The following is a 56270-nucleotide window of genomic DNA, read 5'->3' on the forward strand; positions in this document are numbered from 1 at the left end:
CGATCTTCGCCGCGGTGTTGCACACCACCAGTTTGTTCAGGCGCTCGCCGGCATTGATACCCAGCCACTGGCCGATCAGCCCGCCCATGGACAGGCCGCAGAAATGCGCACGCTGGATATGCAGCGCGTCCAGCAGCGCCAGCACATCGTGCCCCAATTGCTCGATGCTGTAGGGGCCTTCGGTGACCAGGGATTTGCCGTGGCCGCGAGTGTCGAAACGCAGCACCCGGAAGTGCTTGGTAAAGACCGGAATCTGCATGTCCCACATATGCAGGTCGGTACCCAGGGAGTTGGACAGGACCAGCACCGGCGCATCGGCCGGGCCGTCCAGTTGGTAATGCAGTTCGCCATCGGCGAGTTGTACGAATGCCACGGCAGTCTCCTTCAGGCGTTCAAGGCTAAATGTTCGGCCACGGCGCGCTCGACCCAGGCGTGCGCCTGGCCGAGGTAATGCGCCGGGTCCAGCAGGCGATCCAGTTCCGCCGCCGACAGCTCGGCGGTCACTTGCGGCTCATCCCCCAGCACCGCGCGCAGATGCCGCTGTTCGGCCACCGCGCGCTTGCAGCATTGCTCCAGCAGATGGTGCGCGGTCTCGCGGCCCAGGCGCTGGGCCAGGGCGATGCTCACGGCCTCCGCCAGCACCAGCCCCTGGGTCAGGTCGAGGTTCCTGGCCATGCGCGCGGCGTCGACTTCCAGCCCGTCGGCCACCAGCAGCGCCTGTTGCAAGGCGCCGGACACCAGGCAGCAGATCTCCGGCAGGGTTTCCCATTCGGCGTGCCACAGGCCCAGGCTGCGTTCGTGCTCCTGGGGCATGGCGCTGAACATTGTCGCCAGCAGCCCGGGAACCCGGGTCGCCGCGCCGATCAACACCGCCGCGCCCACCGGGTTGCGCTTGTGCGGCATGGTCGAGGAACCGCCCTTGCCCGGCGCCGACGGCTCGAAGACTTCCGCCGCCTCGGTCTGCATCAGCAGGCTGATGTCACGGCCGAGCTTGCCGAGGCTGCCGGCGATCAGGCCGAGCACCGAAGCGAACTCCACCAACCGGTCACGCTGGGTGTGCCAGGGCTGTTCCGGCAGGCTCAGTTGCAACTCCTCGGCCAGGGCCTGGGCAATCGGCAGGGCCTGCTCGCCCAGGGCCGCGAGGGTACCGGAGGCACCACCGAACTGCAGCACCAGCAGGCGTGGCTTGAGCTGCGCCAGGCGCTCACGACTGCGTGTCACTGCCCCCAGCCATCCGGCGATCTTCATACCGAGGGTGACCGGCGTGGCATGTTGCAGCCAGGTGCGGCCGGCCATGGGGGTGGCGGCATAACGCTGGGCCTGGGCGGCCAGGATGCCGCCGAGGCGCGCCAGGTCGTTGTCGATCAAGTTCAGCGCCTGCCGCACTTGCAAGACCAGCCCACTGTCCATCACATCCTGGCTGGTGGCGCCCAGGTGCACATAACGCTCGGCGCTGGCGTCGCTCTTGGCGATCTGTTTGCCCAGGGCCTTGACCAGTGGAATCGCCGAGTTGCCCGCCGTGGCGATGGCCTGGCCCAGGGCGGAAAAATCATAGAGCCCGGCCCGGCAGGCCGTCTCGATCGGCGCCACCGCAGCGGCCGGGATCACCCCGACCCGGGCCTCGGCCCGGGCCAGCGCGGCCTCGAAGTCGAGCATGGCCTGGACCCGACCCTGGTCGCAGAACACCGCGCGCATATCGCGGGTGGTGAAGTAGGCATCGAACAGTTGGTTGCTCGCCGGTGTGCTCATAAACAATCCTTTGGGGCGTGCGTCCGCGACGGACGCACGCGAACAGGTCACAGATCGTGGTGCAGGTACGCCGCCTGTTTCGGCAGGCGCAGGCTGAACAGGAAGGCAATCGCCATCATCGCCGTCACGTACCAGTAGAAGGTGTTTTCCATACCCAGGGATTTCAGGCCCAGGGCCACGTATTCCGCCGAACCGCCGAACAGCGCGTTGGCCACCGCATAGGCCAGGCCGACCCCCAGCGCCCGCACTTGCGGCGGAAACATCTCGGCTTTTACCAGACCGCTGATGGAGGTGTAGAAACTGACGATCGCCAGGGCCAGGGTGATCAGCACGAAGGCCAGGAACGGGCTGGTAACGGTTTTCAGGGTCAGCAGGATAGGCACGGTGCACAGCGTGCCCAGCGCGCCGAACCAGAGCATCGAGTTACGCCGGCCGATCTTGTCCGCCAACATGCCGAACAGCGGCTGCATGCACATGTACAGGAACAGCGCGCCGGTCATGATGTAGCTGGCGGTCTTGGCGTGCATGCCGGTGGTGTTCACCAGGTATTTCTGCATATAGGTGGTGAAGGTGTAGAAAATCAGCGAGCCGCCGGCGGTGTAGCCCAGCACCGTGACAAAGGCCTTCGAGTGATGCTTGAACAGCGCGGTCACGCTGCCGGCGTCCTTGTCTTCACGCATTTCCTTGCTGGTGGTTTCTTTCAGCGAGCGCCGCAGCAGCAGGGAGATCAGGGCCGCAATGGCGCCGATCACGAACGGAATCCGCCAGCCCCAGGCCTTGAGCTCCGCCTCGTCGAGGAACTGTTGCAGGATCACCACCACCAGCACCGCCAGCAGTTGCCCGCCGATCAGGGTCACGTACTGGAAGGACGCGAAGAACCCGCGCTGGCCCTTGAGCGCGACTTCGCTCATGTAGGTCGCGGTGGTGCCATATTCACCACCCACCGACAGGCCCTGGAACAGCCGCGCCATCAGCAGCAGCGCCGGCGCCCAGGCGCCGATGCTGGCGTAGGTCGGCAGGAAGGCGATGACCAAGGAGCCGGCGCACATCATCAGCACCGAGATCATCATGGAATTCTTGCGCCCGTGCTTGTCGGCCACCCGGCCGAACAGCCAGCCGCCGATAGGACGCATCAGGAACCCGGCGGCGAACACGCCGGCGGTATTGAGCAGTTGCACCGTGGGGTCGTCGGAGGGGAAAAACGCCGGGGCGAAATAGATCGCGCAGAAGGCATAGACGTAGAAGTCGAACCATTCGACCAGGTTGCCGGAGGAAGCGCCGACGATCGCGAAGATCCTCTTGCTGCGCTCCTCGGTCGTGTAGTGACTGGTTAACGTTGTCATGGCTTTTCACTCTTTGGGGACGTGGTGAGTCTAGACATACTTTGTAACAGTCCCGTTCCGCAAGACGACCTTGGAGGTGTCGGCCTATTCGGCCTTATCGCGAGCAAGCTCGCTCCTACAGGATATGGGTCGGTCACGATGCCGTGATTCAACTGCGGTCATGTAGGAGCGAGCTTGCTCGCGATCCCCCCAGGCACACTCAATAATCGAAGAACACCGTTTCCGCGTCGGTACCCTGCAGGATCACGTTCCACTGGTAGTGGCCCGGCGCATCGGCCTTGGCCAGCAAGGTGGCGCGACGCTCTTCGGGCACGCAGGCCAGCAGCGGATCGGCGGCGTTGGCCGGCTCGCCGTCGAAGTAGATACGGGTCAGCAGGTGCTTGACCAGGCCCCGGGCAAATACCAGTACCACCAGGTGCGGCGCCTGGGTCGAACCCTGCAGGCCAGGCACGGTGCCCGGCTTGATGGTGGTGAAACGGAAACGCCCTTCCCCATCCACCGGCACCCGGCCGAAGCCCTGGAAGTTCGGGTCCAGGGCCTTGGCCTGATCGTCTTCCGGGTGGTCGTACTTGCCGGCCGCGTTGGCCTGCCAGATTTCCAGCATGGCGTCGTTGACGAAATCGCCGTTGCCATCCACCACCTGGCCGCTGATCGCCACCCGCTCGCCGAGGGTCTCGGCCTGGGTCAGGTCTTCGCGGTTCAGCCAGGTCAGGCCGATGTGGTAGTACGGGCCGACGGTGTGGGATGTGGTCGCAGTCAGCGTCATCTTATTTCTCCATCGGCGTGGCATCGCGGCCGCGCAAGACGATGTCCCAACGGTAGCCGAGGGCGTAGGACGGAATGGTTTTCTCCAGGTCGAAGCTGGCGATCAGGCGTTCCTTGGCGCTAGTGTCCGGCACGCAGTTGTAGATCGGGTCGTAGGCCAGCAGCGGGTCGCCGGGGAAATACATCTGGGTCACCAGGCGCGTGAGGATACTCGGGCCGAACAGCGAGAAGTGGATATGCGCCGGACGCCAGGCATTGTGGTGGTTACCCCAGGGGTAGGCACCGGGCTTGATGGTCTGGAACTGGTACCAGCCATCGGCATCGGTGACAGTACGCCCGGTGCCGGTGAAGTTCGGGTCCAGCGGTGCGTCGTGCAGGTCGCGGTCGTGGTTGTAGCGACCGGCGGCGTTGGCCTGCCAGATCTCCACCAGGATCCCCGGCACCGGCAGGCCGTTCTCGTCCAGCACCCGGCCGTGGATGATGATGCGTTCGCCCTGGGGCTCGCCGGCATGCTGGGCAGTCAGGTCGTTGTCCTTGTCCTGCAGGTAATCGGCGCCGATGGTCGGGCCGGTGATTTCCGACAGCGAATGGGGCAGGAACACCAGCGGCTTGGACGGCGAGCGGGTGTTGGTGGATTTGTAGGCCGGGTGCAGGTAATCAGGCTGAGTACCTGGTTGCGGGCGCCGGTAACCGGGCTTGTCGGTCATGCTCGTTCCTCGTTCTTATAAGAAGCGCGTCAGACGCGCTCGATGGCCAATGCCAGGCCCTGGCCGACACCCACGCACATGGTCGCCAGGCCTTTCTTGCCACCGGTCTTTTCCAGCTGGTGCAGCGCGGTCAATACCAGGCGCGCACCGCTCATGCCCAGCGGATGGCCGAGGGCGATGGCGCCGCCGTTGGGGTTGACCTGTGGCGCGTCGTCCGCCAGGCCCAGTTCGCGCAATACTGCCAGGCCCTGGCTGGCGAAGGCTTCGTTGAGTTCGATCACATCGAAATCGCTGACCGCCACGCCCAGGCGTTCGGTCAACTTGCGCACCGCCGGCACCGGGCCGATGCCCATCACCCGTGGCGCCACGCCGGCGCTGGCCATGCCCAGCACCCGGGCACGGGCGGTCAGGCCGTGCCTTTTCACCGCCTCGGCCGACGCCAGGATCAGCGCCGCCGCCCCGTCGTTGACGCCCGAGGCGTTGCCGGCGGTGACGGTCTTGTCCGGGCCGTTGACCGGCTTGAGTTTGCCCAGGGTTTCCAGCGAGGTATCGGCCCGCGGGTGCTCATCCTGCTCGACCAGGGTCTCGCCCTTCTTGTGGACGATACGCACCGGGACGATTTCCTCGGCGAAGAACCCGGCGGCCTGCGCCGCGGCGGTGCGCTGCTGGCTGCGCAGGGCGAACGCATCCTGGTCGGCACGCGACACCTGATAATCGTCGGCGACGTTGTCGGCGGTCTGCGGCATCGCATCCACGCCGTACTGGGCCTTCATCAGCGGGTTGATGAAGCGCCAGCCGATGGTGGTGTCTTCCAGTTTCATGTTGCGCGAAAAAGCGGTATCGGCCTTGCCCATGACAAAGGGCGCGCGGGACATCGACTCGACGCCGCCGGCGATGGCCAGCTCCATCTCGCCACTGGCGATGGCGCGGAAGGCGGTGCCGATGGCATCCATGCCCGAAGCGCACAGGCGGTTGAGGGTCACGCCCGGAATGGTTTCCGGCAGCCCGGCCAGCAGCAGCGCCATGCGCGCCACGTTGCGATTGTCTTCGCCGGCCTGGTTGGCGCAACCGAGGAACACCTCGTCCACCGCGCTCCAGTCCACCGACGGGTTACGCTCGATCAGTGCCTTGATGGGCGCGGCGGCCAGATCGTCGGCACGCACCGTCGACAGGCCGCCACCAAAGCGGCCGATGGGGGTACGAATGGCGTCACAGATAAACACTTCGCGCATCAGGCTTCTCCCGGGGTTTGGCCATGGGCCGCGGCGGTGCGGGCTTCCAGGTCACGCAGGGCGGTCAATTCGACCTCGGTCGGGGCGGCGGTTTCCGCCACCTGGTCGGCGAAACGAATCGCCCAGCCGGTGGCGGCGACCACCTGCTCGCGGGTCACGCCCGGGTGCAGCGAGGTCACCACGAATTCATGGGTGCCGGCTTCCGGCTCCATGATGCACAGGTCGGTGATGATCCCCACCGGCCCGGCCCCTGGCAGGCCCAGGCGTTTGCGCGAGTCGCCGCCTTCGCCGTGACCGACCGAGGTGATGAAGTCGAGCTTGTCGACAAAGGAACGCGACGACTGCTTGAGGATGATCAGCACGCTCTTGGCCGAGCCGGCGATCTCCGGCGCACCGCCGGCGCCCGGCAGGCGGACTTTCGGCTGGTGGTAATCGCCGACCACCGTGGTGTTGATATTGCCGAAACGGTCGACCTGGGCGGCGCCGAGGAAACCGACGTCGATACGCCCGCCTTGCAGCCAGTAGCGGAAGATTTCCCCGGTCGGCACCACGGTGTCCGCGGTCTCGGCCAGCTCGCCGTCACCGATGGACAGCGGCAGCACGCTGGGCTTGGCGCCGATCGGACCGGACTCGTAGATCAGCACCACGTCCGGCGACGAAGTCAGGCGCGCCAGGTTGGCGGCCTTGGACGGCAGGCCGATCCCGACAAAACACACCGAGCCGTTCTGCAGGCGGCGGGCGGCGGCAACGGTCATCATTTCATTGGTGGAGTAAGTCATTATTTGGCCCCCGTTGCTGCGGCCAGCTTGGCCTGGAATTCGCTGAAGTCAGCACTGCCGCGGATATATTCGTTGATCCAGGCGGTGAAGGTTTCACGGTCGCGGGCGATCGGGTCCCAGGCCTGGTAGAAGATGTTGTCGCGCTCGGTGTACCCGTGGGCGTAGGACGGATGGGCGCCGCCCGGCACATGGCAGACCGCGCTCAGGGCCCAGGTCGGCAGCACGCAGGCGTTCATCGGGGCGTTCAGGTCGTCGACGATTTCTTCCACAGTGACGATGCAGCGCTTGGCGGCCAGGGCGGCTTCCTTCTGTACGCCAAGAATGCCCCACAACAGCACGTTGCCCTTGCGGTCGGCTTTCTGCGCATGGATCACGGTGACGTCAGGACGTACCGATGGCACCGCCGCCAGCACTTCACCGGTGAATGGGCAGGTCACGCTCTTGATCAGCGGGTTGACCTTCGGCAGGTCGGAACCGGCATAAGCGCGCAAGACCGCGAATGGCAGGCCCGAGGCGCCCGCCACGTAGGCGTTGGCCAGGTCGGCGTGGCTGTGTTCTTCGATTTCCAGGGGGTGCGGCCATTGCTTCTCGACCGCGTCCCGCAGGCGATGCAGAGAGCCGACGCCCGGGTTGCCGCCCCAGGAGAAAATCAGCTTGCGGGCACAACCGGCACCGATCAACTGGTCGTAGATCAGGTCAGGGGTCATCCGTACCAGGGTCAGGTCTTTTTTGCCCTGGCGAATGATTTCATGACCCGCGGCCGTGGGGATCAGGTGGGTGAAGCCTTCGAGCGCGACGGTATCGCCGTCGTTGACGAACTGCTTCACCGCGTCGTGCAGCGAAAGGATTTCAGCCATGGGGGATCTCCCGATTGTTATTGAGCGACTGGAAGAAAAAGGCGCCGAAGGATGCGCCGGAGTGACTGAAGATTAAGCCGAGGGAAAAACCCAAACAATCCGATAATCGACTGAGCGTTCGTTTATCGAACAGATTGTTGTCTGACTATCGATTGTGCTGTGGCCGCTGCCGCAGGCTGCGATCGACCCGGGCCGCGTTCGGAGAACGGTCGCGAAGATCTCAGGACGCTGAAGGCCTTCGGCCTTATCGCAGCCTGCGGCAGCGGCTACAGGTATTCAGCGCCCCCTTCGGGAGCGCCTTGCTCATTCGCTCAGGTCGCATCCGCATGGCTGACCATGCCCTTGATCACCACCGCCGTGGTCGCCAGCGCGGCCGGGATCACCAGCGCGGTCAGCACTTGCTCGAAGTTCCAGCCCAGTCCCAGCAGCGTGGCGCCCATCCAGGCCCCGAGGATCGCCCCGAAGCGACCGATGCCGAGCATCCACGACACGCCGGTGGCGCGGCCCTGGGTCGGGTAGAAGCGCGCGGCCAGGGATGGCATCGCCGATTGCGCGCCGTTGACGCACATGCCGGCGACCAGCACCAGGGTCGCCAGCAAGGTGATGTTGCCCAGGCTTTGCCCGACCGCGTAGGCGAAGATCCCGGCCAGCAGGTAGAAGGTACCGATGACCTTGTGCGGGTTGAAGCGGTCCATGGCCCAGCCCACCGCCACCGCGCTGAGTACCCCGCCGAACTGGAACAGCGCGCCGATAAAGGCCGCCTGCTCCATGCTCGCGCCGCTGTCGCGCATCAGGGTCGGCAGCCAGCTGGTCAGCAGGTACACGATCACCAGCCCCATGAAATAGGTCAGCCACAACAGCAAGGTACCGACGCTGTAGGTCCCGGAGAAAATCACCGCAAACACGTTGCGCGCTTTCACGGTCTTCTGCTCCGGCACGCTGAAGCTCGCGGCCTGGCCGACCGTGCCCGGCTCGATCGGCGCCAGGGCCTTGCGCACCTTGTCGGTGCCACGATTGCGCACCACCAGGTAACGCGCCGACTCCGGCAGCCAGACCAGCAGCACCAGTGCCAGGATCAACGGCAAAATCCCGCCGATCAGCAACAGGCTGTGCCAGCCGAACGCCGGGATCAGCTTGGCGGAAATGAAACCGCCGCCGGCCATGCCCAGGTTGAAACCACAGAACATGCTGGTCACCAGCAACGACTTGTGGCGCTCGGGGGTGTATTCGGAAAGCAGCGTGGTGGCATTCGGCATGCCGGCGCCCAGGCCCAGGCCGGTCAGGAAACGCAGCACCAGCAACTGGTCGACATTGCTGCTGTAGGCCGACGCCAGGCTGAAGGCACCGAACAGCAGCACCGCCCCCACCAGCACCACTTTGCGCCCGAAGCGGTCAGCCAGCGGGCCGGAGCCCAGCGCCCCGAAGACCATGCCGATCAGCGCGGCACTCATCACCGGGCCGAGGCTGGCGCGGTCGATGCCCCAATCCTGGGACAGCGCCGGCGCAATAAAGCCCATGGCCGCGGTATCGAGGCCATCGAGGAAGACAATCAGGAAACACAGGATCACCACCCGCCACTGATAGCGCGACAGCGGCTGGGCATTGATAAAGGACTGCACATCGAGGCAGTTCCCTACAGCGGATTGAGGCTGGTTCATTATTTTTATTCCACGCGAAAAACGCAGGCGCACAGGTGCCAGCCAGAGCTGGTCGGTTCAGATCGAAAAGGGTCTTGCGGGATCAGGCCGTCGGCAGGCGAAGGTAGGATAGAGGGGCGCGGCTGGGCGCGCGGGCGATGCTCATGGGGGCTGGCCTCTTCATTATTATGGGGTCGCCATGCGGCCATTGGAGAGGCAGTGCTCCAGTGGCCGGATGACGCTGCCGCGACATTAATGAGGCAAGGGAAAGAGCGTCAATTCAGCAAGCGCGTATCTGTGCGTTTATCGAACAGCTTAAGCAGACAGCCCTCAAGCGAACAATTGGGCGCTGAGGTCGCGACTGGCGCTGAGCAGGCCCGGCAAGAAGCGCTGCTCCAGCTCGGCGCGGCTGACGCGGCCGGCATGGGTGCTGACGTTGAGCGCGGCCAGTACCTGGCCCGAAGCGTCGTACACCGGTACGGCGATGGAGCGCAGGCCTTGTTCCAGTTCCTGATCGACGATGCACCAACCCTGCTGCCGGACCTGTTGCAGGCATTCGAGCAACGCCTGCGGCGTGTGCAGGGTACGGCTGGTCTTGGCTTGCAGGTCGGCATGGTCGAGGTATTCGCGCAACGAGGCGTCATCCAGCGCCGCCAGCAGGATCCGGCCCATGGATGTGCAGTAGGCCGGCAGGCGCCCACCCACCGAGAGATCGACCGAGATCAGGCGCTGGGTGGTGGCCGAACGGGCGATGTACAGAATGTCGTCGCCTTCCAGGGTGGCCATGTTGCAGGCTTCGTGCAGTTGCTCGCTCATGCGGTCCAGGTAAGGCTGGGCCGATACCGCCAGCGGTGTGGAAGACAGGTAGGCATGCCCCAGCGTCAGCACCTTGGGCAGCAACGAATAGGTGCGGCCATCGGTGGTGGCGTAACCGAGCTTGATCAAGGTATGCAGGCAGCGGCGCACGGCGGCACGGGGAATCTCCGTACGGTGGCTGATCTGGGCGATGGTCAGATGGCGCTTGCGTTCCTGAAAGGCCTGGACCACTGCCAGGCCGCGAGCCAGAGAGGTCATGAAATCCGGATCACCTGTCAGCGCCTGAATCCGCTTGGCCGGCGAAGCGACAATCGGCGGCGCGGCGGAAGCGAAGGAATTACGCAATTGATCGTTCATTTCAGGTTCTCTGCGACGGAAGTCCGGCTTATTACAAGCCGTACTGGAAAGGATGCACAAGCCTGCACGGCCAACATTGGGCGATTATCGAACCATCGACCGATAATCGCAATCCATCGCGATAAATGCCTGCCATGGGATGTGCCGCTTTTTCGCCGCCAATAAAACTCTCATTTCTTGCGCATTAGTCCAGGCAACTTGTCAGGCCGTGTTACAGAACTGCTCTCGTCATCCGGATTAAAACTTTCGTGTAACAAAACCCTGATATCAAGTTGATGATTTTTAACTTATTGCCGATAGAGTTATTCATGGCCGCCGCTATAATGAGCAAAGTGATCACCGACGCTTTTCTGCGTTCGGCAGCATCATCAGGTTGCGTACAGTAAATGACGCCTCCTGCAGCAAGCGCTTGACGCTCATCTCAATATGCCCGGCCAATGCGCTGCAAAAAAGTAACTGTTGCTACGACAGCTGTTCTTGTCCGATGGCGTGGCCGCATGCAACAAGAAGCGGTTTGGCGAACCCCATCGCAATTCTGGCTCCTTTAATCGAGCCGAGTACGAAGCGGTTTGATAAACCCGATCTAGGCAATGCGTATCATCGGGATAATCTCAACTCAGTTAGGTAACACTGTGACGAAAGACGAACTGCGCGCGGAACTTGAGCGCCAGGAACAACGTTACAAGGAAGTTTACGGAGGCGAAGTCACCACCTACGCCGCCCAGCCTGAACCGGAACGCAAACCCTGGCGCAAGCGCGCCAGCGTGCTCGACCAGGCCTTCACCCAAGAACTGCAAAAGATGGAAAAAGAGCTCAAGGCAGACCAGCCGTGACGCTGTTCGCCTGAAACTTTCGCACGGCTCGATGCCCTTGCAGATAAAGGTCGATCGCAAGGTCGGCCTGGCATCCGCCGTGTGGCAGCGAATGGCCCCCAAGGGCTCAAAAAACGTCATGAAACTGAAATTTCATACAAGCGTTTGAGACATTTGGCTCAGCGTTTCGCCCCTGACCTTGAGGATGAGCCCCAGTAAAATCAATGGCTTGCCCATGCCCCGAAAAAAGACATGGCCATTGGCCTGCCTCCGGCTTTTTCGTTGAAGAATGTTACCAACCAGCACCTAGTGCATCGATTACCAGGGTTTTCTGGCATAATCGCGCCCCCTTATGACCGGGTCAGAAAACCTTCATGATCGATTTATTCAGCGGACTGGATGCTTGGGTGCTTGTGAGCCTCTTGCTCGCCCTGGCTTTTGTCCTCGCCTACGAGTTCATCAACGGCTTTCATGACACCGCAAATGCGGTTGCCACTGTTATCTACACCAAAGCCATGCCGCCGCACCTGGCCGTATTCTTTTCCGGTGTATTCAATTTCCTCGGCGTGCTGCTGGGCGGTGTCGGCGTGGCCTATGCCATCGTCCATCTGCTGCCGGTCGAGCTGCTGATCAATGTCAACACCGGCCACGGCCTGGCCATGGTCTTCTCGTTGCTGGCCGCGGCCATCACCTGGAACCTGGGCACCTGGTACTTCGGTATTCCCGCCTCCAGCTCCCACACCCTGATCGGTTCGATCCTCGGTGTCGGCCTGGCCAATGCCCTGCTCAACGACATCCCGCTGGGCGATGGCGTGAACTGGCAGAAGGCGATCGATATCGGTGCTTCCCTGGTGTTCTCGCCCATGGCCGGCTTCCTGATTGCCGCCCTGGTGCTGATCGGCCTGAAGTGGTGGCGCCCGATCTCGAAGATGCACAAGACCCCGGAACAACGTCGCAAGGTCGACGACAAGAAACACCCGCCCTTCTGGAATCGCCTGGTGCTGGTGATCTCGGCCATGGCCGTGAGCTTCGTGCACGGTTCCAACGACGGCCAGAAAGGCATCGGCCTGATCATGCTGGTATTGATCGGTATCGTGCCCGCGCAGTTCGTGCTCGATCTGAACAGCACCACCTACCAGATCGAACGTACCCGCGACGCCACCCTGCACCTGAGCCAGTTCTATCAACGTAACGAGGACTCCCTGGGCGAGTTCCTGGCCCTGGGCAAAAGCGTGAAAGACGACCTGCCAGGCAAATTCCGCTGCAACCCGCAGCAGACCGAACCGACCATCGCCGCGCTGCTGGGCACCCTCAAGGGTGTCGCCGACTATCACTCGCTGCCGGCCGAAAGCCGTATCGAAGTGCGTCGCTACCTGCTCTGCCTGGACGACACCGCGAAGAAAGTAGGCAAGCTGCCGCACCTCGCCGCCCGTGAAAAGGCTGACCTGGACAAGTTGCGCAAAGACTTGACCGCCACCACCGAGTACGCGCCGTTCTGGGTGATCCTGGCCGTGGCCCTGGCCCTTGGCCTGGGGACCATGATCGGCTGGAAACGCGTGGTACAGACCATCGGCGAGAAGATCGGCAAGCAAGGCATGACCTATGCCCAGGGCATGTCGGCGCAGATCACCGCCGCCGGCCTGATCGGCATGGCCAATATCTTCAGCCTGCCGGTATCGACCACCCACGTACTGTCTTCGGGCGTGGCGGGAACCATGGTCGCCAACAAAAGCGGCCTGCAAAGCGGCACCGTGCGCACCATCCTGCTGGCCTGGGTGCTGACCCTGCCGGCAACCGTGGCGCTCTCGGCCGGTCTGTTCTGGCTGGCCTCGAAAGCCCTCGGGACCTGATTCGTTCAGTCCGCGACAAAAAAGGTGCGCCCCTCGGGTCGCACCTTTTTTTGTGCCTGAAATAAATGATGGCTTTGCCACAAAACACACAGGCAAAAAAAAGGGCAACCGAAGTTGCCCAAAATGCCTTGCGTGCTCGTTACCGGAAAGACTTAAGGTTTTTTGCGTTTATGCGCATCTTTCCAGATGAAAAATCCAAACCCGGCGAAAAACAGAACCATGAGGCCGACAGTCAGCACTCCGGCGATCACCACATTGTCGAAAAACATGACTGGCCTCCTGCTCTTGCCCTGTTGCGATGGGGCTAAGTTAACCAAAGAGGCGGCGGGGAAAATTGACCGGGGTCAATGGTCGCCCCAGACAGGACGACAGGGAGGGGAAATAACTGACTTACATCAACAGATCGCGCCCGATTCAGCGCTTTTTCGGCTTTTTCGGTTTCTTCTTCGGCTTGCCCAAAGGCATTGCCTGCTCGAATGCCTGGCGCACTTCGTTCAGGCGCTTTTCCTTCAAGTCATGCACACGCTTGGCACGTTCGGCGTTCAGGTCGATCAGGTTGTCGTCTTGGCTCATGGCGTTGGCTTGCATCGTTCAGGTCTATGTCGACCGGAGCCTCTATATAGCGATAGCGCGGCTGCGGCCCTTGCGGGTTTGCCAATAATGCGGCGTGACGCGGCGCCTGACCAGTGATCGGCGGATATTGAGCGCAATTAAAGGGGGGTCCGCAGTTTGACCAGTATCGCGCGAAGTGCCCCCTGTGATCCCTTGCGCGCCACTGTCGCAGGCATCAAGGAACAGCATCTAGACCTCGACGTCGACCCACAGCCCCTGGCGTGGCGCATCCTCGATCAACGGCGCCACCGGCACGGTGTTGTCGGCATTCAACTCGTCCCCGGGCACGGCCAGGTGCAGTTCGGGGTCGTCCGCAGCCTCGGCTTCGCGCTGGCGTTTGTGCCTTTGCTGCTGGCGCTGCTGTTCTTCGCGCAGCAGCAGCGCCGACTGTTCGGCATCGCGCTTCTGCAGATCGATGGTGCTTTCGTTGGAACTCTGTTGCACCGGCACCACCGGCGGGATATCCGGACGCGGCCGGATCGGATCCTGCTGGGAGGTCACGGGCACGGCACTCAAGGGCAGCATCGGGGGCAGCATATTATTGGTCTCCTGTCGGCAGGCTGTCGGCTGCTGCGGGGGCGACTTGAGCCATCGGTCGCAAACTTGTGACCCAGTCGTCACCCGATAGTGCCCAGACCACGATAAATGCGCCCGATACACTACCTTCCAGCGTAGTTGTTTTTGTTAGAGTTCTTTGGCCTGAGGCCGCCGATCCGTTAACATAATCGGCTTTTTCAAGGCGGGAGTGAGGCAGCATGGCGCAGCAGTATCAACCGGGGCAACGCTGGATTAGTGACAGCGAAGCCGAGCTAGGTCTAGGCACCGTTCTGGCACAGGACGGCCGCTTGCTGACCGTGCTCTATCCGGCCACTGGCGACACTCGCCAGTATGCGCTACGGAATGCGCCCCTCACTCGCGTGAGGTTTTCCCCGGGTGACACCATCACCCACTTCGAAGGCTGGAAAATGACCGTGCGCGAAGTCGACGACGTCGACGGCCTGCTGGTCTACCACGGCCTCAACGGGCAGAACGAAGTCGTCACCCTGCCGGAAACCCAACTCTCGAACTTCATCCAGTTCCGCCTGGCCAGCGACCGTCTGTTCGCCGGGCAGATCGACCCGCTGGCCTGGTTCTCCCTGCGCTACCACACCCTGGAACACACCAGCCGCCAGCTGCAATCGTCGCTGTGGGGCCTGGGTGGCGTACGCGCCCAGCCTATCGCCCACCAGTTGCACATTGCCCGTGAAGTCGCCGACCGTATCGCGCCGCGGGTTCTGCTGGCGGACGAAGTGGGCCTGGGCAAGACCATCGAAGCCGGCCTGGTAATCCACCGCCAGCTGCTGTCGGGCCGCGCCAGCCGCGTGCTGATCCTGGTCCCGGAGAACCTGCAGCACCAGTGGCTGGTGGAAATGCGCCGGCGCTTCAACCTGCAGGTCGCGCTGTTCGACGAAGAGCGTTTTATCGAAAGCGATGCCGCCAACCCCTTCGAAGATACCCAGCTCGCCCTAGTGGCCCTGGAATGGCTGGTGGACGACGAGAAGGCCCAGGACGCGCTGTTCGCCGCCGGCTGGGACCTGATGGTAGTCGACGAAGCGCACCACCTGGTGTGGCACGAAGACCAGGTCAGCCCGGAATACGCGCTGGTGGAACAGCTGGCCGAGGTGATCCCCGGTGTCCTGCTGCTCACCGCCACCCCGGAACAACTGGGCCAGGACAGCCACTTCGCCCGTCTGCGCCTGCTCGACCCGAACCGCTTCCACGACCTGGCCGCCTTCCGTGCCGAGAGCGAAAACTATCGCCCGGTGGCCGAAGCCGTGCAGGAGTTGCTGGATAAAGGGCGCCTGTCGCCAGAAGCGCACAAGACCATCCACAATTTCCTCGGCAACGAAGGCGAAGCCCTGCTCGCCGCCGTCAACGACGGCGACACTGAAGCCAGCGCGCGCCTGGTGCGCGAGTTGCTGGACCGCCACGGCACCGGCCGCGTGCTGTTCCGCAACACCCGCGCCGCGGTGCAAGGCTTCCCCGAGCGCAAGCTGCACCCGTACCCGCTGCCATGCCCGGACGAGTACCTGGAACTGCCGCTGGGCGAGCACGCCGAGCTGTACCCGGAAGTCAGCTTCCAGTCCCAGCCGGACGCCAGCGAAGAAGAACGCTGGTGGAAATTCGACCCGCGCGTCGAGTGGCTGATCGACCAGCTGAAAATGCTCAAGCGCACCAAGGTCCTGGTGATCTGCGCCCACGCGGAAACCGCCATGGACCTGGAAGACGCCCTGCGCGTGCGCTCCGGTATCCCGGCCACGGTATTCCACGAAGGCATGAACATCCTCGAGCGCGACCGCGCCGCCGCCTACTTCGCCGACGAAGAGTTCGGCGCCCAGGTGCTGATCTGCTCGGAAATCGGCAGTGAAGGTCGCAACTTCCAGTTCGCCCACCATCTGGTGCTGTTCGATCTGCCATCGCACCCGGACCTGCTGGAGCAGCGGATCGGCCGTCTCGACCGGATCGGCCAGAAACACGTGATCGAGCTGCATGTACCGTACCTGGAAACCAGCCCGCAAGAGCGCCTGTTCCAGTGGTACCACGAAGCGCTGAACGCCTTCCTCAATACCTGCCCGACCGGCAACGCCCTGCAGCATCAGTTCGGCCCGCGCCTGCTGCCGCTGCTGGAAGAAGCCGACGACGGCGAGTGGCAAGCGCTGATCGACGAGGCGCGCACCGAGCGCGAGCGCCTGGAAGCCGAGCTGCACACCGGCCGCGACCGTCTGCTGGAACTCAACTCCGGCGGCGCCGGCGAAGGCGATGCACTGGTGGAAGCGATCCTCGAGCAGGACGACCAGTTCGCCCTGCCGATCTACATGGAAACCCTGTTCGACGCCTTCGGCATCGACAGCGAAGACCATTCGGACAACGCGCTGATCCTCAAGCCGAGCGAAAAAATGCTCGACGCCAGCTTCCCGCTGGGCGACGACGAAGGCGTGACCATCACCTACGACCGCAACCAGGCGCTGTCTCGCGAAGACATGCAGTTCATCACCTGGGAGCACCCGATGGTGCAAGGCGGCATGGACCTGGTGCTGTCCGGTTCCATGGGCAACACCGCCGTGGCGCTGATCAAGAACAAGGCGCTGAAACCCGGCACCGTGTTGCTGGAACTGCTGTACGTCAGTGAAGTGGTGGCACCGCGCTCGCTGCAGCTGGGCCGCTACCTGCCTCCGGCCGCCCTGCGCTGCCTGCTGGACGCCAACGGCAACGATCTGTCGGCACGGGTCGCCTTCGAGACCCTCAACGACCAGCTGGAAAGCGTGCCCAAGGCCAGCGCCAACAAGTTCATCCAGGCCCAGCGCGACCAGCTGACGCCGAAGATCAACGCTGGCGAAGCGAAGATCGCCCCGCGTCATGCCGATCGCGTGGCCGAGGCGCAACGTCGCCTGGCCGCCGACACCGACGAAGAGCTGGCGCGCCTGACCGCGTTGCAGGCGGTCAACCCGACCGTGCGCGACAGCGAGCTGGTGGCCCTGCGCCAACAACGCGAACAAGGCCTGGCCATGCTTGAGAAAGCCGCGCTGCGCCTGGAAGCGATCCGGGTGCTGGTGGCGGGCTGATCCCCCTGCTCTACCGGTAAATGAAAAGGCCCGCACACTGCGGGCCTTTTTTTATCTACTTCTGTAGGAGCCTGGGCGATCAGGCGGTCACCGCCGTCCCCGCCGGCTCACCCGGTACCAACCCGTCCTTCATCCGCTGCGCATCACGCACGAAGCAGCGCGAGGCCAGGAACAGGAACAGCATGGTCAACAGCAACGCCACCGGGATCAGGTACATGGCGTCATGCAGGCCGACCGCCTTGAACGCCTCGGTCATCTGCCCGGCTCCGGCGGCGTACATCGCCGCATGGGCGAAGTGATCGGACAGCGCCCCCACCACCACCGGCCCCAGGCCTCCGCCCAGCAGATACAGGCCGGCGAAGAACAGCGCCATGGCCGTGGCCCGCAGACGTGGTTCGACCACATCCTGAATCGCCGTGTAAACGCAGGTATAGTAGTTGTAGGTGAACAGCCAGCCGACACTGAACACCGCGACGAACACCCCGATCTCGATGCGCCCGGCATGCAGGGCCCAGGCGGTGCACAGGGTCGAGATCAACATGCTGAAGGCGGCGAACAGCAACCGGCCATTGGCGACACGCTGGTGAATCTTGTCGGCGACCCAGCCGCCCAGGGTCAGGCCGAACAGGCCGGTCACCCCGACTATCACCCCGGTCGCCACCGCGGCTTCCTGCAAGGACATCAGGAAGTAACGCTGCAGCATCGGCACCAGGAACGAGTTGCAGGCGTAGGAGGCGAAGTTGAAGCTCAGCCCGGCCAGCACCAGCCAGAGAAAGGTCGGAATCGCCAGCACCCGGCGGATCGGCCGGTCGACGCGCTCCTGGGAGACCTTGACGGCTTCCGCCGCCCCACGCTTGGGCTCCTTGATGAAGAACATGAACACTGCCAGCAACAGCCCCGGCACCGCGGCGATAAAGAACGGCGCGCGCCAGCTGTCGAAGGCCTTGACCATGGCGCCGATGGTGAAGAACGCCAACAACAGGCCCAGGGGCAGGCCGAGCATGAAGATGCCCATGGCCCGGGACCGGCGGTGGGCCGGGAACAGGTCGCCGATCAGCGAGTTGGCCGCCGGCGCATAGCTGGCCTCGCCGATGCCGACGCCCATGCGCACGACGAGGAAACTCCAGAAACTGCCCACCAGGCCGTTGACCGCGGTCAGCCCGCTCCACACCGCCAGGCCCCAGCCCATGAGCTTGCTGCGCGAGCCGGTATCGGCCATGCGCCCCAGGGGCAGGCCGGCAATGGCGTAGACGATGGTGAAGGCAGTGCCGATGATGCCGATCTGGAAGTCGCTCAGATGCCACTCCATACGGATCGGCTCGATGATGATGGCCGGAATGGTGCGATCGAAGAAGTTGAACAGGTTAGCCAGGAACAACAGGAACAGAATGCGCCAGGCATTCGCCGCTTGGGTCGAGTTCTGCATGGGTCGGTCTCTTTATTGTTATTCGGCCAGACGCAACCGAGCCTGGAAGTTGCAATCTAGTCAGCCCCGCCGCGCTTGTCTGTAATGATTCGTAAGGCTGATATCAGGCAATCCGAAGCACAGGTCGTCGACCGCGCTCGGCGGCCACCCGAACAGCACCACCATCCCCGCAGAAACCGCCGCAAGCCCCCGGATACCGGGGCTAAAGCCCGATTTTTCAAGGGCTTGCGCAGGGCCTGAAAAATACCTTGCGCGCCCCCTTCCCAAGGCCGTTGCGAAGCCTAGAATAGCGGCCTTGCTGCCCCCCTCATCAACCTCCTCCCCCTTTGAATACGCCCATGTCCGAAGCCAGTCCGTGTCTGAATTGCGGTGCCTGCTGTTCACACTTTCGTGTGTCTTTTTTCTGGGGCGAATGCGCCTCTTCCGGCGGTACGGTCCCCGACGATCTGGTGGCGTCCATCAGCCCCAGCCGGGTCGCCATGCTCGGTACCGATTGCAAGCCGACCCGCTGCACCGCGCTGACCGGTGAGGTCGGCAAGGAAGTCAGCTGTTCGATCTATCACCAGCGTTCCAGCACCTGCCGCGAGTTCGAGGCGTCCTGGGAAAATGGCCAACAGAACGTCGATTGCGACGCCGCGCGCGCGGCATTCGGGCTCGCGCCCTTGGAGCCGACGCTGTACTTCGAACAGAGCGCTTAGCTCGATTGGCTATGGAGTGAATTCCAAAATCATTTAAGTCAATCTGCCACCATCGCTCCCGGCCTTGCCTCGGCTTCCTATACTCACTCCCATTGGTCAGCCATCAGGGCTGGCCCTGGATGACTCAAGAAACGGGGCCTGCGATGGAATGGCTTGGTCTGCATTTTTTTACCGAGCTCCCCGAAGGCGGGCAGGTATTACTCACCTGCAGCCACAACCCCGTGCTGGTGATCCTCGCCTATCTGGTGGCCTGCGCTGGCAGCTTCGCCACCCTGGACATGGCCGAACGGGTGCGCCACGTCGACCTGGCAGCCGCCCAGCAACGCTGGCGCTGGATCGGCGCCTTCTGCCTGGCCGGCGGCATCTGGGCCATGCATTTCATTGGCATGCTGGCACTGCAAATCCCCATCGAAACCCATTACGACCTGCCGATGACCCTGCTGTCGCTGCTGATCGCGGTGATTGCATCCTGGCTGGCGATGAAGACCCTCAGCCATACCCAGCTGCAACTGTGGCGCTACCTGCTGGCGTCGATCTGGATCGGCCTGGGCATCTGCGCCATGCATTATGTCGGCATGGCGGCGATGCGCTCACAAGCCACGGCCTACTACCAACCCGACCTCTTCGGCCTGTCGATTGCCATCGCCATCAGCGCGAGCCTGGTCGCCTTGCTGCTGTCCCGCTACCTGAGCAACGGCAGCGGCGTGTTCCACCAGTTGCTCAAATACGCGGCCAGCCTGCTGCTGGGGGGCGGCATAGTCGCCATGCATTTCACCGGCATGTGGGCGCTGAAACTGGTGATGCCAGTGGCGGGCACGCCTTCGATAGCGGTGGACGACAACCCCTTGCAACTGGGCCTGACCATCGCCGTCATCGCCCTGCTGATCATCGGCAGCAGCATCAGCGCGGCCCTGGCGGACAAGAAACTCCAGCACAAGGAACAGGACCTGCGCCGGGTCAACACCCTGCTGAGCCAACTGGACCAGGCCCGGGTGGCGCTGCAACAGGTGGCGCATTACGACGCCCTGACCAACCTGATCAATCGTCGTGGCTTCAATCAGTTGTTCGCCGAAAAGCTCATCGAAAAGACCGTGCAGAGCGGCATGCTGGCGGTGATGTTCCTCGACATCGATCACTTCAAGCGGATCAACGACAGCCTCGGCCACGATGCCGGCGACGAACTGTTGAAGGTGATTGCCGGCCATATCAAAAGCTCCACCCGCAGCCATGAAGACGTGGTGGCGCGTTTCGGTGGAGACGAGTTCTGCATCCTCATGAGCTTGAGCCACCGCGACGAAGCCCAGCACATGGCGCAACGCATCATGAACAAGATGAAGGAGCCCATCGAGCTGGCAGGAAGACGCATGGTGATGACCACCAGCATCGGCATCAGCGTCTTTCCCGACGATGGCACAACCTGCGAAGAGCTGCTCAAGCATGCCGACCTGGCGCTCTATCAATCCAAGGGCAGCGGTCGCAACAGCCTGCATTTCTTCAGCACCAACCTGAAGACCCGGGCGAGCCTGGAACTGCAACTGGAGGAGGAATTGCGCAACGCCCTGCGCCACGAAGCCGGATTGACCCTGTATTACCAACCCATCTACGACCTGGGCAGCCGCAAGGTCAGCAAGCTCGAAGCGCTGGTGCGCTGGCGGCATCCGTTGCACGGGCTGCTGGCCCCGGATCGTTTCATCGGGATCGCCGAAGCCAACGGGCTGATTGCCGAACTGGACAACTGGGTCCTGCGCAAGGCCTGCGAGGACCTGGCCGCCCTGTCCCGCCATGGCTTTGCCGAGCTGAAAATCGCGGTGAACTGCTCGGCCCTGAACCTGGCGCGGGAGGAGTTGGCCCAAGAGATCGCCAACGCCCTGAGCAACGCCGGTGTCGCGCCCCAGCGCCTGGAACTGGAAGTCACGGAAAACGCCCTGATGGGTAACATCGACAGCACCGTGGCCCTGTTGCGGCAGATCCGCAATCTCGGGGTGTCACTGTCGATCGATGACTTCGGCACCGGTTATTCGTCCCTCGCCTACCTCAAGCGCCTGCCGCTCAATACCCTGAAGATCGACCGCTCGTTCATCCAGGACGTGCCCCAGTCGACCCAGGACAAGGAAATCGTCCAGGCGATCATCGTCATGGCCCATACCCTGCACCTGCAGGTGGTGACCGAAGGCGTCGAGAGCCTGCAGCAGTACGAGTTCCTCGCCCAATACGGCTGCGACTTCATCCAGGGTTACCTGCTCAGCCGGGCGCTGCCCCTGGAAGAGTTGCCCGGGGTGATCGACGAGATCGAGCAGCGCATGCTGCCCGCCGTCGCTGCGGTCAGCCCTCTGACGTCGGTTCGCGATACAGGCGGATCAGGGTCGCGGGATCCTGCTCCAGATAGCCCTGGCCGCCATGCAGGCGCATCAGTTGTGCAGCCAATCCGCTGATCGGCGTGGCCGAGCCCTGCTCGCGGGAGAACTTCACCGCCCCGTCCAGATCCTTGAGCAGGGTACGCACATGCCATTTGATCGGTTCGAAGCGGCTTTCGGCCATCTGCGGGGCGAGAATCTGCAACGGCCTGGAGTCGGCGAAACCACCGGCCAGCGCCTCGGCCAGCAATGACGCATCGACCCCGGAACGCTCGGCCAGCGCCACCACTTCGGCGATCACCAGGGCATTGCAGGCGACGATCATCTGGTTGCAGGCCTTGGTCACCTGGCCGGCGCCGACGCCGCCCATATGAGTCACCCGTTGCCCCAGATTGAGCAGGACCGGGCGCACCCGTTCGATATCCGCCGCCTCGCCGCCGACCATGATTGCCAGGCTGCCGGCCTCGGCACCGGGCGTGCCGCCGGACACCGGGGCATCGACCCAGCCCATGCCGGTGCTGCTCGCCAGTTGCGCGGCCATTTCCCGGGTGGCGGTCGGCTCCAGGCTGGAAAGGTCCACCAGCAGTTGGCCGGCCCGGGCTCCCTGGGCGATACCCTCGGCACCGAACACCACCTCGCGCACCACCTCGGTATTGGCCAGGCACAGCAGCAGCAGGTCCGCGGACTCGCACAGCTGGGCCGGAGTCTCGGCCAGTCGCGCGCCCGCCTCCAGCAGCGGCGCGCATTTTTCCCGGTTGCGGTTCCACACCACCAGGGGATAACCCGCCGCCAGCAGACGGCGACACATGGGCAAGCCCATCAGGCCAATACCGGCGAACCCGAGGGTGGGTAATGTTGCCATCATCTTGCCTCCTTTTGATTAAAGATCACCAAAATCTGGCCGATTTATCTGGGCTTAGGAAAGGATTCCCCCTAGCGCCCATCAGACTTATCCCTATCGCTGGGGCCAATATCGCGCTGTAAAGTCGCGAGATCCCACTTGATGGCTCTTTGATATCTCATCACCGAGCCGACCAGTCCAGACACACGGCGCACAATGACTTCTAAAAACAATTCTGCCAACGCAGTATCCGAACTGACGCTGACCCCGGGCAGCCAGAGCTTTTCAGATTCGAAGCCATTGTCCAGCTCGCGCCCGCAGGCGCCCCAGCAGTACCTCTACTTCACCGAAACCAACACCGACCGCATCCTCGACAACCTCGACGGCCTGCGCGACTCGGTATTTCCCCGCGCGCCGCACCTGGAAGACGAACTCGAGGCGCGCCGCGAGCAGGAGTTTCCCTCGGTCTGCCTGATCGGCCTGGGCCGCTGCGGGTCGAACATCGCCCTGGATGTCGCGGAGCTGGTGTACAACGCCCGCAAGTTCTACCTCAACGAATTCAACACCGACGACAAGGCCTATGCCGACAAGGGCTACAGCCCCGCCCAGTGGATCCGCCACAACCTGCGCCTGGGCCAGAGCAAGGCCAGCAAGCCGGTGTTCCTGGTCGAGCCGCTGGTGATGCTGGGCGACCTGGACAAGGACATCGCCGGGCGCATCCGCTTCTCGCGCAAGGGCGAAAAAAGCGGCTTCATCCGCGACTACAGCAAAATGAAGATCATGGACCTCTCGGAAGTCCATGCCGGCGGCGCCGGCAACGCGCCGATCCTCGGCCAGTACCTGGCCAAGATCATCCTCAACAAGGACACGCAGCGTTTCTCCAGCCCCGACTGGAAAATGATCCACTCGTACCTGATCGACTCCTGCGGCATCAAGGCCAACCAGTCGCGCCTGTACTTCTCGATCTTCAGCGCCGGCGGCGGTACCGGTTCGGGCATGGCCTCGGAGTTCGGCCTGGCCCAGCAGTACTCGTACATGAACAAGACGTTCGACACCAAGCCGATCGACGAGCACGACAGCAAGAGCGGCCACTCCTTCGTCTTCGAGCCGATCTTCACCAGCGGCATCTGCGTACTGCCGAACATCTCCGATCACCGCAGCGAAATGTCCGAAGCGTTGCACATCAACGCCGGACGCTTACTGTGCAAATACCTGTCGGAAGAATGGGACTTCTCCTACAACTTCGATAACGAAGACAGCAGCGAAGCCAGCGTCATGGGGCGCATCCGCCCATGGAACGCGATGATGCTGATCTCCAACGACATCATGCGTTATGCCGAAGAGAGCGATGACGGCAACATCCAGAACATCGACGTCAACGCCATGGAGAAGCACGCCAACCAGTACATCTCCCAGCAGATCTTCAACATCCTCACCGCCCAGGCGGTGACCACCGACTACGACCAGAACTACTTCCGCCGCGCCGGCATCGATATCGGCGAGACCATCCGCCTGGATGCCAACGACCTGTTCATGAGCCTGGCCGGCCCGGTGGCGATCGCCTACGCCGAGTCCGTGGTCCCGGAAACCCCGGTGCCGAGCGGCGACAAGTTCAAGGTGTTCGAGAAAGAGCCACAGCGCCTGAACATCGACGACCTGTTCTTCCGCTCCATCGACCTGCCGCACTTCAACAAGGTGACCCAGGCCATCGAAGGCATCAGCCTGCTGCCGATCGAGTCCAAGCGTTATCGCGCGGCGCTGGAGCAATACAAGGCTTCCGGTTACGACGCCGCCGCCCTGCACGACCTGCACTTCTTCAAGAACTGCTCGTCGGTGGTGTCGATCGTCTCCCTGCCCAAGGACTACAAGCTGTCGTACATGGACCTGAACCGGCTCAAGACCCACCTCAACAGCCTGTTCCCCAATACCACCCTCAAGCGTTACGCCCTGGTGATCGGCGCCTCGGCCAACCTGTCGCTGACCACCCTGATCGCCAAGAGCCCGTGCCTGTCGGACGACTTCCTGACCCTGATCGTGGCCTTTATCAAGCGTTGCTTCGCCCGCAACCCGTACCGTTTCGACGAGACCCTGGACAACTCGATCCTCGACTTCATCGTCAGCGAGGCATTCGATGAAAGCCGCATCGACGAGTTGCTCAACGAGTTCGAGAACCCGGCGAAGATCCTCGATACCAACTGGTACGCGATCAAGCCGATGTACGAGAAGAAGTACCGCGAGCTGATCAACGACAAGGACAAGTTCGTCTCGATCAACGACATCCGCCTGTCCCGCGATTGCGTGAAGAAGGCCATCAAGTACCTGCGCGAGATCTACCGCCACCGCATCGGCAAGACCAAGGTCATCTCGCTGAACAACCACACGGGCAGGACCGCTTACTGACCGCCTGTCGCCCCTGCAGGTGCCGCCGGTCGATGGCTTTCGCCAGCGCCCGACCGACGGTTTCTGCAAGGCGATATATAGAAGGAAGGTAGTCTCCAGGAACAATCAGGCAGCCCTCGGGCTGCCTTGCAAACTGTTCCCATTCCGCTTACGTCACCGTCAGCCTGAAAGGGGTGGGGCCTTTCTCCACGGGCAACTTGCCATCATCCTGATCGCGGTTACTCGGCTACACACTTTCAGCTGGAAAAACCAGGCACCATTTTGGTGCTCAACCTTCGCCCTGCGCCCTTTCCTGGACCAGAATCCACGGCGAAACCACCACCGCCCACAGCAGCGGATCGCGCTCCACCAGATCCAGCGCCCGCGTCGCAGACACCTTGCCCACCTTCTCGGCGGCCAGCCAGGCAGAGACTTTCTCGGCCTGGTTCTCGGCCATGGCCTCGGCTGCCTCGATCAAATCCAGGCTGGCGTCGACCCACAATAGGGCACCCTTGGCGAAGAACGGTTCCAGCTCCTTCCAGGTAATGGATGCGGTTTCACCAAGCAGCTTGGCATAGAGGGTGCTAGGTTCTTGAGTCATGGGCCTGTCCCGAAAAGAAATCGGCGCAATGATAACGTCGGTGCTCTGGCAGACAAACCCGGTTGCAATTGCGTCAACGATAGAGAAGTGCAGGAGAGCCAGGGATTGCTCGCTGAATACGGTCAAAACCCCGCCGCGATTCTGTCTTTTTCTTTCAATAAAGCGACACCCCCTGATTTTGCCCCCTGGCGCCAGCTTCCCAGGCTAACAATCGGCGCTCTACACTGTACCGGTACAGTTGCCGGGGGCATTTTCCGGGGATATCCAAGAGATATCTGACCCGGTTCTGCTGCTACGGCGCCAGGACTATAAAAATTACAACAGTAAGAGTGGAGCACTATGAATAAGGCTACTAAGCAGATTTCCAAACTGTTTGCCGCTATGGTTCTGGCCGGAGTCGCCAGCCATTCGTTCGCAGCTGACACCATCAAGATCGGCATCGCCGGCCCCAAGACCGGCCCTGTAGCCCAGTACGGCGACATGCAGTTCAGTGGCGCCAAAATGGCTATCGAACAAATCAACGCCAAGGGCGGCGTCGATGGCAAGCAGCTCCAGGCCGTCGAATACGATGATGCCTGCGATCCGAAACAAGCCGTCGCCGTAGCCAACAAAGTCGTCAACGACGGCGTCAAGTTCGTGATCGGTCACCTGTGCTCCAGCTCCACTCAACCGGCTTCGGACATCTACGAAGACGAAGGCGTGGTCATGATCACCCCCGCCGCCACCAGCCCGGACATCACCACCCGTGGTTACAAGATGGTGTTCCGCACCATCGGCCTGGACAGCGCCCAGGGCCCTGCCGCCGGCAACTACATCGCCGATCACGTGAAGCCGAAAATCGTTGCCGTGCTGCACGACAAGCAGCAATACGGTGAAGGCATCGCCACCGCCGTGAAGCAGACCCTAGAGAAGAAAGGCACCAAGGTTGCCGTGTTCGAAGGCATCAACGCCGGCGACAAAGACTTCTCCTCGATGATCGCCAAGCTCAAGCAAGCCAACGTCGACTTCGTCTACTACGGCGGCTACCACCCGGAACTGGGCCTGATCCTGCGCCAGGCCCAGGAAAAAGGCCTGAAAGCCAAGTTCATGGGTCCGGAAGGCGTGGGTAACGACTCCATTTCGCAGATCGCCAAGGACGCTTCCGAAGGCCTGCTGGTGACCCTGCCGAAATCCTTCGACCAGGATCCGGCCAACGTGGCCCTGGCAGATGCCTTCAAGGCCAAGAAAGAAGACCCGAGCGGTCCGTTCGTGTTCCCTTCCTACTCGGCTGTCCAAGTGATTGCCGAAGGCATCAAGGCCGCCAAGTCCGAAGACGCCACCAAAGTGGCCGAAGCCATCCACGCCGGTACATTCAAGACCCCGACCGGCGACCTGAGCTTCGATACCAAGGGCGACCTGAAAGACTTCAAGTTCGTGGTCTACGAGTGGCACTTCGGCAAACCTAAAACCGAAGTCTCGCCTCAATAAGGCCCTGTCTGACTGACTGCCAACAAAGCCCACGGCGTGCCGTGGGCTTTGTTTTACGAACGTATTGGGCCTGTTTTCCGTGATCCGGAAGCCCGCCCACCTGAAAATCTCAAAACCGTCATCAGCGGTTCGCTGGCAAAACCTGACCCGAAGTGGATGCAGATCCACGGGGCACAGGCGGGAAAATGACTCCACCAGTGAAATGCGTATCAGGTTTTTAGGAGCGCTGTAATGCCTGACCTCTATCACTTTTTCCAACAGCTGGTTAACGGTCTCACCGTTGGCAGCACGTATGCCCTGATCGCCATCGGCTATACGATGGTTTACGGCATCATTGGAATGATCAACTTCGCCCACGGCGAGGTGTACATGATCGGTTCCTATGTGGCGTTCATCGCCATCGCGGGCCTGACCATGATGGGACTCGACAGTGTCCCGCTCTTGATGACCGCGGCCTTCATCGCGACCATCGTCGTTACCAGTGCCTACGGCTACAGCATCGAACGGATCGCCTACCGCCCCCTGCGCGGCAGCAACCGTCTGATCCCGCTGATCTCGGCCATCGGCATGTCGATCTTCCTGCAGAACACGGTTCTGCTGGCGCAAGACTCCAAGGACAAATCCATCCCCAACCTGATCCCGGGCAACTTCTCCATCGGGCCAGGTGGCGCACATGAAGTGCTGATCTCCTACATGCAAATCGTGGTGTTCGTGGTGACCCTCATCGCCATGCTCGGCCTGACCCTGTTCATCTCCCGTTCCCGCCTGGGCCGTGCCTGCCGTGCCTGCGCCGAGGACATCAAGATGGCCAACCTGCTGGGTATCAACACCAACAACATCATCGCCCTGACCTTCGTGATCGGTGCCGCGCTCGCGGCGATCGCGGCCGTGCTGCTGAGCATGCAATACGGCGTGATCAACCCCAACGCCGGCTTCCTGGTCGGTCTCAAGGCCTTCACCGCCGCGGTACTGGGCGGCATCGGCAGCATTCCGGGCGCCATGCTGGGCGGCCTGGTACTTGGGGTGGCGGAAGCCTTCGGTGCCGATATCTTCGGCGACCAGTACAAGGACGTCGTGGCGTTCGGCCTGCTGGTTCTGGTGTTGTTGTTCCGGCCAACCGGCCTGCTGGGCCGTCCGGAGGTTGAGAAAGTATGACTAGGAATCTTCGACAGGCGTTCTTCAGCGCCTTGCTGGTGTGGGCCGTCGCCTACCCGATACTCGGTTTGAAACTGACCATCGTCGGCATCAACCTGGAAGTCCATGGCACCAGCCCTACCACCCTGATGATCATCGCCGCGTGTTCGGTGCTGATGTTCCTGCGGGTGCTGTTCGACCAGCAGATCAGCGCGGCCTGGAAGTCCTCGCCCAACATGCCGGTGATCCCGGCCAAGGCCAGTAACTTCCTGACCCTGCCGACCACCCAGCGCTGGATCATCATTGCGTTGATCATCGGTGCGCTGGTCTGGCCGTTCTTCGGCTCCCGCGGCGCGGTGGACATCGCCACCCTGGTGCTGATCTACGTGATGCTCGGCCTGGGCCTGAACATCGTGGTCGGCCTGGCCGGCCTGCTGGACCTGGGGTACGTCGGCTTCTACGCCGTGGGCGCCTACAGCTACGCGCTGCTGTCGCACTACTACGGCTTGAGCTTCTGGATCTGCCTGCCTATCGCCGGCCTGATGGCGGCCACTTTCGGCTTCCTGCTGGGCTTCCCGGTATTGCGCCTGCGCGGTGACTACCTGGCGATCGTGACCCTGGGCTTCGGCGAGATCATCCGCTTGTTCCTGCGTAACCTGACCGACCTCACCGGTGGTCCGAACGGTATCAGCAACATCGATAAACCGACGTTCTTCGGCCTGACCTTCGAACGCCGGGCCGCCGAGGGCCTGCAGACCTTCCACGAGTACTTCGGCATCGAATACAACTCGATCAACAAGGTGATCTTCCTTTACCTGGTCGCGCTGTTGCTGGCGCTGTTCGCCCTGTTCGTCATCAACCGCTTGCTGCGCATGCCCCTGGGGCGTGCCTGGGAAGCCCTGCGCGAAGACGAAATCGCCTGCCGCGCACTGGGCCTGAACCCGACCGTGATCAAGCTGTCGGCCTTCACCCTGGGTGCCTGCTTCGCCGGTTTCGCCGGTAGCTTCTTCGCCGCGCGCCAGGGCCTGGTGACGCCGGAGTCCTTCACCTTCATCGAGTCCGCGACCATCCTCGCCATCGTCGTGCTGGGCGGCATGGGCTCGCAGTTGGGCGTGGTCCTGGCGGCCACCGTGATGATCCTGCTGCCTGAACTGATGCGCGAATTCAGCGAATACCGCATGTTGATGTTCGGCGCCATGATGGTGCTGATGATGATCTGGCGTCCTCAAGGCCTGCTGCCCATGCAACGTCCCCACATGGAGCTGCGCAAATGAGCCGTGAGATCCTCAAAGTAACGGGCCTGAGCATGCGCTTTGGCGGCCTGCTGGCGGTCAACGGCGTGGCCCTGACCGTCAAAGAGAAACAAGTGGTATCGATGATCGGCCCGAACGGCGCCGGCAAGACCACGGTGTTCAACTGCCTGACCGGTTTCTACCAGCCCACCGCCGGCAGCATCCTGCTCGACGGCGAGCCGATCCAGGGCCTGCCGGGCCACAAGATCGCCCTCAAGGGTGTGGTGCGCACCTTCCAGAACGTGCGGCTGTTCAAGGACATGACCGCGGTCGAGAACCTGTTGATCGCGCAGCACCGTCACCTGAACACCAACTTCCTGGCCGGCCTGTTCAAGACCCCGGCGTTCCGCAAGAGCGAGCGCGAGGCCATGGAATACGCCGAGTACTGGCTGGAAAAGGTCAACCTCAAGGAGTTCGCCAACCGTCCCGCCGGCACCCTGGCCTACGGTCAGCAGCGGCGCCTGGAAATCGCCCGCTGCATGATGACCCGTCCGCGGATCCTCATGCTCGACGAACCGGCCGCCGGCCTCAACCCGCGGGAAACCGAAGACCTCAAGGCGCTGATCGGCGTGCTGCGCGAAGAGCACAACGCCACGGTGCTGCTGATCGAACACGACATGAAGCTGGTCATGAGCATTTCCGACCACATCGTCGTGATCAACCAGGGCACGCCCCTGGCCGACGGCACGCCGGAACAGATCCGTGACAATCCTGAAGTGATCAAAGCCTACCTGGGGGAAGCGTAAATGCTGCAGTTCGAAAACGTTTCCACCTTCTACGGCAAGATCCAGGCGCTGCACAGCGTCAACGTCGAGATCCGCCAGGGCGAGATCGTCACCTTGATCGGTGCCAACGGCGCCGGTAAATCCACCCTGCTGATGACCCTCTGCGGTTCGCCGCAGGCCCACAGCGGCAGCATCCGTTACCTGGGTGAAGAGCTGGTGGGGCAGACCTCGGCGCAGATCATGCGCAAGAGCATTGCCGTGGTGCCGGAAGGTCGTCGGGTGTTCGCCCGCCTGACCGTGGAGGAGAACCTGGCCATGGGCGGGTTCTTCACCGACAAGGGCGATTACCAGGAGCAGATGGACAAGGTCCTGGGCCTGTTCCCGCGTCTCAAGGAACGCTTCAACCAGCGCGGCGGCACCATGTCCGGCGGCGAGCAGCAGATGCTCGCCATCGGCCGCGCGCTGATGAGCAAGCCCAAGCTGTTGCTGCTCGACGAACCGTCCCTGGGCCTGGCGCCGATCATCATCCAGCAGATCTTCGACATCATCGAACAGCTGCGCCGTGACGGCGTGACGGTGTTCCTGGTGGAACAGAACGCCAACCAGGCGCTGAAGATCGCCGACCGTGCCTATGTCCTGGAAAACGGTCGGGTGGTGATGCAGGGCACCGGCGAAGCCCTGCTGACCGACCCCAAGGTGCGCGAAGCCTATCTGGGCGGCTGAGCATCTGCGGCAAAAAAGGAACGGCCCTGCGGGGCCGTTTTTTTTGCCTGGAAATCTCCCCTCCTGTAGCCGCTGCCGCAGGCTGCGATCGGGGCAACGCCCCGCACAGGCTGACCACTCGGAAGGCTCGGTACACCGCGCTGCCATTGATTGCGACGGCTTCGCCGTCGATCGCAGCCTGCGGCAGCGGCTACAACTGGATTTTTTTCGCCTGGGCTGTAACAAACCCCAGCGACCTTTCTCTAGAGGGGTAAGCAGGCACGAATGCCTGCCTACACCACTACCTTTTCTGGAGAAACACCATGACCGCTACCACTCGCACCCTGTCCGCCGCCGCCCTGGCCCTGGCCCTCGGTTCTGCCTTGAGCATCGCCGCGCTGCCGACCACCGCCCAGGCCGCCGACAACATGGAGAAATGCTTTGGCGTCGCCATGAAGGGCAAGAACGATTGCGCGGCAGGCGCGGGCACCACTTGTGCCGGTACCGCCAAGGTCGACCACCAGGCCAACGCCTGGAAGCTGGTTCCTAAAGGCACCTGCGAGAAAACCGCCAGCAGCACCTCGCCTACCGGTTTCGGCCAGCTGCAAGCCTACAAAGCCAAGTCGTAAGCAACCTGCCTGAGTGTCGATGATGAACATGGCCGTACCACTCCCCCTGCATCCCGCCACTCAGGCGACCGTCTCCAGCCTGCCGCAACGCGCCGGGCTGGGGCTCAAGACCGAGCACTTTCGCCAGGTCCTGAAGGAACAGCCCGATATCGGCTTCTTTGAAGTCCATGCGGAAAACTACATGGTCGCTGGCGGGCCGTTCCATCACTACCTGGGGCTGATCCGCGAACAGTATCCGCTGTCGCTGCACGGCGTCGGCCTGTCGATCGGTGCCGAAGGTCCGCTGGACCAACAGCACCTCAAGCGCCTGGCCATGCTGATCGAGCGTTATCAACCCCAGTCCTTTTCCGAACACCTGGCCTGGTCCAGCCATGGCCCGGTGTTTCTCAATGACCTGCTGCCCCTGGCCTATGACCGGCCGACGCTAGACCGCGTCTGCGAACACATCGATCAGGTGCAGGTCGCCCTGCGCCGCCCCATGCTGCTGGAGAACCCGGCGACCTACCTGGAGTTTCGCCAGTCGAGCATGGCCGAGGCCGAATTCATCCGCGAGGTGATACGCCGCACCGGCTGCGGCCTGTTGCTGGACGTGAACAATGTCTACGTGTCGTGCATCAACCACCGGCGCGACCCGCTGGCCTATATCGATGCCCTGCCGCTGCATGCGGTGGGCGAGATCCACCTGGCCGGGTTTGCCGAAGACAGCGACAGCCTGGGCGACCGGCTGTTGATCGACGATCACGGCGCGCCGATCGATAACGCCGTATGGGCGCTGTACCTGCGGCTGCTGGAACGGATCGGAGCGACCGCGACCCTGATCGAGCGCGACAACCAGGTGCCGGCGTTTTCCGTGCTGCAGGCCGAGGCGCGCCAGGCGGATGAGCTGCTGCAATGCGCCAGGAGGCTGCCATGAACACGCAAGCCAGCTTCGCCAGCGCCCTGTTCGACTCCGAGCAGCCCTGCCCTGCGGACCTGTACTGCGGCAACGGCGCCGACCCGGCCAGCCGCTTCGCGGTGTACCGCAACAATGTGCAGAGCTCGTTGATCAACGCCCTGGCCGATGCCTATCCGGTGGTGGCGCAACTGGTGGGCGATGAGTTCTTCCGGGCCATGGCCGCGCTCTACGTCAGGCGCTTCCCGCCCACCAGCGCCGTGCTCAGCGACTATGGCCATGACTTCGCCGACTTCATCGGCGGTTTCCCTCCCGCCGCCGGCGTGCCTTACCTGGCGGATGTCGCGCGCCTGGAGCGCCTGCGGGTCACCGCCTATCACGCCGCCGACGCCTGCCCGGCGCCACTGGCGCAGCTCGCGACGGCCATGGCCGAGCCTGCAACCCTGGGGCAATTGCGCCTGGAGCTACACCCTTCGCTCGGCCTGCTGTACTCGCCCTATCCGGTGGTCGATGTATGGGCCGCCCACCAGGGCGATGGCGACTGGCAAGGCGTCGACCTAAAGAGCATCGACCTGTGCCAAGGACAAAGCGCCCTGGTGCTGCGTCATGAGCTGGAGGTCGAGGTGTTCGCCATCTACGCCGGGGTCGCCTGCTTCATCCACGCCCTGCGCCACTCACAGCCACTGCAAGTCGCCGCGGCCAATGCCTTGGCTGTCGATCCGGCGCTCGAGCCGAGCCAGGCCCTGGCGCTGCTGATCGGTCGCGGCGCCATCACTCGCCTGTCCCCCCATTCCGAGGTCTGAACATGCACACCCACTGCACCAATCACCACCCGCTCAACCATGGGGTGAACCGACTCATCCAGCTGCTGGAGCGTATTCCCCACAGCCTGATCGCCTTTATCGCGCGCTTCTCCATTGCCGCGGTGTTCTGGAAGTCCGGCCAGACCAAAATCGAGGGCCTGGCCATCGACCTGTTCTCCGGGACGTTCGAGCTCGGCATGCCGCGCCTGGCCGACTCGACCATTCCGCTGTTCCAGAGCGAGTACCAGGTACCGCTGCTCTCCCCCGAACTGGCCGCGCACCTGGCGGCATTCGCCGAGCATCTGTTCCCGCTGCTGCTCCTGGTCGGTTTCGCCACGCGCTTCTCGGCCCTGGCGCTGCTGGGCATGACCCTGACCATCCAGCTGTTCGTCTACCCCGACGCCTACCCGACCCACGGCACCTGGGCGGCGGTACTGCTGTACCTGATGGCCCGCGGCCCCGGCAAGCTGTCCATCGACCACCTGATCGCCCGCCGCTATCGCTAGATGACGCTATAGCGCTGTAGCCGCTGCCGCAGGCTGCGATCGAGCCCGAAGGGGACGCAAGGTCTTGAGATCGCTGAAGGCCTTCGGCCTTATCGCAGCCTGCGGCAGCGGCTACAGGCGCAAACCGTCAGGTCAAAGGCGATCCAGCGCTTCGCCGCTGCGCTTGAACCAGCCGATCAGGTAATCCGCCAGGACCTGGGTACGCCTGGGCAACCCGCCCTGATACGGATGCACCAGGTACATCGGCATGCTGCGGGTCTGGTAATCGCGCAGCAGCCCGCGCAAACGCCCGTCGGCCAGTTCCGCCTGCAGCAGGTAGGACGGTAGCCGGGCGATCCCCGCCCCCACCAGCGCGGCCTTTTTCAACAGGTTGTAGTGATTGCTGGCGAAAGGTCCCGAAACCCGTACCCGAAACAGTTCGTGCTGCTGGTGATAGAGCCACTCCTCACGGCCGCTGTAATGGCTGTTGAGCAGGCAGCGATGCTCGGCCAGGTCCCTGGGCGCCTGTGGCTCGCCATACTGTTCCAGGTAAGCCGGGCTGGCGCAGGTCATCTCGTGCCAGGCCAGCAGCGGCCTGGCCACCAGTCGTTGGTCATTGGCCACTTCCGAACGGATCGCCAGGTCGAAACCGTCCCGGGACAGATCGCGATAATTGTTGTTCAGCTCCAGCTCGATCTGCACCTCGGGGTACTGCCGGGAAAACTCCAGCAACAGGCCTTCGAAGAAGGTCTCGCCCAGGGACACCGGCACCGTCAGTCGCACCGGCCCGGCCATGTCGTCCTTGAGCCGCGCCAGCGCCTGGCGCGCCCGCTCGACCTGAACCAGCAGCGCCTGGGCCTGGGGCAACAAGGCGGCGCCCGCCGCGGTCAGGCTCAAGCGGCGTGTGGTGCGCTGCAACAGCACCACCGCGAACTGCGTCTCCAGGGCGCTGATGCGCTTGGACAATTGCCCCTTGCTGCACCCCAGTTGCTGGGCGGCCAGGGTAAAACTGCCAGCCTCGATCAGCACGGCGAACGCCGCCAGGTCATCCATCTCGCTCATGGATTGTTTCCATTTGAAAACCAAAGGTTGCCTATTAGCGCGCTAATCACCAGGAAAAACCAGCACTAGACTGCAACCTCGTTCAACCCACGCGAGGAACCGCCCCATGAAAATCCTTCTGATCGGCGCCAGCGGCACCATAGGTTCGGCCGTCGACAAAGAGCTGTCGCAACGCCATGAAATCATCCGCATCGGCCGCACCAGCGGTGACTTCCAGGTGGATATCAGCGACAGCGCCTCGATCCGCGCGCTCTTCGAGCAAACCGGCCGGTTCGACGCGCTGATCTGCGCCGCGGGCAATGTCAGCTTTGCGCCGCTGGGCGAGATGAGCGCCCAGCACTTCGCCCTGGGCCTGCAGGACAAGCTGATGGGCCAGGTCAACCTGCTACTGATCGGCCGCGAGTTCGCCAACGACGGCGCCTCGTTCACCTTCACCTCCGGCATCCTCAACCGCGACCCGATCCGCAGCGGCGCCTCGGCGGCCCTGGTCAACGGCGCCATCGACGGCTTCGTCCGCGCCGCCGCCATCGAACTGCCACGTGGCCTGCGGGTGAACTCGGTAAGCCCGACCGTGCTGGAAGAAGCCATGGACAGCTACGCCCCGTACTTCCGTGGCTACAAACCGGTTCCCGGCGCCGATGTGGCGCTGGCCTACGCCAAGAGCGTGGAAGGCCTGCAGACTGGCCAGACCTTTATCGTCGGCTGACCCACGCCTCTGCAGGAGCAAAGCTTGCTCGCGATAGCGCTGCACCCGGCACACCGCTGCGCCTTCCTACAGAGACGTAAATGGATCCAGGGTTGTGATGAACGGTCAGGCTGCGTAACGTGGCGGCACTTGATTGGAGACCCGACGATGCGTGCCGCCCGTTCCCTTGTTTGTATTGCCCTGCTCCCCCTGTTTGCCGGTTGCCAGATGCTGTCGGTGTTCGATGGCCAGTCCCGGACGCAGTCCCAGGCCGGCCAGACCCGCATGCAGGGCACGCTGACCGCCGCCGACGGCCAGTTGCTGTTCAAGCCCTGCGTCGGCGAGCAGCGTTATGTGGTCAAGGACAACGGCGGTACCAGCATCCTCCAGGAAGCCGCCAGCCTGGCCGACCAGCAGGGCACGCTGTTCGCCGACCTGCGCGGGCATTTCTCCCCGAGCAAGTCCGGCGGCGCCGACAGTGAAGTGGCGCTGAGCCAGCTGTACCGCGTCGAACGCTCGAACGACGCCTGCAGCGATCCCGACTTCCCGCGCCTGATCCTGCGAGCCAGCGGCAAGGCTCCGGACTGGAACGTCGACGTCAGCGCCAAGGGCATGCGCATCGAACGCGCCGGCCAGCCGGCGCTGGCGCTGCCCTACCTGGAAGAGCAACTGGGCGACGGCCGTTTCAACCTCAGCAGCGAAGCCAACAACCGCCACGTCGAACTCTGGGTCGCGCCGCAGCGCTGCGTGGACAGCAAGACCGGCAGCGTGCAGCACCTGACCGCGGAACTGCGAGTCGATGGCCAGGTCCAGCGCGGTTGCGCCTATTTCGGCGGCTCGCGCAGCGACTGAGGCGACGGGCAACCGTTTTAACCTCACGGGGTCCGGACTTTGCGGCTTATAATCGCCGGTTTGTAAAACCGCCCTGACGCATTGGTGCGTCCCGCGAACCGGACCCTGTCATGTTACGAATCACCGAACTCAAGCTGCCGATCGACCATCCCGATGAAGACCTGCGCCCTGCCATCCTGCAGCGCCTGGGCATCGCCAGCGAGGACCTGCTCGACTTCACCCTGTTCAAGCGCAGCTACGACGCGCGCAAGAAGTCGTCCGAGCTGTGCTTCATCTATACCCTCGATCTGAACGTGCGCGACGAGGCCAGGCTGCTGCACAAGTTCGCCGACGACCGTAACGTCAACCCGGCGCCGGATGTCAGCTACAAGGTCGTCGGCCAGGCGCCCGCCGACCTGGCGCAGCGCCCGATCGTGGTGGGTTTCGGCCCCTGCGGGATTTTCGCCGGCCTGCTGCTGGCGCAGATGGGTTTCAAGCCGATCATCCTCGAGCGCGGCAAGGAAGTGCGCCAGCGCACCAAGGACACCTGGGGCCTGTGGCGCAAAAGCGTGCTCAACCCGGAATCCAACGTGCAATTCGGCGAAGGCGGCGCGGGGACCTTCTCCGACGGCAAGCTGTACAGCCAGATCAAGGACCCGAAACACCACGGCCGCAAGGTCCTGCATGAGTTCGTCAAGGCCGGCGCGCCCGAAGAGATCCTCTACGTCAGCAAGCCGCACATCGGCACCTTCCGCCTGACCGGCGTGGTCGAGAACATGCGCCAGCAGATCATCGCCCTGGGCGGTGAAGTGCGTTTCGAGCAACGGGTGACCGACGTGCTGATCGAAGACGGCCAGCTGGTCGGCGTCGAGCTCAACAGCGGCGAACAGATTCACTCGAAACACGTGATCCTGGCCCTCGGCCACAGCGCCCGCGACACCTTCCGCATGCTCCACGGCCGTGGCGTGTACATGGAGGCCAAGCCGTTCTCCGTGGGTTTCCGCATCGAACACCCGCAGTCATTGATCGACAGCGCACGCCTGGGCAAGTACGCCGGTCACCCGAAGCTCGGCGCCGCCGACTACAAGCTGGTGCACCACGCGAAGAACGGCCGTTCGGTCTACAGCTTCTGCATGTGCCCGGGCGGCACCGTGGTGGCGGCGACCTCCGAGCCGAACCGCGTGGTCACCAACGGCATGAGCCAGTACTCGCGCAACGAGCGCAACGCCAACTCCGGCATCGTGGTCGGCATCACCCCGGAAGTGGATTACCCGGGCGGCCCGCTGGCCGGTATCGAACTGCAGGAACGCCTGGAATCCCACGCCTTCGTGCTCGGTGGCAGCAACTACGAAGCCCCGGCGCAACTGGTCGGCGACTTTATCGCTGGCAAGCCGTCCACCGCCCTGGGCAGCGTCGAGCCGTCCTACAAGCCGGGCGTCGCCCTGGGTGACCTGGCCCTGGCCCTGCCGGACTTCGCCATCGAGGCGATCCGCGAAGCGCTGCCGGCCTTCGAGCGGCAGATCAAGGGTTACTCCCTGCACGACGCGGTGCTGACCGGGATCGAGACCCGCACCTCGTCGCCGCTGCGCATTACCCGCGACGAATCGATGCAGAGCCTGAACGTGAAAGGCCTGTACCCGGCCGGTGAAGGCGCCGGTTATGCCGGCGGCATTCTGTCGGCGGGAGTCGACGGGATCCGCATCGCCGAAGCCGTGGCGCGCAATATCCTCGGGATCGAGGCGTAAGCCTCTAGGGGTAGAGCCCCTCTGTAGGAGCGAGCTTGCTCGCGATGGAGGCCAACGATAACGCGGAGCGTCTGACACACCGCGTTGTCTTGACGTTTTTCGCGAGCAAGCTCGCTCCTACAAGGGCGGGCTTGCACGCTCAGATGCCGGCGCGCAATACGCTGGCTGGCAACGCCTCGCCACGCTCCACACTCGCCGCCACGCTCTCGATCAACTCACTCAATTCGTAGCCCTGAGCGGCCAGCCAGGCCTGATCGTAATAAGTGGTCGCATAACGCTCGCCACCGTCACACAGGATGGCGACGATCGAGCCACTCTCCCCGGCCTGTTTCATCTGCTGCGCCGCCATCAGTGCGCCGATCAGGTTGGTACCGCTGGAACCGCCCACCCGCCGCCCCAGGCGCTGCGCCAGGTAATGCATGGCCGCCAGCGACAGGGCATCCGGCACCTTGACCATCGCATCGATCACCTTGGGCAGGAACGACGCCTCGACCCGTGGCCGGCCGATCCCTTCGATGCGCGAACCGCAATCCAGGCGCAGGCTGGCATCACCGCTCTGGTAGTAATCGAAGAACACCGAACGCTCGGCGTCGGCGCAGAGTACCCGGGTGCAATGCTGGCGATACCGCACATAACGCCCCAGGGTGGCGGTGGTGCCGCCGGTGCCCGGGCTGGAGATCAGCCATTTGGGCTCCGGGTAACGCTCGAAGCGCAGCTGCTGGAAGATCGACTCGGCGATGTTGTTGTTCGCCCGCCAATCGGTGGCGCGCTCGGCGTAGGTGAACTGGTCCATGAAATGCCCGCCGCCCTCCCGGGCCAGGCGCTCCGACTCGGCGTAGATCTGCGTCGGGTCCTGCACCAGATGGCTCTTGCCGCCGTAGAAGGCGATCTGCGCGATCTTTTCCTGGGACGTGGTGGCCGGCATCACCGCAATGAACGGCAAGCCCAGCAGGCGCGCGAAATAGGCCTCGGAAATCGCCGTCGAACCACTGGATGCCTCGATCACCGGCGCCCCGGGCTTGAGCCAGCCGTTACACAGCGCATAAAGGAACAACGAACGCGCCAGGCGATGCTTGAGGCTGCCGGTGGGATGGCTGGACTCGTCCTTGAAATACAGCTCGATGCCCGGCAGGCCCGGCAGAGGCAAGGGGATCAGGTGGGTGTCGGCGCTGCGCTGGAAGTCGGCTTCGATGATCCGGATGGCCTCGCGGGCCCACTGACGGTTGTCGCTCATGGTGTTTTCTCGTTGGCTCGAACGCCACATGGACGCAGAAAGATGAAGTGCACCCAGCATAGGCGATCCAGGCACAAGGAAAATCGGGCGCTGCAACAGGCAAAAGTCCCCGGCCCGTCGGGCTGGGGCCGGACATGTTAGGAAACATCCCCGGTCGCTCACAGGTACAGTTTTGAATCAATTGGATACACAACTGCTAGGCTGGTTTTCCAGCAGACCGCTGCCCTGCTGTATATAACAAAAAAGAATATAACTTTTGTTTTAACAACTAACAGTACGGGTTAGGGTGTGCCACCTTTTTAGTTTTCTGATGGAGAGCGACCTTGCCTCTGCGTAGCACTTTCACGCGTTTCTTTCAGTTGGAAGCTGCCAGCGGTCTGTTATTGATTGCCGCTGCCGTGCTTGCCCTGATCATCAACAACTCACCGCTGTCCTGGCTGTACAACGGCCTGCTGGACACACCCGTGGTCGCCCAGATCGGCGCCCTGAAAATCGCCAAGCCGCTGCTGCTGTGGATCAATGACGGCCTGATGGCCATGTTCTTCCTGCTGATCGGCCTGGAGGTCAAGCGCGAGGTCCTCGACGGCCACCTGTCTAAGCCTTCGCAGATCGTCCTGCCAGGCGCCGCCGCCATCGGCGGCATGGTGGTGCCGGCACTGATCTACTGGTTCCTCAACAAGGACAATCCACCCGCGCTCAGCGGCTGGGCGATCCCCATGGCCACCGACATCGCCTTCGCCCTCGGCGTGCTGGCCCTGCTGGGCAAGCGGGTTCCGGTGTCGCTGAAGCTGTTCCTGATGACGCTGGCGATCATCGACGACCTGGGGGCCATCATCGTCATCGCGATTTTCTACTCCGGCGCCCTGTCGACCCTGTCGCTGGTACTCGCGGCTGCCTGCCTGGTGGCGCTGGTGGCGATGAATCGCCTGGGGGTGGTCAAGCTCGGGCCGTACCTGATCATCGGCCTGATCCTCTGGGTCTGCGTGCTCAAGAGTGGCGTCCACGCGACCCTGGCCGGCGTGACCCTGGCGTTCTGCATCCCGCTGCGCACCCGCAATGCCGAGCCTTCGCCGCTGCTGAGCCTGGAACATGCACTGCATCCGTGGGTCGCCTACGGCATCCTGCCGCTGTTCGCCTTCGCCAATGCCGGCCTGTCGCTGCAGGGCATCACCGTGGAAAGCTTCACCCACTATGTGCCCATGGGCATCGCCATCGGCCTGCTGCTGGGCAAGACCGTCGGCGTATTCGGCCTGACCTGGCTGGCGGTGAAGATGGGGCTGGCCGCCCTCCCCGCCGGCGCCAACTGGGGCCAGGTGCTGGGCGTGGCGATCCTCTGCGGGATCGGCTTCACCATGAGCCTGTTCGTGGGTTCCCTGGCCTTTGTGCCCGGCAGCAGCGAATACGCCGGCATGGACCGCATGGGCATCCTCACCGGCTCGCTCTTCGCCGCCCTGATTGGCTACGCGGTGACGGCCGCGGCCAGCCGCAAGAACCCACAACTGCCGGCATAACCGCCGGCGTTGCCAGGGCTGAAAACACAAAACCCCGACCAGTTGCCTGGCCGGGGTTTTGTTTTGTCGCGGTTAACGCTTAGTGGGCGACACGGCTGGTGCCGTTGACGCTCATGATGCGTACGCGCTCGCCAACGCGGAACACTTCGTTTTGTTCAACCTGTTGTACATAGGCACGCATGCTGCCGTCGTCTTCACGCACGGTGATTTCCACGCCCTGGGTACGGGTCAGGCCTTCCTCGGTGGCGGAACCGATCAGGCCGCCTGCCACTGCACCGATGACCGCCGCCACGATGCTGCCTTTGCCGCCGCCGATGGCGCTGCCGCCAACGCCGCCGACCGCTGCACCGGCGAGGCCGCCGATCGGGGTCTTGGTGCCTTCGATTTTCACCGGACGCAGGGATTCGATGGTGCCCATGCGAACGGTCTGTACGCGACGCGCCTCGTCACGGGAGTAAGAGTCACCGGACAGATTGGATTGGCAACCGGTGAGCAACATGGCCATCGTGGAAAAGGAAGCAACCAGCAAAACAGACTTACGCATAGGATCAACTCCAAAGGACAGATAATCATTAAACTCCGCAGCTTGACGCCTGTCACGGCGTCGCCCGGATAAAATGTGTTCCATTCAGCAGCAGTACAGACTGCTTGAATATAAAAACTCTTCACACGGTAGCGCTTATTTCCCGAGTTGCGCCACCGGCCAAAGGATTTTCCATGGATTACTTCATCATTGTCGTGACCACCGTTGCCGGCCTGTACTTCCATTGGTGGCTGTATGTGCGGATCAAGCGCTGGATGGACCGGGACCTGGCGCTGTCGCTGGCCGGCGGGGACGAGAAGAAGAAATCCTTCATGCTGCAACAGCTGGCGAATGCCCATCGCCAGAAAGTAAAACGCCGGGACCTGCCACAGTGGCTAGAAGCCGCCGCGGCCGGTTATCCCGGCGAATGACCTGGTTTCTGGTTCAGGGAGCCAGGCGCTCACGCACCCAGTCGGCACCTTGCAGGCGGTAGTTCAGGCGATCGTGCAAACGGCTGGCGCGACCTTGCCAGAACTCGATGCGCTCCGGTAACAGGCGATAACCACCCCAGTGCTCGGGGCAATGGGGCTGGGTATCGCTGAAGCGCTCCTCGGTGTTCTTGAGCAAGGCTTCCAGCTCCTGGCGATCGGCGATCACCTGGCTCTGCGGCGATGCCCAGGCGCCCAGGCGGCTGCCCAGCGGGCGGACCTGGAAGTAGGCATCGGACTCCTCGGCGGTGACCTTGACCACCCGCCCCTCGATACGCACCTGACGCTCCAGGGCCGGCCAGAAGAAGGTCATGGCGGCAAAAGGCCGTGCGGCCAGTTGCTGTCCCTTGGCGCTGTCGTAATTGGTGAAAAAGGTGAACCCCTGCGCATCCAGCCCCTTGAGCAGCAGGATGCGGCAATGGGGGCGCCCCTCTTCGTCAACGGTCGCCAGGGTCATGGCGTTGGCCTCGACCGGCGGCTGCTCGGTTTTCACCGCCTCCGCGAACCATCGGTGAAACAAAGTGAAGGGCTCGACCGGAGCCTGGGCTTCGGTCAGTCCGTCACGGGTGTAGTCGCGGCGCATGTCCGCCAGTCCCTGGGTCATTGCAGGTTCCTTTTGCCCGATGCCTGATGAATCAGTTCTTCGCCTGTTCGGTCGCGGCCTTGGCCGGAGCCTTGGCAGTGGTGGTCTTCTTGGCGGTTTCTTTCTTCGCTACAGGCTTCTTGGCTGGGGCTTTTTTCGCCGGAGCGGCTTTCTTCGCGACGGCTTTCTTCGAGGAAGCAGCAGGAACGACTGGTTTCACATCCTGTACGGCAACCAGTTCAGCCTCGGACGGAGTCGGCTGGTTGTACTTGCTCAGCAGGGCCAGCATGGTGCTGCGCTGGGTGACGATGATTTCCACGCGACGGTTCAGCGCACGCCCTTCGGCGCTGTCGTTGGCCGCACGAGGCATTACCGAACCCATGCCGCGCAGCATCAGGCGATCGCGCTTCAGGCCAGTGAGGCTGAAAATCGCGGCGACGGACTGCGCACGGTCACGGCTCAGCTTCTGGTTGACCGCCGCGGCACCGGTGGTGTCGGCATGGCCCAGTACCAGCACGGAAGTCTTGGCGTCGGTACCCACGGCCTTGGCCACGCGGGTGAACGGGCTCAGGGTGACCGGCAGCAACATGGCCGGGCGATCCGGGTTGAACGAACCGTCGACCGGGGCGATCACCACCAGGGTGTTCTCGCGACGCTCCAGTTGCAGGCGGCTGTCCTTGATGGCTTCACGCAGGCGCGGCTCGTAGTCGTCCAGCCAGGCCTGGGTGATTTTTGGATCCGGCATCGGGATGTCTTTCACATCTGCCTTGGTCGGAGACTTGGGCTGCTGATTGAACGGCCACCACCAGTTGCCGGTCTCGGTCTTGGCGACCTTCGGAGCCGCGGTCGCGGCATCCGCCTTGGCTTTGGCGTCGGCTACTGGCTCTTTGACTGCGTCTTTGCTCGTGTCCTTGGAAGGGAACGGCCACCACCAGTTGGTGGTCTCGGCCTTGGCGGCCGGAGCAGCGACGGAAGCGGTTGCGGTTTCGACCTTGGCTGCGGCAGGAGCGGTCGCGGACTTGGCGGTGGATGTGGCGGCGGACTTGGCCGCGGAAACCTCGTTGGCAGCTGCTTTTGCTGCCGGTTGCACCGCTTCCTTGCTGGCGGTCTTATCGGAACCGAAAGACCACCAATGCCCACCTTCTACGTCATTTTGTGGAGTTTGTGCACAACCGGTGACAGTGAGGCAAAGAGCCAAGGCTAAAGACTTGTTCGACGACATGGGATATCCACAAAATGAGATCAAAAATTACGGTCTCTACGAACCGTACAAACAGACGCTTTGAAAGTATAAAAGCCACAGGGTTCCTTGCTGATGCTTTTACTCATGTTTAGGCAAAAAAAATCCTGACAGCAACTTTTTTACAGACAATCCGACAGAACCCTCACTAACTTCTGCGCTCTTGGATCCATCAGCACGTACGGACCCAGGGTATTGGTGACAAAACCGAAGGCCACATCGTACTCAGGATCGGCAAAACCGATGGAGCCACCCGCTCCCGGATGGCCGAAGGCGCGTGGGCCGAGACCGAAGGTCGCGTTGGCCACCTGCGGCTGATCAAGCATGCAACCCAGGCCGAAACGGGTCTGGGTCAACAGGGTCTTGTCCATGCCGACGCTGTGTTCGCGCGTCAGCTCTTCGAGCATGTCCGCTTCCAGCAGGCTGCCATCGAGCAGGCCGCTGTAGAACCCGGCCAGGCTGCGGGCATTGCCATGGCCATTGGCCGCTGGCTGTTGCATGCGCCGCCATTCCGGCTTGTTGGTACTGGTCATGATCGACGGCGGGTTGGTGAACGCCCGGGTGGTCATGGCCGTGGGTTCGCGCATGGTCACTTGCAGCAGGCGCTGCGCGGCCGCGTCGCCGACATTGCCCTTGCCCCGGGCGATGTGCGCCACGCGGTAAAACTCCTCGTCCGCCAGGCCGACATGGAAATCCAGCCCCAGCGGCCTGGCGACCCGTGCCACGATGGACTCGCCGGGACCGCGCCCGTCAGCCCGCCGCAGCAGCTCACCCACCAGCCAGCCATAGGTAATGGCCGCATAACCGTGGCCTTCGCCCGGTGTCCACCAAGGAGCCTCCGCCGCGAGAGCATCGACCATGGTTTGCCAGTCGTAGAGCGCTTCCGGCGCCAGCAGCTCACGCAAGGCCGGCAGCCCGGCCTGATGGCAGAGCAACTGCCGCAGGGTGATCGCTTCCTTGCCGGCCGCGGCGAATTCAGGCCAATACCGGGCAACCGGCGCGTCCAGCTGCAACTTGCCTTCGGCCACCAGTTGCAGGGCGGTTACCGCAGTAAAGGTCTTGGTGCAGGAAAACAGGTTGGCGATGGTATCGCTGTGCCAGGCCTCGCTGCCGTCCTTGTCGGCGGTGCCGGCCCAGAGGTCGAGCACGGTTTCCCCGCCGATCTGAATGCACAACGCCGCGCCGCGCTCCTGGGGATCCTCGAAGAGTGCCGCGAAGGCTTCGCGCACCGCCTCGAACTTAAGCTCGTAATGACCCTGAATCTGCACCCGTGACTCCCCCAGACCATGCTCTACAAAGTGGTGCGCATTGTTCCAGCCCTTGAGGGTTTTGGGAACAGAAGCGAGCCCGGTGGCGATCCACCGGAAGAATTGTTCAGAAATCGACGGACATTGAACGCAGTGCGGGCCGGCCAGCCCCTACGTGAGTGTAGAGGCGGACCGGCCCGCGCGAGGGAAACCGTACCCTAAAGACCTGGCTCAGCGATCAATGGCCATTCGCCGAATGACCACCCGCATGGCCGCCGCCCTGCCCTGCGCCCTTGCCATCATGGCCCGGCTTGCCACCATCGGCATGACCCGCGGTCTTGTCGGCCTCTGCCTTGGCCTTCCCGGCTTCCTTGCCCAACTGCTCAAGGGCCTGCAGGTTGCTCTTGCGCACGCTGTCGACAAAACCCTGGAACGGCACATCGGTGATGCCCACCAGGCCGAAATGGCCGTTCTCGCCGTCCAGCAGGCGGCCGGTGACCGGTTGATCGAGGTACTGGAACCAGTGCACGCCGACAATCGACGGCTCGCTCAACGCCTGCTTGAGGAATTGGGCATAGGCCGGGCCGCGATCCTCCTCCCGCACCAGCTCGGTCACGCCCCCCCAGAATGGGCCGCGATCCCGGGAGCCGAAGTTGAACTCGGTGATCAGGACCGGCTTGTCCAGCGTGTTCAGCCGGGCAAAGTCGTAACCGTCCTGTGGCTTGAGGGTGTACATGTTGAAACTCAACACATCGCAATACTGGGCGCAGGACGCCACGGCCTCGGGGGTGCTGATGGCGAAGCGTCCGCCCAGCAACAGGTGGTTCGGCGCGTGCCACTTCAGCGAATCGGAGATGGTCTTGAAGTAGGTGTCGGCAAAGACCTTCTGGAAGTATTTGAAGTCGGCTTCGATCTCCGGATGTTCCGGGCTAGGCAAAGGCGGCTCGAACCCCGGGTCCTCCATCAGTTCCCAGGCGGTCAGGTTGATGCCCCAGGCCTTCGACAGGCCCTCCTGGTTACGGTACTTGTCGCGCAATTGCTTGAGGAACGCACGCTTGGCCGGCACGTCGGTGGTCATGCGCAACGTGCCGTATGCCAGGGCATAACGCGACTTGGGGTCATCGCCGGGGCCGGCCCAGGCCAGTTCGTTGTCGGCGAAGTAGCCGATCAGCCAGGGATCGTCGCGGTGATCGCGGGCGGCAATGGCCACGGCGCGCTCGGTGGCCATGGCAAAACGCGGATCGAACGGATCGGGCATGCCACCCCACCAGTCGGTGCCGGTGCTGATGCTTGCATAGTCGCCGACGATCGACAGCGGCAAGGTGTAGGGCACGCGGTCATTCAGGCCCAACGCCGGCGCGCTCCAGTTGCCGATGGTGTTGAAACCCCAGGCTTGCAGGCGATCCAGGGTGTGGCTAGCCCAGCGCTTCTGGTCCAGGGCCGCAGCAGGGCAAGGTGCTGCGGCTGGCGGCTCGGTGCCCGGCCCGGCCTGGGCCTCTTGGGCGTCGGCCTTGGCGGCATCCGCCACGCCGGCCTTGGTTTCGCCCGGGGTGCAAGGCACGCCGTAGGTGCGCTGCAGGTTGGCGCCATAGAAGTCGTACCAGCGACCGACGTTGTAGGCGCGGCCCTGGTCGGCGCCATTGCCGCCGCGGTTGTCGCCTTCGCCGTAATAACCGGCCAGCGGCTCGCCGACGTTGGGCAGTGTCGTGAACATCCACTCACGACCGGCGACGTAGGTCTGGCTGTTGTCCGCCACGACCGCATTAACCCCCAGGGAATAGAACGGATGCCCCTGGGGCGTCACCAGATACCAGCGGCCATCGCGCTTCTCGGTACGGAAGAAACCACTGGCCTTGAAGGCTGGCCCGTTGCTCCAGCCACCGAAGGTGTCCAGGGAGGCGCGTTCGCGTTCGGCCAGCCAGGTTTTCAGTTGCTGTTGTTCCTTGTTCGCGGCGGCCTTGAGCTGCTCGTCGCTGGCGATCTTTTCCGGCCATTTGGCGCGGGTCGACTGGCCGTAGGCATCCACCAGACCACCGTAGGCCGCCTTGACCACCGCCTCGCCGTCCTGCACGCCGAAACGTTCGAGCAGGATGCTCTGGGCGGCTTTCGGTTGATCCATGGACAAGGTCACCGAGACCACCTGGCTGCGGTCCAGCTCGCCTTCGCTGCTGGCCAGCAGTACGCGCTGGCCTTCGAAGGTCATCGGCATCGGCGGACCGGCCTTCATGCCCTGGCTCAGCGGCGAACTGGCAACCAGCGGCACCAGCAGGGTCTGCGCCGGGCCGGCCGGCAGATCGATGCGACTGACCAGGGTCTTGCCGTCATTGCTCTGGATCTTCACGTACAGGGTCAGGGCCCAGTTCATCGCGCTCTGGATCCGCAGGCTCATGACCCCGGACTGCGACCAGTCCCAGGCACCGGTCTGCGGGGTCAGGCGCAGGCTGGGTTGAATCGCCGGATTGAAGGTCACCCGGCGCAGCACTTCGCCCTCGGCTGTCTGCTCCGCGTTGGCTTGCGGCAGGCTGGCATCCACTGTCGCCACCTGCACCACATCGGCAGGCCGGACAAAGTTGAACAGCGTCTGTTGCCCCGCGGGCGCGGCGAGCAGCGGCGTGGCGAACAGCAGGGCAAAGACAGCGGGTAACGAACGGCGAATCATAGGGACCTGGTGCTCCTTAACGGCCGATGAGCGGCCTGTGTGCAATCAGAGGGATATGCAATGGACAACGCGACCGGCCCACAGGCCGGCCGCGCTCAGGAAATTTCCCGGCGGAACGGCGGCAACGCATTGAGAATAGCCTTGCCATAACGCTGGGTGACCAGGCGCCGGTCCAGCAGGGTGATGGTGCCGCGGTCCTGTTCGGTACGCAGCAGGCGACCGCAGGCCTGGACCAGCTTGAGCGAGGCGTCCGGCACCGAGATTTCCATGAACGGGTTGCCGCCCCTGGCTTCGATCCACTCGGCCAGCGCGGCCTCCACCGGATCGTCCGGCACCGAGAACGGGATCTTGGCGATCACCACGTGCTCGCAGTAGGCGCCGGGCAGGTCCACACCCTCGGCAAAACTGGCCAGGCCGAACAGCACGCTGGAATCGCCGCCATCGACCCGCGCCTTGTGCTTGTTCAGGGTTTCCTGCTTCGACAGGTTGCCTTGAATGAACACCTGCTTGCGCCAGTCGCGATCGAGGCCGTCGAACACGTCTTGCATCTGCTTGCGCGACGAGAACAGCACCAGGGTGCCCCGCGAGCCCTCCACCAGCTCCGGCAGGTCACGGATGATCGCCGCGGTGTGGGCCGGCGCATCCCGTGGGTCGGCGCGCAGGTCGGGGACGCGCAGCACCCCGGCGTCGGCGTGATGGAAGGGGCTGGGCACCACCGCCGTCACGGCCTTTTTCGGCAGCCCGGCACGCATGCGGAAGCGATCGAAGCTGCCCAGGGCGGTCAGGGTGGCGGAGGTCACGAGCGCGCCATAAGCCACGTTCCACAGGTTGCGACGGAGCATCTCCGCAGCGAGGATCGGGCTGGCGTTGACCTCGATGTCGAACAGCGAGCCGCTTTCCGCCAGGGTCAGCCAGCGTGCCATCGGCGGGTTGTCTTCCGGGTCTTCGGTGGTGAAGGCGGTCCACAGTTCCCAGTTGCCCGAGGCGCGGGACAGCAGGCTGCCGAACAGCGGGTACCACTCTTCGGCCTGGTTGCTGGCGATGCCGATATTGACCTCGCCGTCCATGCCTTCCTTGAGCAGGTCGGTCAGGCGGGTGAACAGGTCGGTCAGGCGCGAGAAGCCTTTTTTCAGCTCGATGCCCATTTCGCGCATATGGTCGGGGATCAGCCCGCCGACAAAACGGTGGCGCGGCCGCTCGCGGCCTTCCATGTCTTCGCCGGTCTTGAAGTCGGCCAGTTGTTCGCAGGCGGTGAACATGAACTGCTGCTGGGTCTTGATCTCCCGCGCCAGCTCCGGCACCTGCTCGATCAGCTTGCCCAGATCGCCCGGCAACGGGTGCTGGGCCAGCAGCTTGGTGAGGTTCTTGGCGGTCTGCTCCAGCCAGTCGGCGGTGGAACGCAGGCGGGTGTAGTGGGCGAAGTGGCCGATGGCCTTGTCCGGCAGGTGGTGGCCTTCGTCGAACACATAGAGGGTGTCGCGCGGGTCCGGCAACACCGCGCCGCCGCCCAGGGCCAGGTCGGCCAGGACCATGTCGTGGTTGGTAACGATCACGTCGACCTTGCCCATGCCTTCGCGGGCCTTGTAGAAGGCGCACTGGCCGAAGTTCGGGCAATGGCGGTTGGTGCACTGGCTGTGATCGGTGGTCAGGCGCGCCCAGTCGGCGTCTTCCAGGGCGGTGGGCCAGCTGTCGCGGTCACCGTCCCATTTATTGCCGGCGAGCTTCTCGATCATGCTGGTGAACAGCTTCTGGCTGGCCTCGTCGACCTCGATCTTGAAGCCTTCCTCTTCGAACAGCTGGGCGGTGGCGGTTTGCGCGTGGCCTTCCTGCAGCAGCATGTCGAGCTTGGACAGGCACATGTAGCGGCCACGGCCCTTGGCCAGGGAGAAGGTGAAGTTCAGCCCGCTGTTGCGCATCAGGTCGGGCAGGTCCTTGTAGACGATCTGCTCCTGCAGGGCGACGGTGGCGGTGGCGATCACCAGGCGCTTGCCGGCGGCCTTGGCGGTCGGGATCGCAGCCAGGCTGTAGGCCACGGTCTTGCCGGTACCGGTGCCCGCTTCCACGGCCACCACGGCCGGGTCGCCAGAACGCCGGCCTTCGTCGTCGGTATCGACATCGCCCAGGACCTTGGCCACTTCGGCGATCATCAGGCGCTGGCCGTAACGCGGTTTCAGGCTCTTGGCTTCGAGAAAACGCGAGTAGGCGCCCTGGATCGTGGTTTTGAGTTCGTTGCTGATCATGGTTCTTCGGGCGCGAGAAACGCTGGATAAATTTTCAGTGGTTCGGATCGGCCGCTATCATACCCCGCTAATTCATCCCGCGCAGAACGGAGTACCCGAATGACAGCCTTTGCCCTTGCCTACACCCTGCATGTCCTGGCCGCCCTGGTCTGGGTCGGCGGCATGTTTTTCGCCTGGATGGTGCTGCGCCCCGCGGCGGTGGTGGCACTTGAGGGGCCGGCGCGGTTGAAGCTGTGGGCAGAAGTGTTCCCACGGTTTTTCGTCTGGGTCTGGGTCGCGGTGGTGCTGTTGCCGATCAGCGGCGTCGGCCTGATCCACCTGCGTTTCAGCGGCTTCGAGACCGCGCCGCGTTATGTGCAGGTGATGATGGGCCTGTATGTGGTGATGACCGCGCTGTTTATCCGGATCCAGTCGTTGCAGCTGCCAGCGCTGCGTCAGGCGGTGGCGGCCGAGGACTGGCCGACGGGGGCCACGACCCTGGGCAATATTCGGAAATTGGTGGGGATCAATCTGATCATTGGCCTGTTGCTGGTGGCGGTGGCGGCGGCCCGGCCGATGTTCTAAAAGCCGATACCGGAAAAAGCATCGCGGGCAAGCCTCGCGCCTACAGACAGCACAATCGTGTAGGAGCGAGGCTTGCCCGCGATAGCGTCAGAGTCAGCAGCGCCTGTTCGAAGACCGCCTACAGGCGTTGCACGGTTACCGAACCCGCGGGGCCTGCCGGCCCTGCATGGCCTTCGGCTCCAGGACGGCCGCTCTTGCCACCGTCGGCGCGATAGACGAAGCAGCCTTTGGACTTGCCACCGGCCCCGGGTTTGCCGCCCGCACCGGCCACACCGCCGGCCCCACCATCGACTAAGACCTTGATCTGCTCCGCCGGGTAATCCCGCGGCAGCTCGACCCGCACCTGGGCACCCGCCGCCCCCGGCTGGCCATCACCGCCATTGTCGCCATCGGCGCCACGCCCGGCCTGGCCCCAGGTGCAACCCGGCTCCTCGCCGTTGGCGCCATCGAGGCCGACATAACCCGGCGCGCCGGTGCCACCGCGCGCATCCACCGAGAGCTCCCCGGCCTGCAGCGAGGTGATGCGCAGCGTCAGGTTGCGTCCGGGCTTGGCCGCCTTCTCATAAGTCCCCGGAGCCCCGCGAGAGGTGATCTGGCTGCCGGCCTCCAGATCGGCATGGTCGATGTCCAGTTGCAGGTTTTGTTCAGCCGGAACGATAGCGATCCGCGCTTCGCGCCCCAGGCGCAACTCGCCGACCTTGACCTCGGTGACCGTGGACGGAATCAGCAAGGTGCCGTAGTCGGCCACTTCCAGGCGTTCCAGTTGCAGGCTGCTGGTGGTGTTGGGCAGGCGCATCAGGGAGTGGGTCTCGACTGTCACCACCTGGGCCAAAACCTGCGGGCTGCACAGTACCGCGAGCAGGCAGAGCTTACGCATGGCCGGCCTCCGCGGGCTTCGCCGCCTTGAAGGTCTGCAGGTGGAAAATGCCGGTCAGGAGAATCTGCAGGCGATCGCGCCAAGGGTGGGCACGGCCCTTGAGGCTGCCGTTGAACAGCAGCAGCTCCATCAGGTGGGTCAGCAGCAACAGGCTGCCTGCCAGATTGAGCAACAGATGAATCGGATTGATCAGCGGGCTGACCAGATTAAATAGCACCAGCAACCAGAACAGCAGCGTCAACAGCTTGCCCAGCCCCCAAAACACCTTCATATGCCCCCCTTTGCGAATTTTTCTTTGCGCGCACAGTACCGACTTCGGCGAGGGATAAGCCAGAGGGCGGCGAAAATTCTCCCGCCGCCCCCTGCAAAGCCGCCCTAGCGCCTGGTGCTCAACGTTGAATATGCAGCTCCACCCGGCGGTTCTGCGCCCGCCCTTCTTCGGTGTCATTATCGGCGACCGGCTCGCTCTCGCCCTTGCCCTGGCTGGTCAGTTTGTCCGGCGTCAGGCCCTGGTTCAGGAGGAAGGCGACGACGCTGCTGGCGCGGCGCTCGGAGAGTTTCTGGTTGTATTCATCCGTCCCCTGGCTGTCGGTGTGACCAATGACCTTGATGCTCTGCACGTCGGCGCCCTGCAGCTTGGCCAGCAACCCTTGCAGCTGGTTTTGGGCTTCGGGGGTCAGCTGCGCCGAGTCGAAGGCAAACAGCACATCGCCCTGATCGCTGAGGGTGATCACCTCGGATTGCGCCGCCGGCTCGGCTGCCGGTGCGACCGGGTATTGCGGCAGCGGGCAGCCGCGGTTGTCGACCGGGGTATTGGCCGGGGTGTCCGGGCAACGGTCACGGCGGTCGAACACGCCGTCATCGTCCTTGTCACCATCCTGGGCGTAGCAGATCAAGCCGCCGGTCACCAGGCCGAGTGCCGCGCCACCCGCGGCCCAGCCACCGCTTTCAATGGCGCCCAGGCCGCCGCCCACCAGGCCGCCGAGCAGGCTGCAGATTGGCCACGTACGCTGGTTGAGGGGGGCAGTGCCGTCGCTGTGGGTAGCACAGCCTGTGAGCAGGCTGCCGAGCAGTAGAACCGGCAAGGCGGCTCGCGAGAGAAGACTCATCATGAATGCTCCTGTGTCACCGGCCCATACCGGTCACACAGGAGTAAAGACCCGCATGGGCGGCTGCACAAGCCGCCCATGCCAGGCAATCACGCCGGGCAATCAGCGGTTGATTTTGATTTCCGTGCGACGGTTCATCGCCCGGCCGTCGGCGGTCTTGTTATCCGCGACCGGCTGGCTCTCGCCGGCACCGACGACCGAAACGAAACTGCTGCGGGGTACGCCCGCGCTGATCAGGTACTCGGTCACCGAGCGCGCGCGCTTTTCCGAGAGGCGCTGGTTGTAGGCATCGCTGCCCACGCTGTCGGTGTGCCCGGTCACCCGCAGTTGCGCACTTGGCGCTTCCTGCTTCAGGCGCGTGGCGATGGTGTCGAGCTTGGCCTTGTCGGCAGCGGTCAGCCTGGCCGAATCGAACTCGAAGTGCACATCACGGATGACAATGGTCTCTTCCTTGACCACCACCACTTCCTCGACCACCGCCACAGGCTCCGGCGGGCAACCGTTGGCGTCCACCTGTACGCCTTTAGGCGTGCCTGGGCACTTGTCGCGACTGTCCGGCACGCCATCGCCGTCTTCGTCGCCATCACCGTGCACCCAGCAATAACCGGCCGCGACACCAGCCCCCAGCAAGGCGCCGTAGCCTGCCCAGGACGAGCTTTCAATCGCGCCCAACGCAGCCCCACCGACGCCCCCGACAGCGGCGCAGGTCGGCCAGTCGGTTTTCTGCAAACCTGCGCAACCAGTCAACACACTGGTTAGCAGAACCAAGGGTAATGCTGTCCGAACTATGCTCATCTAGTTATCTCCTGAGGGAATCGGCTTAGAACCGATTGGGGGAGTAAAGACCTGGCTTTAAATCTCCGCCAGCATCAGGCCGGCGGGCTTTGCCCCTGGATTTACCCGGGATCGGCTGTCATTTCAGACAAAACGGCTCTAGGCCCGCGGGTCCGGGCAGGCTAGTCTTTGCCACTCAAAGAGTGAGGAACTTCGATGACCGCAGGTATTTCTTCGCGCACGCCCCAGCAGGCCCTGGCCGCCCTGCTCGATCGCTACGCCCCGCAACAGCTGCTGCTGATCGGCGCCAGCGGGTTTCCGGCCCTGGAGGCGTTTCGCCAGGCGCACCCCGAAACCGCCATTGCCCAGACCGCGCCCGGCCCCTTGCCGGCGGAACTGGCGGCGCGCCGTTTCGACCTGGCGCTGGCGGTCGACTGCCTGGAGCATCTGCCCAAGCGCGACGGCCTGAACCTGCTCGGCGGCATCCGCAACCTCAACGCCAGCCGCATCGCGGTACTGGCCGACCTGAACGCCTGCGGCTGGCAGGAGACCGACTTTTTCTCCCTGGCCCTGCAGGCCAGCGAACGTTTCCAGCGCGACGAACAGGTCCTGACCCTGTTCACCTACGATCTGCTTGAATACAAACAAGTGCCCGACTGGCTCAATTCCAGGTTCTGGGCGAATCCGGAAAACTTCGGAAAGTACTGGTGGTAATGCAATGAGTACCTCTATTTGTCCCTGCGGCAGCGGCAACCTGCTGGATGCCTGCTGCGGCCACTACCACGCCGGCCACCCCGCGCCCTGCGCCGAGGCCCTGATGCGCTCGCGCTACAGCGCCTACGTGCTGGGCCTGGTGGATTATCTGGTGGCCACCACGCTGCCGGCGCAACAGAGCGGCCTGGACCGCCAGTCCATCGGCGACTGGAGCGCGCAAAGCACCTGGCTGGGCCTGGAAGTCGAAAGCTCGGAAGTCTTCGGTGGCCAGCCGGAGCACGCCTTCGTCACCTTCACCGCGCGCTGGCACGACAGCCACGGCGAACACAGCCACCGCGAACGCTCATCCTTCGTGCAGAACGGCGGGCACTGGTATTTCATCGACCCGACCGTGCAACTCAAGGCCGGCCGCAACGACGCCTGCCCCTGCGCCAGCGGGCAGAAATTCAAGAAGTGCTGCGCCAGCTACTTCGCCAGCTGAATACCCGCCCCTGAGCCTGTCCTCGCGTGCGCTCCATGGTTGCCATGGGTCTGTACGAAAAGTCGGCGAGCGAAGGTCAGGCAAGGCAAAAACAGGCGAGGAAGCGGAGTGTAGGGGCCTACATGAGCATTCCGAGCCTGTTTTTAACGCAGCATGGCCGAGCGCAGCCACTTTTCGTACAGAGCCTAGACTGGGAGTTCAAACGGAGTAACCCCCCATGGTCGTTCAGCTGCGCGCACTACGGACCCTCGGACTGCTCACGGTGCTGGCGCTTTCGGGTTGCGCCTCGTGGTTCGTCGACGACACCCTCGACCCGCAGGTGCACCTGGTCAAGGTCGAGGTGATCAAGGCTAATTTGCTGGAGCAGCGCCTGCGCCTGCACTTTCGGGTCGACAACCCCAACGATGCCGACCTGACCGTCCGCGCCCTGGAATACCGGGTTCATCTCGGCGACGTGTTGCTGGCGGAGGGGGAACATGAACACTGGTTCACCATCAGCCCCAAGCACAGCGCCTACTTCCAGGTCCCCGTGCGCACCAACCTGTGGCCACAGATACGCCAGGTGGTGAAATGGCTGAAGGAACCGCAGCAACCGATCCCCTATCGCCTGGACGGTTTGCTGGAAACCGGATTATTCATCGGCCATGACGTGCACCTGGCGCGCAAAGGCGAGATAATTCCCGCCGATTTTATTCCGGAGCAACCTCGATGACCCAGCAACCCCATGTCCATGGCCCTGACTGCAACCACGATCATGACCACCACGATCACGACCACGGCCATGTTCACGGTCCGCATTGCAACCATGCTCACCAGGAGCCGGTGCGCAACGCCTTGAAAGATGTCGGCCGCAACGACCCTTGCCCATGTGGCAGCAGCAAGAAATTCAAGAAGTGCCACGGCGCCTGATGGCGTAACGCCCTGCCTTTATCTTCTGTAGGAGCGAAGCTTGCTCGCGATGCAGGCGCCTCGGACCTTGCGGTGCCAAGACGTTCCGATCGCGAGCAAGCTCGCTCCTACAAGGGCGAATGAAGGATCTGCTGGGTCGTGGTCACCGTCGCATACTCGCCATGCAGATTGCCCAGCGACATGGCATGCACCTCCTCGGCGCTGTGGGCCTGGCCGAAAAAGTCGGCCTTGTCGAAGGTGTAGCAGGCATCCTCCACCACCCAGGTATCGAACCCCAGGTTGCCGGCGGTCCGCGCCGTCGACTCCACCGAGTTGTGGGTCGCCACGCCGACGATCACCAGCTGGCCGATCCCGGCCTTGCGTAAATCGGCCTCCAGGGTCGTGGCGCAGAAGGCATCCGGCACTTGCTTCTGGATCACCGCTTCAGCGCCCAGCGGCATGAACCGCTGCTGAAATTCCACTCCCGACTGCCCCGGCCAGAACACCGACTGCTCGCTGCGGGACAGGTGCTGCACATGGATCAACGGCCGCGCCGTCTGGCGCCAGTAAGCCAGCAACTCGGCGATGCGTTCCTCGGCCTCGGGGTTGTTACGCCGCCCGAGCCGGGGATGCAGGATGCCCTGTTGCTGATCGATCAGGATCAGCGCCGCATTGGTCTAAAGCTCCATGCTGACTTTTCTCACGTTGGGTCATTGAATTCCACGCACTTCAACATCACCTCTCCCGACAGGCAAGCCGTCGAATGTAGACCGGACCACCGAATACCGCTGTTTGCTGTCCGTAGCAGAATGTCCTTCGTTTACCTGGAGAGCTCCATGATCGATCTGTATTACTGGACCACCCCCAACGGCCACAAGATTTCCCTGTTCCTCGAGGAAACCGGCCTGCCCTACAGCGTGCACCCGGTCAACATTGGCCAGGGCGAGCAGTTCAAGCCCGAGTTCCTGAAGATCGCGCCGAACAACCGGATCCCCGCCATCGTCGACCATCAGCCGGCCGACGGCGGCGCCCCGCTGTCGCTGTTCGAGTCCGGGGCGATTCTGCTGTACCTGGCGGAAAAGACCGGGCAGTTCCTGCCCAAGGACCTGCGTGGCCGCCAGGAAGCCCTGCAGTGGCTGTTCTGGCAGATGGGCGGCCTGGGGCCGATGGCCGGGCAGAACCACCATTTCAGTCAGTTCGCCCCGGAGAAGATCCCCTACGCGATCAAACGCTACGTCGATGAAACCGCGCGCTTGTACGGGGTGCTGG

55 protein-coding genes (2 of these 55 cut by a window edge) are annotated in these 56270 nt (G+C 63.3%); 26 read left to right on the top strand and 29 right to left on the bottom strand.

The window, feature by feature from the left end; genetic code table 11:
• From pcaD to pcaR, 10 genes are all read right to left on the bottom strand, one after another.
• Positions 1-373 carry the beginning of a 3-oxoadipate enol-lactonase gene (gene pcaD / locus BM019_RS05765; protein ID WP_092417822.1) on the bottom strand. The gene continues 428 nt to the left of window position 1, outside the view, so the window shows 373 of its 801 coding nt (coding positions 1-373); it begins with the start codon at positions 371-373; its stop codon lies off the left edge, out of view.
• 11 nt (positions 374-384) lie between these two features.
• Positions 385-1749, bottom strand: a complete 1365-nt coding sequence (locus BM019_RS05770; protein ID WP_092417823.1) for a 3-carboxy-cis,cis-muconate cycloisomerase — start codon at positions 1747-1749, stop codon at positions 385-387.
• Between the two features lie 47 nt (positions 1750-1796).
• Complete coding sequence (locus tag BM019_RS05775) at positions 1797-3092, bottom strand: MFS family transporter (RefSeq protein WP_092417824.1); 1296 nt, start codon at positions 3090-3092, stop codon at positions 1797-1799.
• A 199-nt stretch (positions 3093-3291) separates the two neighbouring features.
• Positions 3292-3858 carry a protocatechuate 3,4-dioxygenase subunit alpha gene (pcaG, locus tag BM019_RS05780; RefSeq protein ID WP_092417825.1) on the bottom strand — a complete coding sequence of 189 codons (567 nt, stop codon included), beginning with the start codon at positions 3856-3858 and terminating at the stop codon, positions 3292-3294.
• A 1-nt stretch (position 3859) separates the two neighbouring features.
• Positions 3860-4564, bottom strand: a complete 705-nt coding sequence (gene pcaH / locus BM019_RS05785; RefSeq protein ID WP_009042500.1) for a protocatechuate 3,4-dioxygenase subunit beta — start codon at positions 4562-4564, stop codon at positions 3860-3862.
• Positions 4565-4593: 29 nt separating this feature from the next.
• Positions 4594-5799: a 3-oxoadipyl-CoA thiolase gene (gene pcaF, locus BM019_RS05790; protein ID WP_175510598.1), complete on the bottom strand. Its 1206-nt coding sequence runs from the start codon at positions 5797-5799 to the stop codon at positions 4594-4596.
• Positions 5796-6578: a CoA-transferase subunit beta gene (locus tag BM019_RS05795; protein WP_175510600.1), complete on the bottom strand. Its 783-nt coding sequence runs from the start codon at positions 6576-6578 to the stop codon at positions 5796-5798. Before BM019_RS05795 ends, pcaF begins: the two co-directional genes overlap by 4 nt.
• Positions 6575-7432 carry a CoA transferase subunit A gene (locus BM019_RS05800; protein WP_009042497.1) on the bottom strand — a complete coding sequence of 286 codons (858 nt, stop codon included), beginning with the start codon at positions 7430-7432 and terminating at the stop codon, positions 6575-6577. The genes BM019_RS05795 and BM019_RS05800 overlap by 4 nt, the downstream gene beginning before the upstream one ends.
• Positions 7433-7743: 311 nt before the next feature.
• Entirely contained in the window at positions 7744-9090 is a 1347-nt protein-coding gene (locus BM019_RS05805; protein ID WP_009042496.1) for a 4-hydroxybenzoate transporter PcaK, read from the bottom strand.
• Between the two features lie 309 nt (positions 9091-9399).
• Entirely contained in the window at positions 9400-10242 is an 843-nt protein-coding gene (pcaR, locus tag BM019_RS05810) for a pca regulon transcriptional regulator PcaR (RefSeq protein ID WP_007926599.1), read from the bottom strand.
• A gap of 632 nt (positions 10243-10874) precedes the next feature.
• On the opposite strand from pcaR, the gene BM019_RS05815 reads away from it, so the two are divergent.
• Both BM019_RS05815 and BM019_RS05820 read left to right on the top strand, forming a co-directional pair.
• Entirely contained in the window at positions 10875-11075 is a 201-nt protein-coding gene (locus BM019_RS05815; RefSeq protein WP_009042495.1) for a hypothetical protein, read from the top strand.
• A 353-nt stretch (positions 11076-11428) separates the two neighbouring features.
• Positions 11429-12904, top strand: a complete 1476-nt coding sequence (locus BM019_RS05820; RefSeq protein ID WP_009042494.1) for an inorganic phosphate transporter — start codon at positions 11429-11431, stop codon at positions 12902-12904.
• Between the two features lie 152 nt (positions 12905-13056).
• Here BM019_RS05820 and ccoM read toward each other — a convergent pair whose 3' ends face one another.
• From ccoM to BM019_RS05830, 3 genes are all read right to left on the bottom strand, one after another.
• Complete coding sequence (gene ccoM / locus BM019_RS31215; RefSeq protein WP_007926603.1) at positions 13057-13173, bottom strand: cytochrome c oxidase subunit CcoM; 117 nt, start codon at positions 13171-13173, stop codon at positions 13057-13059.
• A gap of 145 nt (positions 13174-13318) precedes the next feature.
• Entirely contained in the window at positions 13319-13477 is a 159-nt protein-coding gene (locus BM019_RS30745; protein ID WP_023968072.1) for a hypothetical protein, read from the bottom strand.
• A 228-nt stretch (positions 13478-13705) separates the two neighbouring features.
• A complete protein-coding gene (locus BM019_RS05830) occupies positions 13706-14053 on the bottom strand; it encodes an aspartate-semialdehyde dehydrogenase (RefSeq protein ID WP_085530013.1) in 348 nt (115 codons plus the stop codon).
• Between the two features lie 218 nt (positions 14054-14271).
• Between BM019_RS05830 and rapA the strand changes: the two genes are divergently transcribed.
• On the top strand, positions 14272-17118 hold the full coding sequence (gene rapA / locus BM019_RS05835; RefSeq protein WP_092417826.1) for an RNA polymerase-associated protein RapA: 2847 nt from the start codon (positions 14272-14274) through the stop codon (positions 17116-17118).
• A gap of 79 nt (positions 17119-17197) precedes the next feature.
• Here rapA and BM019_RS05840 read toward each other — a convergent pair whose 3' ends face one another.
• On the bottom strand, positions 17198-18544 hold the full coding sequence (locus BM019_RS05840) for a spinster family MFS transporter (protein WP_092417827.1): 1347 nt from the start codon (positions 18542-18544) through the stop codon (positions 17198-17200).
• Between the two features lie 338 nt (positions 18545-18882).
• Here BM019_RS05840 and BM019_RS05845 point away from each other — a divergent pair, with 338 nt between their 5' ends.
• Both BM019_RS05845 and BM019_RS05850 read left to right on the top strand, forming a co-directional pair.
• Positions 18883-19242 (top strand): YkgJ family cysteine cluster protein, encoded by a 360-nt coding sequence (locus BM019_RS05845; protein WP_007926609.1) that lies wholly within the window; start codon positions 18883-18885, stop codon positions 19240-19242.
• A gap of 143 nt (positions 19243-19385) precedes the next feature.
• On the top strand, positions 19386-21674 hold the full coding sequence (locus BM019_RS05850) for a putative bifunctional diguanylate cyclase/phosphodiesterase (RefSeq protein ID WP_092417828.1): 2289 nt from the start codon (positions 19386-19388) through the stop codon (positions 21672-21674).
• On the opposite strand, the gene BM019_RS05855 is transcribed toward BM019_RS05850, so the two are convergent.
• Positions 21565-22461 carry an NAD(P)-dependent oxidoreductase gene (locus BM019_RS05855; protein ID WP_092417829.1) on the bottom strand — a complete coding sequence of 299 codons (897 nt, stop codon included), beginning with the start codon at positions 22459-22461 and terminating at the stop codon, positions 21565-21567. The genes BM019_RS05850 and BM019_RS05855 overlap by 110 nt on opposite strands.
• A gap of 192 nt (positions 22462-22653) precedes the next feature.
• Here BM019_RS05855 and BM019_RS05860 point away from each other — a divergent pair, with 192 nt between their 5' ends.
• Complete coding sequence (locus tag BM019_RS05860; RefSeq protein WP_007926612.1) at positions 22654-24837, top strand: hypothetical protein; 2184 nt, start codon at positions 22654-22656, stop codon at positions 24835-24837.
• Positions 24838-25105: 268 nt separating this feature from the next.
• Here BM019_RS05860 and BM019_RS05865 read toward each other — a convergent pair whose 3' ends face one another.
• Positions 25106-25417 carry a DUF2288 domain-containing protein gene (locus BM019_RS05865; RefSeq protein WP_009042488.1) on the bottom strand — a complete coding sequence of 104 codons (312 nt, stop codon included), beginning with the start codon at positions 25415-25417 and terminating at the stop codon, positions 25106-25108.
• Between the two features lie 339 nt (positions 25418-25756).
• On the opposite strand from BM019_RS05865, the gene BM019_RS05870 reads away from it, so the two are divergent.
• The 9 genes from BM019_RS05870 to BM019_RS05910 all read left to right on the top strand — a co-directional run bounded on the left by BM019_RS05870 (position 25757) and on the right by BM019_RS05910 (position 33567).
• Positions 25757-26884 (top strand): branched-chain amino acid ABC transporter substrate-binding protein, encoded by a 1128-nt coding sequence (locus BM019_RS05870; protein WP_007926614.1) that lies wholly within the window; start codon positions 25757-25759, stop codon positions 26882-26884.
• A 231-nt stretch (positions 26885-27115) separates the two neighbouring features.
• Positions 27116-28039, top strand: coding sequence for a high-affinity branched-chain amino acid ABC transporter permease LivH (livH, locus tag BM019_RS05875; RefSeq protein ID WP_007926616.1), 924 nt, complete (start codon positions 27116-27118; stop codon positions 28037-28039).
• Positions 28036-29292: a high-affinity branched-chain amino acid ABC transporter permease LivM gene (locus BM019_RS05880; protein ID WP_009042486.1), complete on the top strand. Its 1257-nt coding sequence runs from the start codon at positions 28036-28038 to the stop codon at positions 29290-29292. The genes livH and BM019_RS05880 overlap by 4 nt, the downstream gene beginning before the upstream one ends.
• Complete coding sequence (livG, locus tag BM019_RS05885; protein WP_007926620.1) at positions 29289-30056, top strand: high-affinity branched-chain amino acid ABC transporter ATP-binding protein LivG; 768 nt, start codon at positions 29289-29291, stop codon at positions 30054-30056. Before BM019_RS05880 ends, livG begins: the two co-directional genes overlap by 4 nt.
• Positions 30057-30758: an ABC transporter ATP-binding protein gene (locus BM019_RS05890; RefSeq protein WP_007926621.1), complete on the top strand. Its 702-nt coding sequence runs from the start codon at positions 30057-30059 to the stop codon at positions 30756-30758.
• A 302-nt stretch (positions 30759-31060) separates the two neighbouring features.
• Entirely contained in the window at positions 31061-31366 is a 306-nt protein-coding gene (locus BM019_RS05895; RefSeq protein WP_009042485.1) for a BufA1 family periplasmic bufferin-type metallophore, read from the top strand.
• A gap of 28 nt (positions 31367-31394) precedes the next feature.
• On the top strand, positions 31395-32279 hold the full coding sequence (locus BM019_RS05900; RefSeq protein ID WP_239691047.1) for an MNIO family bufferin maturase: 885 nt from the start codon (positions 31395-31397) through the stop codon (positions 32277-32279).
• A complete protein-coding gene (locus BM019_RS05905) occupies positions 32276-33061 on the top strand; it encodes an HvfC/BufC N-terminal domain-containing protein (RefSeq protein WP_092417831.1) in 786 nt (261 codons plus the stop codon). Before BM019_RS05900 ends, BM019_RS05905 begins: the two co-directional genes overlap by 4 nt.
• Before the next feature lie 2 nt (positions 33062-33063).
• Positions 33064-33567, top strand: a complete 504-nt coding sequence (locus BM019_RS05910; RefSeq protein WP_092417832.1) for a DoxX family protein — start codon at positions 33064-33066, stop codon at positions 33565-33567.
• 132 nt (positions 33568-33699) lie between these two features.
• Here the strand turns inward: BM019_RS05910 and BM019_RS05915 are convergent, their stop codons facing one another.
• Positions 33700-34608 (bottom strand): LysR family transcriptional regulator, encoded by a 909-nt coding sequence (locus BM019_RS05915; protein WP_092417833.1) that lies wholly within the window; start codon positions 34606-34608, stop codon positions 33700-33702.
• A 106-nt stretch (positions 34609-34714) separates the two neighbouring features.
• Here BM019_RS05915 and BM019_RS05920 point away from each other — a divergent pair, with 106 nt between their 5' ends.
• The 3 genes from BM019_RS05920 to BM019_RS05930 all read left to right on the top strand — a co-directional run bounded on the left by BM019_RS05920 (position 34715) and on the right by BM019_RS05930 (position 37869).
• Positions 34715-35314 carry a short chain dehydrogenase gene (locus tag BM019_RS05920; RefSeq protein WP_085530003.1) on the top strand — a complete coding sequence of 200 codons (600 nt, stop codon included), beginning with the start codon at positions 34715-34717 and terminating at the stop codon, positions 35312-35314.
• Between the two features lie 147 nt (positions 35315-35461).
• Positions 35462-36145, top strand: a complete 684-nt coding sequence (locus BM019_RS05925; RefSeq protein ID WP_009042479.1) for a COG3650 family protein — start codon at positions 35462-35464, stop codon at positions 36143-36145.
• A 110-nt stretch (positions 36146-36255) separates the two neighbouring features.
• Positions 36256-37869 carry an NAD(P)/FAD-dependent oxidoreductase gene (locus tag BM019_RS05930; protein WP_009042478.1) on the top strand — a complete coding sequence of 538 codons (1614 nt, stop codon included), beginning with the start codon at positions 36256-36258 and terminating at the stop codon, positions 37867-37869.
• A 139-nt stretch (positions 37870-38008) separates the two neighbouring features.
• Here the strand turns inward: BM019_RS05930 and BM019_RS05940 are convergent, their stop codons facing one another.
• Positions 38009-39103: a PLP-dependent cysteine synthase family protein gene (locus BM019_RS05940; protein ID WP_009042477.1), complete on the bottom strand. Its 1095-nt coding sequence runs from the start codon at positions 39101-39103 to the stop codon at positions 38009-38011.
• Positions 39104-39426: 323 nt separating this feature from the next.
• Between BM019_RS05940 and nhaA the strand changes: the two genes are divergently transcribed.
• Positions 39427-40614: a Na+/H+ antiporter NhaA gene (gene nhaA / locus BM019_RS05945; RefSeq protein ID WP_009042476.1), complete on the top strand. Its 1188-nt coding sequence runs from the start codon at positions 39427-39429 to the stop codon at positions 40612-40614.
• 79 nt (positions 40615-40693) lie between these two features.
• Here the strand turns inward: nhaA and BM019_RS05950 are convergent, their stop codons facing one another.
• Complete coding sequence (locus BM019_RS05950; RefSeq protein WP_007923357.1) at positions 40694-41158, bottom strand: outer membrane lipoprotein; 465 nt, start codon at positions 41156-41158, stop codon at positions 40694-40696.
• A gap of 173 nt (positions 41159-41331) precedes the next feature.
• Here BM019_RS05950 and BM019_RS05955 point away from each other — a divergent pair, with 173 nt between their 5' ends.
• Positions 41332-41568 carry a hypothetical protein gene (locus BM019_RS05955; RefSeq protein ID WP_009047374.1) on the top strand — a complete coding sequence of 79 codons (237 nt, stop codon included), beginning with the start codon at positions 41332-41334 and terminating at the stop codon, positions 41566-41568.
• A gap of 13 nt (positions 41569-41581) precedes the next feature.
• On the opposite strand, the gene pdxH is transcribed toward BM019_RS05955, so the two are convergent.
• The 5 genes from pdxH to dinG form a co-directional block, all read right to left on the bottom strand.
• The gene (pdxH, locus tag BM019_RS05960) at positions 41582-42229 is read right to left on the bottom strand and encodes a pyridoxamine 5'-phosphate oxidase (protein ID WP_007923081.1); all 648 of its coding nucleotides are present in this window, start codon (positions 42227-42229) and stop codon (positions 41582-41584) included.
• Between the two features lie 31 nt (positions 42230-42260).
• On the bottom strand, positions 42261-43430 hold the full coding sequence (locus tag BM019_RS05965; RefSeq protein WP_085529999.1) for an OmpA family protein: 1170 nt from the start codon (positions 43428-43430) through the stop codon (positions 42261-42263).
• 140 nt (positions 43431-43570) lie between these two features.
• Positions 43571-44716, bottom strand: a complete 1146-nt coding sequence (locus BM019_RS05970) for an EstA family serine hydrolase (RefSeq protein WP_009042473.1) — start codon at positions 44714-44716, stop codon at positions 43571-43573.
• Positions 44717-44933: 217 nt separating this feature from the next.
• Positions 44934-47354 (bottom strand): beta-galactosidase, encoded by a 2421-nt coding sequence (locus BM019_RS05975; protein ID WP_092417834.1) that lies wholly within the window; start codon positions 47352-47354, stop codon positions 44934-44936.
• 95 nt (positions 47355-47449) lie between these two features.
• Positions 47450-49594 carry an ATP-dependent DNA helicase DinG gene (dinG, locus tag BM019_RS05980; protein ID WP_062823481.1) on the bottom strand — a complete coding sequence of 715 codons (2145 nt, stop codon included), beginning with the start codon at positions 49592-49594 and terminating at the stop codon, positions 47450-47452.
• Between the two features lie 99 nt (positions 49595-49693).
• On the opposite strand from dinG, the gene BM019_RS05985 reads away from it, so the two are divergent.
• Entirely contained in the window at positions 49694-50158 is a 465-nt protein-coding gene (locus tag BM019_RS05985) for a CopD family protein (RefSeq protein ID WP_007923061.1), read from the top strand.
• Between the two features lie 118 nt (positions 50159-50276).
• Here BM019_RS05985 and BM019_RS05990 read toward each other — a convergent pair whose 3' ends face one another.
• From BM019_RS05990 to BM019_RS06005, 4 genes are all read right to left on the bottom strand, one after another.
• Positions 50277-51035, bottom strand: coding sequence for a hypothetical protein (locus BM019_RS05990; RefSeq protein WP_092417835.1), 759 nt, complete (start codon positions 51033-51035; stop codon positions 50277-50279).
• Positions 51028-51306 (bottom strand): DUF1145 domain-containing protein, encoded by a 279-nt coding sequence (locus BM019_RS05995; protein ID WP_007923058.1) that lies wholly within the window; start codon positions 51304-51306, stop codon positions 51028-51030. Before BM019_RS05995 ends, BM019_RS05990 begins: the two co-directional genes overlap by 8 nt.
• A gap of 118 nt (positions 51307-51424) precedes the next feature.
• Positions 51425-52144 carry a PA1041 family peptidoglycan-binding anchor lipoprotein gene (locus BM019_RS06000; RefSeq protein ID WP_009042469.1) on the bottom strand — a complete coding sequence of 240 codons (720 nt, stop codon included), beginning with the start codon at positions 52142-52144 and terminating at the stop codon, positions 51425-51427.
• A gap of 102 nt (positions 52145-52246) precedes the next feature.
• Entirely contained in the window at positions 52247-52939 is a 693-nt protein-coding gene (locus BM019_RS06005; protein WP_062823485.1) for a PA1041 family peptidoglycan-binding anchor lipoprotein, read from the bottom strand.
• 195 nt (positions 52940-53134) lie between these two features.
• Between BM019_RS06005 and BM019_RS06010 the strand changes: the two genes are divergently transcribed.
• From BM019_RS06010 to BM019_RS06025, 4 genes are all read left to right on the top strand, one after another.
• Entirely contained in the window at positions 53135-53632 is a 498-nt protein-coding gene (locus tag BM019_RS06010) for a DUF6231 family protein (RefSeq protein ID WP_009042468.1), read from the top strand.
• Between the two features lie 4 nt (positions 53633-53636).
• Complete coding sequence (locus tag BM019_RS06015) at positions 53637-54113, top strand: YchJ family protein (RefSeq protein ID WP_092417836.1); 477 nt, start codon at positions 53637-53639, stop codon at positions 54111-54113.
• 217 nt (positions 54114-54330) lie between these two features.
• Entirely contained in the window at positions 54331-54825 is a 495-nt protein-coding gene (locus BM019_RS06020; RefSeq protein ID WP_016702040.1) for an LEA/WHy family protein, read from the top strand.
• On the top strand, positions 54822-55022 hold the full coding sequence (locus tag BM019_RS06025) for an SEC-C metal-binding domain-containing protein (protein ID WP_007923047.1): 201 nt from the start codon (positions 54822-54824) through the stop codon (positions 55020-55022). The genes BM019_RS06020 and BM019_RS06025 overlap by 4 nt, the downstream gene beginning before the upstream one ends.
• Before the next feature lie 107 nt (positions 55023-55129).
• Here the strand turns inward: BM019_RS06025 and BM019_RS06030 are convergent, their stop codons facing one another.
• Entirely contained in the window at positions 55130-55666 is a 537-nt protein-coding gene (locus tag BM019_RS06030) for a cysteine hydrolase family protein (protein WP_239691053.1), read from the bottom strand.
• A 171-nt stretch (positions 55667-55837) separates the two neighbouring features.
• On the opposite strand from BM019_RS06030, the gene BM019_RS06035 reads away from it, so the two are divergent.
• Positions 55838-56270, top strand: the 5' portion of a protein-coding gene (locus tag BM019_RS06035; protein WP_092417837.1) for a glutathione binding-like protein. 212 nt of this gene lie beyond the right edge of the window; only the first 433 of its 645 coding nucleotides appear in the window; its start codon is at positions 55838-55840; its stop codon lies beyond the right edge, outside the window.

Source organism: Pseudomonas sp. NFPP07 (assembly GCF_900115645.1).
Classification (GTDB): Bacteria; Pseudomonadota; Gammaproteobacteria; order Pseudomonadales; family Pseudomonadaceae; genus Aquipseudomonas; species Aquipseudomonas chlororaphis.

Coding starts and splice junctions, on each gene's coding strand:
- BM019_RS05770 (WP_092417823.1), bottom strand. CDS start 1,749: ATGAGCACACCGGCGAGCAACCAACTGTTCGATGCCTACTTCACCACC.
- BM019_RS05775 (WP_092417824.1), bottom strand. CDS start 3,092: ATGACAACGTTAACCAGTCACTACACGACCGAGGAGCGCAGCAAGAGG.
- pcaG (WP_092417825.1), bottom strand. CDS start 3,858: ATGACGCTGACTGCGACCACATCCCACACCGTCGGCCCGTACTACCAC.
- pcaH (WP_009042500.1), bottom strand. CDS start 4,564: ATGACCGACAAGCCCGGTTACCGGCGCCCGCAACCAGGTACTCAGCCT.
- BM019_RS05800 (WP_009042497.1), bottom strand. CDS start 7,432: ATGGCTGAAATCCTTTCGCTGCACGACGCGGTGAAGCAGTTCGTCAAC.
- BM019_RS05805 (WP_009042496.1), bottom strand. CDS start 9,090: ATGAACCAGCCTCAATCCGCTGTAGGGAACTGCCTCGATGTGCAGTCC.
- pcaR (WP_007926599.1), bottom strand. CDS start 10,242: ATGAACGATCAATTGCGTAATTCCTTCGCTTCCGCCGCGCCGCCGATT.
- BM019_RS05820 (WP_009042494.1), top strand. CDS start 11,429: ATGATCGATTTATTCAGCGGACTGGATGCTTGGGTGCTTGTGAGCCTC.
- ccoM (WP_007926603.1), bottom strand. CDS start 13,173: ATGTTTTTCGACAATGTGGTGATCGCCGGAGTGCTGACTGTCGGCCTC.
- BM019_RS30745 (WP_023968072.1), bottom strand. CDS start 13,477: ATGAGCCAAGACGACAACCTGATCGACCTGAACGCCGAACGTGCCAAG.
- BM019_RS05830 (WP_085530013.1), bottom strand. CDS start 14,053: ATGCTGCCCCCGATGCTGCCCTTGAGTGCCGTGCCCGTGACCTCCCAG.
- rapA (WP_092417826.1), top strand. CDS start 14,272: ATGGCGCAGCAGTATCAACCGGGGCAACGCTGGATTAGTGACAGCGAA.
- BM019_RS05840 (WP_092417827.1), bottom strand. CDS start 18,544: ATGCAGAACTCGACCCAAGCGGCGAATGCCTGGCGCATTCTGTTCCTG.
- BM019_RS05845 (WP_007926609.1), top strand. CDS start 18,883: ATGTCCGAAGCCAGTCCGTGTCTGAATTGCGGTGCCTGCTGTTCACAC.
- BM019_RS05850 (WP_092417828.1), top strand. CDS start 19,386: ATGGAATGGCTTGGTCTGCATTTTTTTACCGAGCTCCCCGAAGGCGGG.
- BM019_RS05855 (WP_092417829.1), bottom strand. CDS start 22,461: ATGATGGCAACATTACCCACCCTCGGGTTCGCCGGTATTGGCCTGATG.
- BM019_RS05860 (WP_007926612.1), top strand. CDS start 22,654: ATGACTTCTAAAAACAATTCTGCCAACGCAGTATCCGAACTGACGCTG.
- BM019_RS05865 (WP_009042488.1), bottom strand. CDS start 25,417: ATGACTCAAGAACCTAGCACCCTCTATGCCAAGCTGCTTGGTGAAACC.
- BM019_RS05870 (WP_007926614.1), top strand. CDS start 25,757: ATGAATAAGGCTACTAAGCAGATTTCCAAACTGTTTGCCGCTATGGTT.
- livH (WP_007926616.1), top strand. CDS start 27,116: ATGCCTGACCTCTATCACTTTTTCCAACAGCTGGTTAACGGTCTCACC.
- BM019_RS05880 (WP_009042486.1), top strand. CDS start 28,036: ATGACTAGGAATCTTCGACAGGCGTTCTTCAGCGCCTTGCTGGTGTGG.
- livG (WP_007926620.1), top strand. CDS start 29,289: ATGAGCCGTGAGATCCTCAAAGTAACGGGCCTGAGCATGCGCTTTGGC.
- BM019_RS05890 (WP_007926621.1), top strand. CDS start 30,057: ATGCTGCAGTTCGAAAACGTTTCCACCTTCTACGGCAAGATCCAGGCG.
- BM019_RS05895 (WP_009042485.1), top strand. CDS start 31,061: ATGACCGCTACCACTCGCACCCTGTCCGCCGCCGCCCTGGCCCTGGCC.
- BM019_RS05900 (WP_239691047.1), top strand. CDS start 31,395: ATGGCCGTACCACTCCCCCTGCATCCCGCCACTCAGGCGACCGTCTCC.
- BM019_RS05905 (WP_092417831.1), top strand. CDS start 32,276: ATGAACACGCAAGCCAGCTTCGCCAGCGCCCTGTTCGACTCCGAGCAG.
- BM019_RS05910 (WP_092417832.1), top strand. CDS start 33,064: ATGCACACCCACTGCACCAATCACCACCCGCTCAACCATGGGGTGAAC.
- BM019_RS05915 (WP_092417833.1), bottom strand. CDS start 34,608: ATGAGCGAGATGGATGACCTGGCGGCGTTCGCCGTGCTGATCGAGGCT.
- BM019_RS05920 (WP_085530003.1), top strand. CDS start 34,715: ATGAAAATCCTTCTGATCGGCGCCAGCGGCACCATAGGTTCGGCCGTC.
- BM019_RS05925 (WP_009042479.1), top strand. CDS start 35,462: ATGCGTGCCGCCCGTTCCCTTGTTTGTATTGCCCTGCTCCCCCTGTTT.
- BM019_RS05930 (WP_009042478.1), top strand. CDS start 36,256: ATGTTACGAATCACCGAACTCAAGCTGCCGATCGACCATCCCGATGAA.
- BM019_RS05940 (WP_009042477.1), bottom strand. CDS start 39,103: ATGAGCGACAACCGTCAGTGGGCCCGCGAGGCCATCCGGATCATCGAA.
- BM019_RS05950 (WP_007923357.1), bottom strand. CDS start 41,158: ATGCGTAAGTCTGTTTTGCTGGTTGCTTCCTTTTCCACGATGGCCATG.
- BM019_RS05955 (WP_009047374.1), top strand. CDS start 41,332: ATGGATTACTTCATCATTGTCGTGACCACCGTTGCCGGCCTGTACTTC.
- pdxH (WP_007923081.1), bottom strand. CDS start 42,229: ATGACCCAGGGACTGGCGGACATGCGCCGCGACTACACCCGTGACGGA.
- BM019_RS05965 (WP_085529999.1), bottom strand. CDS start 43,430: ATGTCGTCGAACAAGTCTTTAGCCTTGGCTCTTTGCCTCACTGTCACC.
- BM019_RS05975 (WP_092417834.1), bottom strand. CDS start 47,354: ATGATTCGCCGTTCGTTACCCGCTGTCTTTGCCCTGCTGTTCGCCACG.
- dinG (WP_062823481.1), bottom strand. CDS start 49,594: ATGATCAGCAACGAACTCAAAACCACGATCCAGGGCGCCTACTCGCGT.
- BM019_RS05985 (WP_007923061.1), top strand. CDS start 49,694: ATGACAGCCTTTGCCCTTGCCTACACCCTGCATGTCCTGGCCGCCCTG.
- BM019_RS05990 (WP_092417835.1), bottom strand. CDS start 51,035: ATGCGTAAGCTCTGCCTGCTCGCGGTACTGTGCAGCCCGCAGGTTTTG.
- BM019_RS05995 (WP_007923058.1), bottom strand. CDS start 51,306: ATGAAGGTGTTTTGGGGGCTGGGCAAGCTGTTGACGCTGCTGTTCTGG.
- BM019_RS06000 (WP_009042469.1), bottom strand. CDS start 52,144: ATGAGTCTTCTCTCGCGAGCCGCCTTGCCGGTTCTACTGCTCGGCAGC.
- BM019_RS06005 (WP_062823485.1), bottom strand. CDS start 52,939: ATGAGCATAGTTCGGACAGCATTACCCTTGGTTCTGCTAACCAGTGTG.
- BM019_RS06010 (WP_009042468.1), top strand. CDS start 53,135: ATGACCGCAGGTATTTCTTCGCGCACGCCCCAGCAGGCCCTGGCCGCC.
- BM019_RS06015 (WP_092417836.1), top strand. CDS start 53,637: ATGAGTACCTCTATTTGTCCCTGCGGCAGCGGCAACCTGCTGGATGCC.
- BM019_RS06020 (WP_016702040.1), top strand. CDS start 54,331: ATGGTCGTTCAGCTGCGCGCACTACGGACCCTCGGACTGCTCACGGTG.
- BM019_RS06025 (WP_007923047.1), top strand. CDS start 54,822: ATGACCCAGCAACCCCATGTCCATGGCCCTGACTGCAACCACGATCAT.